This window comes from Akkermansiaceae bacterium, from assembly GCA_019634595.1.
Taxonomy (GTDB): Bacteria; Verrucomicrobiota; Verrucomicrobiia; order Verrucomicrobiales; family Akkermansiaceae; genus Luteolibacter.
Genome location: JAHCBC010000001.1, coordinates 402,587 through 460,257, shown reverse-complemented (window position 1 = coordinate 460,257; position 57,671 = coordinate 402,587). Strand labels below are relative to the sequence as shown.

35 protein-coding genes and 1 tRNA gene (2 of these 36 running past the window's edge) are annotated in these 57,671 nt (G+C 62.9%); 14 read left to right on the top strand and 22 right to left on the bottom strand.

Going from position 1 to position 57,671, the window contains the following annotated elements; translation table 11 throughout:
• From KF712_01885 to KF712_01875, 3 genes are all read left to right on the top strand, one after another.
• Positions 1–262, top strand: the end of a protein-coding gene (locus tag KF712_01885; GenBank protein ID MBX3739714.1) for a carbohydrate binding domain-containing protein. It extends 2,321 nt beyond the left edge of the window; only the last 262 of its 2,583 coding nucleotides appear in the window; its start codon lies off the left edge, out of view; it ends in the stop codon at positions 260–262.
• Positions 263–357: 95 nt separating this feature from the next.
• Positions 358–1,716 (top strand): magnesium transporter, encoded by a 1,359-nt coding sequence (gene mgtE / locus KF712_01880; protein ID MBX3739713.1) that lies wholly within the window; start codon positions 358–360, stop codon positions 1,714–1,716.
• 105 nt (positions 1,717–1,821) lie between these two features.
• Positions 1,822–4,020 (top strand): M60 family metallopeptidase, encoded by a 2,199-nt coding sequence (locus KF712_01875; protein ID MBX3739712.1) that lies wholly within the window; start codon positions 1,822–1,824, stop codon positions 4,018–4,020.
• A 149-nt stretch (positions 4,021–4,169) separates the two neighbouring features.
• Here the strand turns inward: KF712_01875 and KF712_01870 are convergent, their stop codons facing one another.
• The 9 genes from KF712_01870 to KF712_01830 form a co-directional block, all read right to left on the bottom strand.
• A complete protein-coding gene (locus tag KF712_01870; protein ID MBX3739711.1) occupies positions 4,170–6,317 on the bottom strand; it encodes a redoxin domain-containing protein in 2,148 nt (715 codons plus the stop codon).
• A gap of 143 nt (positions 6,318–6,460) precedes the next feature.
• Positions 6,461–8,665: an FAD-dependent oxidoreductase gene (locus tag KF712_01865; protein ID MBX3739710.1), complete on the bottom strand. Its 2,205-nt coding sequence runs from the start codon at positions 8,663–8,665 to the stop codon at positions 6,461–6,463.
• Between the two features lie 14 nt (positions 8,666–8,679).
• Positions 8,680–10,917 (bottom strand): FAD-dependent oxidoreductase, encoded by a 2,238-nt coding sequence (locus KF712_01860; GenBank protein MBX3739709.1) that lies wholly within the window; start codon positions 10,915–10,917, stop codon positions 8,680–8,682.
• Positions 10,918–10,935: 18 nt separating this feature from the next.
• Positions 10,936–13,107, bottom strand: a complete 2,172-nt coding sequence (locus KF712_01855) for an FAD-dependent oxidoreductase (GenBank protein MBX3739708.1) — start codon at positions 13,105–13,107, stop codon at positions 10,936–10,938.
• Positions 13,104–14,999: a hypothetical protein gene (locus KF712_01850; GenBank protein ID MBX3739707.1), complete on the bottom strand. Its 1,896-nt coding sequence runs from the start codon at positions 14,997–14,999 to the stop codon at positions 13,104–13,106. Before KF712_01850 ends, KF712_01855 begins: the two co-directional genes overlap by 4 nt.
• A 5-nt stretch (positions 15,000–15,004) precedes the next feature.
• Positions 15,005–19,411 carry a ThuA domain-containing protein gene (locus tag KF712_01845; protein ID MBX3739706.1) on the bottom strand — a complete coding sequence of 1,469 codons (4,407 nt, stop codon included), beginning with the start codon at positions 19,409–19,411 and terminating at the stop codon, positions 15,005–15,007.
• 23 nt (positions 19,412–19,434) lie between these two features.
• Positions 19,435–20,358, bottom strand: coding sequence for a hypothetical protein (locus tag KF712_01840; protein MBX3739705.1), 924 nt, complete (start codon positions 20,356–20,358; stop codon positions 19,435–19,437).
• Between the two features lie 28 nt (positions 20,359–20,386).
• A complete protein-coding gene (locus tag KF712_01835; protein MBX3739704.1) occupies positions 20,387–21,751 on the bottom strand; it encodes a FecR domain-containing protein in 1,365 nt (454 codons plus the stop codon).
• Positions 21,748–22,287, bottom strand: coding sequence for a sigma-70 family RNA polymerase sigma factor (locus KF712_01830; protein MBX3739703.1), 540 nt, complete (start codon positions 22,285–22,287; stop codon positions 21,748–21,750). Before KF712_01830 ends, KF712_01835 begins: the two co-directional genes overlap by 4 nt.
• Positions 22,288–22,472: 185 nt before the next feature.
• On the opposite strand from KF712_01830, the gene KF712_01825 reads away from it, so the two are divergent.
• Positions 22,473–23,777: a hypothetical protein gene (locus tag KF712_01825; GenBank protein MBX3739702.1), complete on the top strand. Its 1,305-nt coding sequence runs from the start codon at positions 22,473–22,475 to the stop codon at positions 23,775–23,777.
• A 70-nt stretch (positions 23,778–23,847) separates the two neighbouring features.
• Here the strand turns inward: KF712_01825 and KF712_01820 are convergent.
• A tRNA-Val gene (locus tag KF712_01820) sits at positions 23,848–23,922 on the bottom strand.
• A 152-nt stretch (positions 23,923–24,074) separates the two neighbouring features.
• Positions 24,075–24,398, bottom strand: coding sequence for a YegP family protein (locus KF712_01815; protein MBX3739701.1), 324 nt, complete (start codon positions 24,396–24,398; stop codon positions 24,075–24,077).
• A 138-nt stretch (positions 24,399–24,536) separates the two neighbouring features.
• On the opposite strand from KF712_01815, the gene KF712_01810 reads away from it, so the two are divergent.
• Positions 24,537–25,667: a M20 family metallopeptidase gene (locus tag KF712_01810; GenBank protein ID MBX3739700.1), complete on the top strand. Its 1,131-nt coding sequence runs from the start codon at positions 24,537–24,539 to the stop codon at positions 25,665–25,667.
• Between the two features lie 30 nt (positions 25,668–25,697).
• A complete protein-coding gene (locus KF712_01805; protein MBX3739699.1) occupies positions 25,698–26,402 on the top strand; it encodes an SDR family NAD(P)-dependent oxidoreductase in 705 nt (234 codons plus the stop codon).
• Between the two features lie 5 nt (positions 26,403–26,407).
• Here the strand turns inward: KF712_01805 and KF712_01800 are convergent, their stop codons facing one another.
• Positions 26,408–31,543, bottom strand: a complete 5,136-nt coding sequence (locus tag KF712_01800; GenBank protein ID MBX3739698.1) for an SUMF1/EgtB/PvdO family nonheme iron enzyme — start codon at positions 31,541–31,543, stop codon at positions 26,408–26,410.
• Positions 31,544–31,670: 127 nt separating this feature from the next.
• Here KF712_01800 and KF712_01795 point away from each other — a divergent pair, with 127 nt between their 5' ends.
• Together KF712_01795 and KF712_01790 are read left to right on the top strand one after the other, a co-directional pair.
• Positions 31,671–32,378 (top strand): hypothetical protein, encoded by a 708-nt coding sequence (locus KF712_01795; protein MBX3739697.1) that lies wholly within the window; start codon positions 31,671–31,673, stop codon positions 32,376–32,378.
• A 47-nt stretch (positions 32,379–32,425) separates the two neighbouring features.
• Positions 32,426–33,016 (top strand): riboflavin synthase, encoded by a 591-nt coding sequence (locus KF712_01790; protein MBX3739696.1) that lies wholly within the window; start codon positions 32,426–32,428, stop codon positions 33,014–33,016.
• Positions 33,017–33,062: 46 nt separating this feature from the next.
• Here the strand turns inward: KF712_01790 and KF712_01785 are convergent, their stop codons facing one another.
• Positions 33,063–36,050, bottom strand: coding sequence for a c-type cytochrome (locus tag KF712_01785; protein ID MBX3739695.1), 2,988 nt, complete (start codon positions 36,048–36,050; stop codon positions 33,063–33,065).
• Positions 36,051–36,231: 181 nt separating this feature from the next.
• Here KF712_01785 and KF712_01780 point away from each other — a divergent pair, with 181 nt between their 5' ends.
• The gene (locus tag KF712_01780; GenBank protein ID MBX3739694.1) at positions 36,232–38,949 is read left to right on the top strand and encodes a glucosidase; all 2,718 of its coding nucleotides are present in this window, start codon (positions 36,232–36,234) and stop codon (positions 38,947–38,949) included.
• Between the two features lie 33 nt (positions 38,950–38,982).
• On the opposite strand, the gene hisH is transcribed toward KF712_01780, so the two are convergent.
• The 4 genes from hisH to KF712_01760 are packed head-to-tail and all read right to left on the bottom strand — an operon-like array spanning position 38,983 to position 43,414.
• A complete protein-coding gene (hisH, locus tag KF712_01775; protein MBX3739693.1) occupies positions 38,983–39,597 on the bottom strand; it encodes an imidazole glycerol phosphate synthase subunit HisH in 615 nt (204 codons plus the stop codon).
• The gene (gene hisB, locus KF712_01770) at positions 39,594–40,187 is read right to left on the bottom strand and encodes an imidazoleglycerol-phosphate dehydratase HisB (GenBank protein ID MBX3739692.1); all 594 of its coding nucleotides are present in this window, start codon (positions 40,185–40,187) and stop codon (positions 39,594–39,596) included. The genes hisH and hisB overlap by 4 nt, the downstream gene beginning before the upstream one ends.
• Before the next feature lie 8 nt (positions 40,188–40,195).
• Positions 40,196–41,254 (bottom strand): hypothetical protein, encoded by a 1,059-nt coding sequence (locus KF712_01765; GenBank protein MBX3739691.1) that lies wholly within the window; start codon positions 41,252–41,254, stop codon positions 40,196–40,198.
• A gap of 42 nt (positions 41,255–41,296) precedes the next feature.
• The gene (locus KF712_01760) at positions 41,297–43,414 is read right to left on the bottom strand and encodes a DUF255 domain-containing protein (GenBank protein ID MBX3739690.1); all 2,118 of its coding nucleotides are present in this window, start codon (positions 43,412–43,414) and stop codon (positions 41,297–41,299) included.
• Here KF712_01760 and KF712_01755 point away from each other — a divergent pair.
• Both KF712_01755 and KF712_01750 read left to right on the top strand, forming a co-directional pair.
• On the top strand, positions 43,366–44,367 hold the full coding sequence (locus KF712_01755; protein ID MBX3739689.1) for a ParA family protein: 1,002 nt from the start codon (positions 43,366–43,368) through the stop codon (positions 44,365–44,367). The two genes, KF712_01760 and KF712_01755, sit on opposite strands and share 49 nt — an antisense overlap.
• Complete coding sequence (locus KF712_01750) at positions 44,367–45,014, top strand: hypothetical protein (GenBank protein ID MBX3739688.1); 648 nt, start codon at positions 44,367–44,369, stop codon at positions 45,012–45,014. Before KF712_01755 ends, KF712_01750 begins: the two co-directional genes overlap by 1 nt.
• Positions 45,015–45,036: 22 nt before the next feature.
• On the opposite strand, the gene KF712_01745 is transcribed toward KF712_01750, so the two are convergent.
• Positions 45,037–48,600, bottom strand: a complete 3,564-nt coding sequence (locus KF712_01745) for an ATP-binding cassette domain-containing protein (GenBank protein MBX3739687.1) — start codon at positions 48,598–48,600, stop codon at positions 45,037–45,039.
• A gap of 337 nt (positions 48,601–48,937) precedes the next feature.
• Between KF712_01745 and ftsH the strand changes: the two genes are divergently transcribed.
• The 3 genes from ftsH (at position 48,938) to KF712_01730 (ending at position 53,599) form a co-directional block, all read left to right on the top strand.
• Entirely contained in the window at positions 48,938–51,289 is a 2,352-nt protein-coding gene (gene ftsH / locus KF712_01740; GenBank protein ID MBX3739686.1) for an ATP-dependent zinc metalloprotease FtsH, read from the top strand.
• Positions 51,290–51,472: 183 nt separating this feature from the next.
• Positions 51,473–52,447 (top strand): glycoside hydrolase family 43 protein, encoded by a 975-nt coding sequence (locus KF712_01735; protein ID MBX3739685.1) that lies wholly within the window; start codon positions 51,473–51,475, stop codon positions 52,445–52,447.
• A gap of 36 nt (positions 52,448–52,483) precedes the next feature.
• Complete coding sequence (locus KF712_01730) at positions 52,484–53,599, top strand: SGNH/GDSL hydrolase family protein (protein MBX3739684.1); 1,116 nt, start codon at positions 52,484–52,486, stop codon at positions 53,597–53,599.
• A gap of 118 nt (positions 53,600–53,717) precedes the next feature.
• Here the strand turns inward: KF712_01730 and KF712_01725 are convergent, their stop codons facing one another.
• The 4 genes from KF712_01725 to pyrF form a co-directional block, all read right to left on the bottom strand.
• Positions 53,718–54,692: a D-2-hydroxyacid dehydrogenase gene (locus KF712_01725; protein ID MBX3739683.1), complete on the bottom strand. Its 975-nt coding sequence runs from the start codon at positions 54,690–54,692 to the stop codon at positions 53,718–53,720.
• 590 nt (positions 54,693–55,282) lie between these two features.
• Positions 55,283–55,843, bottom strand: a complete 561-nt coding sequence (gene msrA / locus KF712_01720; GenBank protein MBX3739682.1) for a peptide-methionine (S)-S-oxide reductase MsrA — start codon at positions 55,841–55,843, stop codon at positions 55,283–55,285.
• 118 nt (positions 55,844–55,961) lie between these two features.
• Complete coding sequence (locus tag KF712_01715; GenBank protein MBX3739681.1) at positions 55,962–56,888, bottom strand: MBL fold metallo-hydrolase; 927 nt, start codon at positions 56,886–56,888, stop codon at positions 55,962–55,964.
• Between the two features lie 40 nt (positions 56,889–56,928).
• A protein-coding gene (pyrF, locus tag KF712_01710) for an orotidine-5'-phosphate decarboxylase (protein MBX3739680.1) crosses the window boundary here: on the bottom strand, positions 56,929–57,671 show its 3' portion. Its footprint extends 34 nt past the window's final position; only the last 743 of its 777 coding nucleotides appear in the window; its start codon lies beyond the right edge, outside the window; its stop codon occupies positions 56,929–56,931.

The following is a 57,671-nucleotide window of genomic DNA, read 5'->3' as shown; positions in this document are numbered from 1 at the left end:
TGATCCGGCCACCCACGCCAACGGCGGCATCCCGATCCGGGAGGAGGGAAATTTCATCCTCCGCTACCGCCGGGATCTTTCCAGGCCGCGGCTCCAGATGAGTGTGGAAAGATCCGCCAATCTCCGGGACTGGAGCACGGACGGCGTCACCGACCGGGAAACCTCCACCGACGGCAGTTTCCAGCACCGTCAGGCGACCATTCCCATCCTCGGCGATCCGGGTTTCCTGAGGGTCAGAGTTACCGAGGTGAATCCACCGTAAGTTCCACCTGTCACTTCGTTTTCCTTGCCGGGCGGCGGGCATCCCACCACGCTTCGCCCGTGGCCGAGGAGGACGACCAGGATCCCAATGACGAAATCATCCGTGCGATCGAAGCGCGGGATGGTTCCGCCCTTCTCGCCGCCGCCGGAGACGTCCACTACGCCGACCTTGCGCAGATCTACGAGGATCTGGACGACGAGGACCGGGACTTCCTGATGAAGACCATCGGGCCGGAGCTTGCCACCGACCTCGTCGCGGAACTCCCCTACCCCCTCATCGAGGGTGCGCTCAACCATTTCAAACCGGCCCAGCTCCGGGTGCTGCTCGGAAACCTCTCCGACGACGACCGGGTGGACGTTTTCCAGGTGGTCAGCGAGGAGGCGCAGGTTCGCTTTTTCAGCCTTCTCGGCCCCCGGGACAAGGAGCTGACGAAGAACCTCCTCAAGTATGAGGAAGACACGGCGGGCGGACGGATGACCACCCACTGCGGCCGGATCACCGCGGACATGTCGGTCAAGCAGGCCATCACCGTGCTGCGCCGCGACCGTGAGAGCGCGGAGACGCTTTCCCGCATCTTCGTCGTCGATGACCAGGGACGCCTCGTCGGAAAGATCCGCCTCCGCGATCTGGCCTTCAACACGTGGGACACCCCCATCCATGACATCATGCAGGACGCGGACGAGTATATCCTCGCCACCGCGGACCAGGAAGAGGCGGCACGCATGCTTTCCAAATACGACCTCGTGGTGCTGCCGGTGGTCGATGAATTCCATCATCTCCTCGGCGTCATCACCTATGACGACGCGCTCGAGATCGTCCAGGAAGAGTCCACGGAAGACCTTGAGAAGATCGCGGGTATCTCCGGCGAGCAGTCGGAGGTTTCCTACCTCAACACGACGGTCACGACGCAGTATAAACGCCGTGTCGCCTGGCTCGTCGGCCTGGCGTTCGTCTCCATCGCGTCCGGCTACGTGATGTTCCGTTTCAACAATATCCTCGGCCAAGCGAAGCTGCTTTCGCTGTTCCTGCCGATGGTCGTCGCCGCGGGCGGCAACTCCGGCGGGCAGGCGGCCACCATGGTCATCCGGTCGATGGCACTGGGGGAGATCAGCACCGGCAACGCCCTCCGTGTGGCGTGGAAGGAAACCCGCACCGGCTTCTTCCTCGGTCTGTCGCTCGCGGTGGCCATCGCCGCGTTCATCACCTTCATCCTGCCCCATCTCCAGCGCGGAACGGGTGCCGATTTCGACTTTCCGCACCTCGCCGCCGCCGTCTCCGTCGCGCTCACGGTGCAGGTGCTGTCCGCCACGGTGCTGGGTGCGCTGCTGCCCATCTGCGCCCGTGCTATCAAGCTGGACCCCGCGGTGGTTTCAGCACCCTCGCTGGCGTCCACCGTGGACGTCTCCGGGATGCTGATCTACTTCACCGTGGCTGCGGCGATCCTGGGGCTGTGAGCGGTGCTTCCGGGCCGATGCCGGAAATGGTTTGTCAACCTGCGGCGGGCTGATTGAAAGTGAGGGATGATCGGGGAAGTGATGCTCCGGCTTCACTGTATCCCCATGAAATTCCTCCCCGTTTTCCGTGCCTTGTTGATGTCCGTGTTCGCGGTGGCAACCTGTCCCGCCAACGACGCTGACCGTGCGGTCCTGCTGGACAAGGTGAAGGAGATCAACACCGGCGGGGTTCCAGGAGGACTCTGTGTGTATGGTCCGGAGGCCTTCGTGGTGGTGGCCGGGAAGGAAGGAAAGGACGGGATGCTGCCGGTGGTGGCGGCCTCACGGATGGGTAAGGGCCGGGTCGTCGCGTTCGGACATGATGGCTTCCTTTCATCGGTGGATCAGAAGGACACGGGACGGTTGCTGGTCAACTCGATCCGCTGGGCGGCGGGAGCCAAGGAGAAGCCGAGGATCGGGCTGTTCGCGATCCACAACACACCGCGCATGCTGGCGTTTTTCCAAGCGGCGGGAATGGAAGCGGTGAACCTGCCTGCGCAGCCGGGCCCGCTGGATCTCGGCGGGATCGATGTGCTTTGCCTGAACGGCATCGGCCTGGAGGAAGGACAGGTGGATTCCATCGAAACATGGGCGCGTGCGGGAGGCGGGCTGGTCGCGGGTGTGACCGGCTGGGGCTGGGTCCAGATCCGTGGAGGGAACGACCGTGGGAGGCTGGCCACGGACTGCGCCGCGAACCACCTGCGGAAGAAGGCGGGCATCGTCTTCAGTTCATCGACACCGGGCCGGACGGCACCGGAGGGTTATGTTACTGGCGGTGAACTACACGCCATCCACGCAGGAGATGCCCTGGATGCCCTGCTCCACCACACGGGCGGGAGGATACCCATCGCAGCAGGGCATCTCAACCGTTGCGGCGTGACGCTCGGTGATGCGATCCGCTCGCTGCCGCCGGACGATGAAATGTTGCGACCGCAGCTTGATGGTCTGCCCGTCAGGGGCGGTCCCTTCACGCCTCTCCGCCCCGATGATATCCTCCAACGGTTGGTTCTCACACGGGATCTGGAAGCGATGCGACGGGCGAAACCGGAGGAGATCAAGGCGCATGAAGCCTCCCGCATCTTTCCCGGAGTGACGCCAGCGGAAGCCCCACGGCTCGAAAGGCACACCGCTGCCCTCGACCTGTCCGTCCCCCAGTGGCAGGGACTGGGCCTTTACGCACCCGCCGGGGAGGTGGTCCGCATTTCCATCCCGCCCGAGTTCGCCGGCAAGGGTCTCGCCGTCCGCATCGGCTGCCATACGGACACGATCTGGCATCTGGACGTGTGGAAGCGCGCTCCGGAGATCTCAATGCGGAGGATCCTGAAGGAACCGGTGACTGCCGTCGCCAGTCCGTTCGGCGGACTGATCTACATCGAGATCCCGCAGGGAGGACCTGAGATGAAGATGGAGGTCACGGTTTCCGGAGCGGTGGAGTCACCCCGTTTCGTGCTGGGGAAATCCAGCACTACGGATTGGGAGCGGATGAGGAATCTCCAGGCTCCATGGGGTGAACTGGAAACGAAGAAAGTGGTGTTGAGCTTGCCAAAGGCCATTCTGGAGAAAGTGGATGATCCAAAGGCGCTGTTGGAGTTCTGGGATCGCGTGCTGGATGCGCAGGCTGACCTGAGCACCATCCCGCACGAACGCAAGCGGCCGGAACGGATCGTCCCCGACCTTCAAATTTCAGGCGGCTACATGCACAGCGGCTATCCGATCATGACGCATCTCGATGGCAGTGCGGAGACGGCGGCGAACCTGGAGCGACTGTCGGCGGGAAGCTGGGGGCATTTCCATGAACTGGGCCACAACCACCAGCAACCGGACTGGACCTTCGACGGCACGGTGGAAGTCACCTGCAATCTCTATACCCTGTATGTGACGGAGATGCTCTGCGGAAATCCGCCGAACCGCGGTCATGAACAGATGCAACCGCTGGTGGTGGCTGCGAAGTTGCGGCAACATCTCTCCCAGCCGGACAAGTTCGAGCGATGGAAGAAGGATCCGTTTCTCGCACTGATCATGTATGACCAGCTCCGCGCCGCCTTCGGCTGGGATACCTACAAGAAGGTCTTCGCGGAATACCGCACGCTGGCAAAGGACGAACGCCCGAAGAACGACGATGAGAAGCGCGACCAGTGGATGGTGCGCTTTTCCAAGGCGGCGGGGAAAAATCTCGGCCCTTTCTTCGAGGCATGGGGAGTGCCGACCAGTGAAGCGGCCCGCCAATCCATCGCGGACCTGCCGGAGTGGATGCCAGGTGGGTAGTGGACGAGCGGCGATGGAGCGCGGACTTCAGTCCGCCCCGGAGAATCCGTTGCTTGCGAAGCCAAGCGGACTGAAGTCCGCGCTCCGTTCGTCTCCCGGCAGCGGGAAGGCGCATCGACGTGCGCCGCTCCAGTACTTCGCCACCCGCGTCAGAACTGCAATAGTCTGTCCGCTTCTTTCAGGAGGAACGTGGCATCCTGGAAGGGATCATAGCTGACTTCCATCCACCGCATCTGGCCCGATCCGTCGATGAGGAACGTGCCGTGGAGTGGCTTTTCCTCGAAGTCATCATGGCATCCCCAATCCTTGAAGACTTTCAGGTCGGGGTCGGCCAGGAGCAGCATGCCGCCGCTTTTCGATTTGTCCGCGGTCTTCCGCAGGCCCATCGGTTCCTCGCTGCCGATGGCCACCATTTCGATCCCCCGCTTTGCGAACTCTTCCGCGCGCTTCGCGAAGTCCGTCAACTGCTCCATGCAGTGGACGCAGTCACTGCCCAGATAGAAGACCACCACCACCGGCTTTCCGCGCAGCGTGGACAGACCGCGCATCTGGCCCTCCACATCCGCCAGATGGAAGTCCTTGCTCGCTGCAGGCTCCCACAGCAGCGGCCCCATCTTGGCCATCTCCGGCCTCTCCCCCACATCCTTCCTGACCTCAGGGGCAAGCCGCCACTCCTTGGGAAAGCCAAGTTCAACGACCAGTGCATCCATCCTCGCGGAGATCGCCAAATCCCGATCCATCGCCGCGCTCCGCTTCCGCAGCGTCTCGAAATGCTTCTTCGCTCCGTCCGTTTTTCCGGCGGTTGCCAGCACATCCACCCGGACGGCCAGACCCATCGCATCCTGCGGCAGCTTGCCAGCCACCTCCACCGCCTTCTCCTTGTCCCCGCGTTTCAGATGATACCTCACCAACCGCTCGGCGGGCGTATCCTTCGCCTCATCCAGCAGTTTCGCGATCTCCTTGCCCCCGGCGTCCTTGTTCATCGCGACAAGCGCGGCCAGCTCCGCGATCCCCTGCTTCACCCACTGGCGGGCGTCGGGCAACTTCTTACCCTGTTCATCCACTCCCGGCTCCTTGTCACCGATCTTCTTCCGCAGCTTCTCCAGTTCCGCCAGACTGCTTTCCAACCGCGTCCTGTCCTCCAGGAAAAAGGCCGCCACGCCCATGGATCGCACGCGCACGATCTCATGCAGAGCAATGTCCGTCGGGTCCAACCAACGTGAGCCCTCCAGCGCGATCACCTCATCCCATTTCTCGAATTTCAGCAGCGTCTCCAGCAACCGTGTCCTGCCGTGCGATGCCACGTGCTTCGGGTTCTCCAGGCTGTTCGATTTGGGATGGCGCGGCACCTCCACCATGTTCCTGGCGATCGCCAGCGCCTCCCCCGCCCTGCCCTGCTCCCGCAGGGTTCTCACCAGCCATTCCTGGTTGTGGGCGTAGTTGTGGATCTGGTCCGGACGGATCCCTGTCCTGGCGATGTGGCCGTGATCGACCCGTGACGATGCTTCCTGGTGCCACGCCGCATCCTCATGGCGGCCCAGCTTCCCGTAGATATGCCCCGGCATGTGCCACATGTGCGCGATGGTGGGAGCGGATGGCCCGCAAGCGGCCGCAGATTCCAGTCCCCGCGCCGGTTTCCCCTCATCCCACAGATGGATGCGGTAGTGGTGCGCCGGATGCATCGGTTCCTTGGCAAGAACCTCCCGCAGCAACGCGTCCACCGACTCCCGACTCACCATGGCGACACCGCCATCCTTCGACTTCCAGATCGTCCAGGCCAGCAGCGCCTTCGCCTCCACATCCTCCGGATGCTCATGCACGATGCCCTCCAGATCCTTGATGAGGTCCATGTAGCGCTGCTTCTTGTCCTTCTTCAGATCGCCGTAGAATTTCTGCCACGCGGCGATCCAGAGCTTTTCCCTCACGCTGGCCGAATCCCTGCGCTTCACCGCCTCCGCGATGAATTCCGCCGCACGCTTTTCATTGTTCACGTTCGCCAGCGAACATCCCCAGTAGCCCATGGCCATCCCCGGATCCAGCTTCAGCGCCTGCCGGAACGACCGCTCCGCCTCGTAGAACCAGAATCCATGGAACTGGGCGACGCCCTGGTTGAAAAACTTCCGCGCCTCTCCGCTGCCGGTGGTCACGGGAAAGTCCACCTTGCCACATCCCTCCAGCAGCACCGCCGCCTGCCGCGGCCCCTCATTGAACGCCTGACCATGGTCGGAGTGCCCCGGCAGGGGTTCCTCCGCTTGGAGCAGCGGCAGACAACAGAGCAACGGAAGCAATCGGCGCATCGGCATGGGAAAGGAAGATGGGTTCGGTTATCCCCGGCCCCGCATCACGCGGACCCGGGGAAAATTCCAGCCCCATCCCTATCCTCCGGGCGACCCGGCCTACAAGAGGTTTCCCATCACACGAAAGTGCGCGGCGGTGCCTCTCACTGGCCCAGCCAGATCCAACGGACGCCATCGATGGCGATCAATCCGTCCGTGCCGGTGTTCGAGATCCCAAGCTCCGCCGGCTCCCCCGCCTTGAAGGCGAATTCACCGATGCCGACCCACGGGAAAGGCGTCGTTTCCTCGCGCTGGTTCAGGGTGATGTCCGCGGTTCCGCCCGCGTGCTTCACCGTGACCGGCGTGTTGGTGGCTTGCGTCTTCGCAGGGCGGAAGGCGACACTGACGCGGTAGCGGCCGGACTGCGGGAGCGTGGTGGAGAATTTTCCGGAGACCGGGGCCTTCACGCCACGCAACGAGATATCCTGCTGTGATCCGGGACCGTAGAAGACATCCGGAGTGCGTTTCCCACCCGACAGGACGATCTCAGGGTAGGCTCCCTTCCATTTCCCGGTCAGCTCGGCGTCGAACTCATCGACGGTCACATCGGAGTGCTGCGCGGCGCCGACGGGCACCTCCACGGTCACGAGGCGTCTGAGGCCCGCCTTGTCCTCGACCAAGAGGCTGACGAGATGGTTCTTCTCCGACTGGAACGTGTGCTTCGTGCTTTCCGTGGTGGCGTCCACGGTTCCGTCGCCCTCGAAGTCCCACCATACCTTGGTGATCGGTTCCTTCAGGTCACCGGATTTGATCGAAAAAGTGACACTGTCACCCGGGCGGGCTTTGGAAGGTGTCGCCACGATCTCCACCTGCGGCTGGTAACCGGCATCCAGAACCGCGCCCTCCTTCGTGAGGATGGAGCGGAGCTTTTCCACATCCACATCCTGCACGGTCGAGTTCCCGGTGATGGCGAGGTGCGCCGCATTTCCCGCCGCCTGGCCCAGCATCATGTAGACCGGCTCCATCCGCAGGGAGGCATAGGCCACGTGGGTGGCGGAGATGCAGACAGGCACCAGCAGGTTGCCCGGCTCCGGCGGAGTGATGCAGTCGTAGGGGATGTCGTAGTTGTCCACCGACACGTGGCGTGTCCGCTCCACCACCGGCACCCTCCTGTGCGTGATCAACTGCACGATGTGGCAGTCGATGCCGTAGGACCCGGCGCAGATCCCGCGCGGCTTGTAACGCTCCTGCGTCAGGTCACTTTCACGCAGCACGTAGTTCGAGACCATCCGGCGGCCCTCCCGCACATAGAGCTGGAACGGAAAATGCCCGTTGTCCGCGAACTCATCCTTCGGCAGGCCCCACTTCATCGCATCCTCACGGAAGGCGGCGGGAAGCTCCGGATCATTCTGGAGATAGTAGAGCAGGCTCAGGAAATAGTCGCGGTGCTTCGCGGCGATCCTGTCGCGCGTTTCCCAATCGCCCTCCGCATAACCCTCCGCACCACCGCGGAGGTCACACCAGTTGGTGTCGAGTTTCTCGTTCGGCCCCGCCTTCCGCTCGGCGTTCACATACAGACCTGCGAAGGTGGTGATGCCCTGGGAAAGGATACGCTTTCCATAGGTCTCACGCCATGGAGCGGGGTCATAGATCTCCGGCTTCGGGAACAGGACGCGGTTCTCCGTGTTGGAGGTGATGGACACCCGGTAGTTGTAGGCCTGGGTGCGGTGGTCACCCAGGCCGCGGATCTGGTCCGGCCCCATGTTGATCCCGGCCAACGTCTCACCGAACTCCGTCCGGCTTTCCCGTCCAACGCGGTAGGGAACCAGCGCACCGGCCATGAGGTCACCCTCATAGCTGGCGTCGATGAAGACCTTCCCGCTGAATGTCCGTGTCGTCTTTCCCTGAAGGTCATCCACCGTCAGGGAGGTCACCTTTCCGCCGTCCTGCGTGACCGACCGGTAGCGGTGCTGTCTCCAGATGCGGATCTTCGGCTGCTCCTTCAGCATCGCCTCAAAAGTCGCTTGGGCGATCCGAGGTTCATACTTCAGTCCGTTATGGCAGGTGGCGACCTGTTTCGAGTCCGCTCCGTAGGTATCGAGGTAGTGCTTGGCGACCCGTTTCAGGAAATCATCCGCCAGACCGCCAACGGTCGCGCGGTCACCGATGTCCGTGTCCACCAGACCTCCACTGACCATGCCGCCGACGTGGGCGTTGATGTCGATCAAGGCCACATCATGACCCTGCCGGGCGGCGGCGATGGCCGCACTGATGCCCGCCGGGGTGCCTCCATAGACGACCACATCCGCACTCTCCCCCGCGAGGGAGCGCAGCGACATCACCAGTGACAATAGAACAATGCGATTCATGGGACGGATCAGGGTTACTTGAGTTTTCCTCCTATGGCGGCGGCCACACGATCCGCGAGGAAAGCGGATCCTTCCTTGGTGTAGTGGACGTCCTTCGGCTTGAGATACTCCGCGGCATGCGGCTGCATGGCGGTATTCAGGTCGTTGATGGTGACGTTGTTCTCCTTCATCACCCGCAGGGCGGCCTCGTTATAGGCCTTCACCTCCGCGAAGCGGCGGTCCGGCGCGAGATTCCCGCCATCCGGAACCGGCGTGGTGGTGGCGAAGATGAGCTTCGCGCCCGTCGCCTGCAGTTGCTTCACCAGCTCGCGGAGGTTCTTTTCATACTGCTCCGGCTCGGAATGGCGGATGCCCTCCGGCGGCAGCTTCGCGTCATGCAGGCCAAAGTTGAAGTGGATGACATCCCACTTTCCGGTCCCCAACCACTTGGACAGGTTCGCCAGTCCATGGCTGGTGGAGCTGCCGTTGCCGGGGATGCGGAGGATATTCGCCTTTCCCTTCAGCAACTCCCGGACACCGGGGGTGTAGCCGATGGAAATGGAGTCACCTATAATGAGCACACGTGGCAGGGCAGGATCTTCCACCACCGTGTCCGCAGCCGGGGCTTCTTTTTTCGCCTTGGCTTCCTTGGCCGGTGTTTTGGCAGGCGTTTCATCTTCCATCTCCGTCTCCTCCGACTCCTCGTCGTCACCGGGCTTCGCCTTCTTCTTCATCTCTTCGGACTTTCCGGGAGCGGCAGCATCGAGCACGGCGCCTTCCTTGAGAAGCAGCTCACGGAGCTTGGCCACATCCACATCCTGGACGGGTGTCTTACCCGCCAGCGCGAGGTGCGCGGCTTTCCCCGCCGCATGGCCGATCATCATGAACACGGGCTCCATCCGCAGCGAGCAGTAGGCGACGTGGGTCGAGGAAAGGCACACCGGCACGATGAGGTTCCCCGGCTCGATGGGGACGATGCTGGAATACGGGATGTCATACGGCTCCACGGAGCGGTGCCGCGTGCGCTCGATGATGCGCTTTCCATTCACCATGGTGAACTGCACCCCGTGGCAGTCGATGCCATAGTTCCCGGCGCAGATGCCATCCGCCTTCTGGCGGTTCTCCGTGAGGTCCTGCTCGCGCAGGATGTATTTCCCGAGCATGCGGCGTGATTCGCGGATGTAGAGCTGGAACGGGAAATGCCCTGTGTCCTGGAACTCGTCCTTCGGCAGGCCCCAGTTCATCGCGTCCTTCCGGAAGCTCTCCGGCAGAGCGGGATCATTCTGGAGGTAGTAGAGCATGCTCAGGAAGTAGTCCCGGTGCTTCGCCTCGATCTTCGCGCGCGTTTCCCAATCCCCTTCCGCATAGCCTTCATTGCCACCGACGAGGTCGTTCCAGTTCGAGTCACGCTTGTCATTCGCACCGGCCTTGCTGATGTAGAGGTCGAGGAACTTCGTGATCTTTCCACTGAGGATCTTGTCCTGGAACTTCGCCCGCCATGGCTCCGGGTCATAGTTGCCCGGCTTCGGGAACAGGACACGGTTCGCCGTGGTGCCGGTGATGGAGACCCGGTAGTTGTAGGCCTGCGTGCGGTGGTCGCCGGTGCCGATGACGGACTCCGGTCCCTTCGTCACGCCAGCCAGCGGCTCACCGAACTCCGCGCGGCCCTCACGGCCGACGCGGTAGGGCACCAACGCGCCCGCCATCACATCGCCGGTGTAGCTCGCATCGATGAAGACATCCCCCTCGAAAGTGAGCTGCTTCTTCGCCACCGGATCCTCCGCCGTCAGGGAAACGATCCTCGCTCCGTCCAGGGTCACCGAGTGGTATCGGTGACCTTTCCATACCTTGATCTTCGGCTGCTCCGCGAGCATCCGTTCGAAGATCAGCTCCGCGACATGAGGTTCATATTTCCGACCGTTCTTGCAGGCCTTGTATTGTTCGGAATCCGGGCCGTACTTCTCCTTGTAGTAGTCCACCGCCCGGGTGAGGAACTCCTCCGACAAGCCGCCGACGGTCCAGCGCTTGCCGATGTCGGTGTTGGTGAGGCCGCCGCTGACCATGCCGCCCACGCGGTTGTTCAGCTCCACCAGGGAGACCGTCCGCCCTTCACGGGCGGCGGCGATGGCAGCGGTGATGCCCGCCGGGGTTCCGGCATAGACAACGACGTCCGCTTTCACAGTCTCCTGCCCGCGGGCGGTTGCCAGCAGTCCGGCCGCGACACCGGCGAATGCCAGCACGGTCCGTTTCATTCGATCCATGGAATGTTTCATGATGGGTAGTTGATGGGGTTATGGGCCGACGCGGATCCAGCGGACGGCATCCGCGGTGACAAAGCCGGTGGCGCCCTTGTTGCTGATGGTCACGCGGGCGGGCTTGCTTTTCGTGAACCGGAATTCCCCGACAGGCGCGAACGCGAGATCGGATGCCTTCTTTTTCTGGTTGAGGATGATCTCCTTCGTCCCGTCCGCGGAGTCGATGGTGACCGGCACGTTCGGCGACCGGTTCGCGTCATGAGGATAGGCGATGGCAACGCGATACACGCCGTCCTCCGGCAGGGATGTTTCGAAAACCGCCGACTTCTCGCCCTTGCCGGCGTTCATGTCATGGTAGGGTGTGCGGAAACGGTAGCCGACCAGACCCGTCGCGGCGCGATTCCAGCGACCGGTCACCTTTGCCTCGGTGAAATAGACCTCCGGATCCGCCGCCTGATTGTCACCGATCTGGATGACGGCTGTGACAGGCAGGGACTTCAGGCCGTCCGCATCCGTGGCGCTGAGCGTGAGATGATATTTCTTCGACACGGGGAAGGTAAACGTCGCCGTGGCCTCGCGGCCGTGGACCTCACCGCTGCCGTCGAAGTTCCACTGGAACTCCTTCACCGCACCACGGGAGCGGGCGACCTTCGCCTCGAACTCGATGACCTGCCCCGGCTGGTAGGGTGGCTGGGTCTTGATCACCAGCTCCACCTTCGGACGGAAGGGAGCCCTCAGCGCGATGCCCACGTCGGACAGACGCTTCTGCAGTTCCGGCACGGGGATCTGCTGCACAGCCTTTTTGTGTTTCAGGGAAAGGTCCGCGGCTTCACCGGCTGCCTGGCCGATCATCATGAACACCGGCTCCATACGCAGGGTGCCGTAGGCAATGTGGGAGGCGCTGACCGCGCAGGTCACCAGCAGGTTCTTCGGCGCGTGCGGGGTGATGGAACGGTAGGGAATCTCATACGGATCGATCTTCTCAATGATGAAGCCTTCCTTCACCCATCCCTTGTCCGTCAGCATCCGCTGGATCTCATGGGAGTCGATGTTGTAGCTGCCGAGGCAGATGGAGTCCTCCTTGTAGCGGTCATCCATCACGTCGTTCTGGGTGAGGAAATGGCGGCCCATCATCCGTCGGCCGACGCGCACATACGGCTGCGGGCTGACGTGACCGCTCTCCACGAACTCATCCTTCGGCAGGCCCCACTTCTTCGCGCTGGCGCGGAACTCTTCCGGCAAACCAGGATCATTCTGGAGCATGTACCACAGGCTCAGCCAGTAGTCCTGGAGACGCTTCACGATGCGGCGGCGTCCCTCCGGATCCGCCTCGACGTAGCCGAGGTTCATACCGACGGCGTCCGCCTTGTTGGGGTCGAATTTCCCGTTCACCCCACCCCACAGCGGGGCATCATGGAACAGCTCCTCGAAGGTCTTGTAGCCATTGCGGTTCACCGCATCGATGAACCCGCGGTGGGCATCCGGCATGTATTCATCCGGCTTCGGGACGGGCACCAGAATGTCCGTCCGATTGGTCAAAGTGGAGCGCATGTTATAGGACTGGACCCGGTGGTCACCCATCCCGAGATACTCTTCCGGCCCCTCGGTCATGCCCGCGAGGGATTCGCCGAACTCCGCCCTGGCCTCCCGACCGACGCGGTATGGGACACCCGCCGCGGCGAGGAGATCCCCTTCATAGGTGGCGTCGATGAAGACCTTCGCCTCATGGGTGGAGGTGGAGTCTCCGGTTTTCAGAACCACGGAGGAAACGGAGCCGCCGTTGATCGATGCGGACACAAGGTCATGCTTCAGCAGCACCTTGACCCCGGCCTCATCCAGCATGGTGCGGAAAATCTCACCCGCGACCTTTGGTTCAAAGAAAGCGCCTTCCTTGCTGGTTTTCACCTGCTCTGACTCCGGACCGTAGGCTTTCTGGTAGTGCTTCAGCACGCGGTCGAAGAACTCCTTCGACACGCCGCCGATGGTGGCGCGGTCCCCGATGTCCGTCTTGGTGAGGCCGCCGGACATCATGCCGCCGACATAGTAGAGTGGCTCGACAAGCACGACGCTGCGACCCTGACGGGCTGCGGACACCGCGGCGGAAACCCCGGCAGGCGTGCCGCCATAGACGAGGAGGTCCGTCTGCGCCGGGCACATGGTGGCCAGGCCGAGGAATAGTGGTATGCGACGAATGAAGTCAGGTATCATGGTTTTGGATGGATGGCATCGAGCCAGTGAAGGAGTCCGATCTGGACGAAAGCGGTGGACTCCGGGTAGCAGTCCCAGTTCATGCGGCTGTTCCGGTCATCCGTGTCACGGACGATGTTGGGCACGCCGCCCATTTCATTGAGCAGCCGCACGTGGAAGGGATTGTCCCCGCAGAGATAGGAAAGCATGCCCTCCTGCCGGTCGCGGTAGTGCTGACCGCCGGTGAGCTGCCAGGTTTTCGCCAGCGCGTGGATCCAGAGTCCGGTGATGTAGAGGTTGATGTGGACCTCTTCTTTTCCACCGATGTAGTAGGTCATGCGGGACCCCTCACGGCGGCCGAAATGATCGCAGGGTGATTTCCGCTCGGAGGGATCATGCTTCGCGGCGAGCCAGCCGTCCGCGACGCGGATCACTGCACCTTTCCATGCCGCGGCGTGCGGATGATCCGGGAAAGCAAGCGCCCCCTCCGCCAGGGCGGCCAGCCCCATGGCGTCCTGGTCCGGATATTTCGTCCAGTGGCCGTCCTTGTTGAGCGCGGCCACCAATGCGTCCAGCGCACGGGCGGTGACATCCTTCAGCGCAACCGGCGGCGCGCCTTCCTGGAGAACCACCGGCAGATCCGGCTTCACGGATGCCGCGGCGATCATGCCGAGGGTAAGGTATCCATGCTCCCCGGCCTGCCGCCAGAAGGGCAAGCCATCCCCCACCCGCTTCGTGTAGTTCTTCGCAAGGCCGTCGTGCAGGCAGAAGCGCAAGGTCAGCGCGAGGGCCTCCGCCGCGGCGACCGCATCCGGCCCGGAGGGGCCATGCCTCACGGCCTCCCCCAGCGCCCACGCGGAGCGACCGTTGAAAACGCCGCCGTGGCGGTGGTCGGATGACTTCGGATTCACGAACCAACCGGTTCCCTCCTCCAGCCATTCACCGGTCTCGAACATGCCATAGCGGAAGGCACCGGCGGTGTAATGGAGGCCGCTTTCCTTCGCGAAGTTTTCCGTTCCGCGGTGCTGAAGGGCGATGAGGTTAGCCAGAGATTCGGAGGACATCGCCGCCCGATTGTCACCGGACGCACCATGAAGCGACTGCCGCATGCGGTGGAGGATGTAGAGATCCGCGAGGTCGTTCGTGAAGGTGTAGGGGCGGTAATTTTCCGGCTTCCGGTTCGTGGCGTCGCCATCCCACGGATGATCGTTCCCCGGGCCGAACCAACGGTTCCACTCCGCCTGCCAGAAGGCGCGTGCCACGCGGTGGTTCAGCGGCTTGCTCCAGTCCCGGTCGCGGTGGTCGAAGTCATACAGGGTCCCCAGCTCCTTGAAGCGAGCGAAGTCCGCTTCCTTCGCCAGATCGAAATCGGCGCGCCCGATCCCGGACAGCTTTGCCCCGCGGCTGCGCATGAAAAGATTCACCAGTTCCCGGTGACCGGCCCAGGTGGAGGCGGCGGCATCCTTCTTCCCCTTTGAATCGATGAAGTCGTCACTGAACGCGGAAGGCAGATCCGGTGGTCCGTCCGTCCCACGGATGATGAACACGCACTCCGCCCGCTGCGCGGACAGGTCCGGTCCAGTGGAGGCGTCCACATACAGCAGGCTGGCGGCCAGTGGCGGCGCACCGGCGAAGTCGGCGGGATAGTTGCAGGTGAACTTTCCTCCCGCCACCGGCACCACGGCCTCGGCACTGCCACCGGTGCTGAGGGTGACGCGGACATTGACCTTTGCATCCGCCGATGAAACGGAGCCGGAAATTTTCACCGCGCCATCCGCCGCATGCCGGATCGGGGTCGGGCGGATGCTGGCGCGGATGTCCACCACGGGCTGCGGCGCGGCTTCACGCGCGACGCCCATGTGGGAGGCGATGATGAAGACGCCCAGCAGCGCCGATGACCGGATGAATGACATGTTTCTCAATGGGCGGCGAGGGCTTCGAGGTAGGCCAGGAGGGCGGCCAGTTCCTTTTCGGTGAGGCTGTCTACCAGCCCCGGTGGCATCAGCGAGGTTTCCAGCGCGAGGTTCTCCGTGACATCGCCCGCACGGATGTCCTTCCGCTGCATCGCCATGTCGCGGACGACGAGCTTCTCCTTGTCCGCCGTCTCGATGAAGCCGAGATGAACTCCACCATCCTTCGTGGTGATCTGGTGCGGCTCATAGCCCTGGGCGAGTGACTTCGACGGGTTGAGGATCATTTCCGCCAGTTCGTCCTTGCGATAGACCCCGGCAGTGCCTCCGAGGTAAGGTCCGGCACGCAGCGCATCTCCCGCGCTCACCGTATGGCAGGCCATGCAGCCCTGCTGGGTGAAGAGTTGCTCACCCAGCTCCGGGTCGCCCTTCATCTTCGCCATCGTGCGTAGCACGGCCTCCTGCTTGAGCGTGCCGATGAGCGCGGACGGCTTCGCGTTCGGGTCCAGCTTGATGGCCTTGGCGGCGATCCTCGCTGCGGTGGCCACGGTCTTGTCCTGATCAGAAAGTGCGGAGAGCACCCTGTCCTTCGAGCCGCGGTCCATCGAGACGGTGATGGCGGAAAGGATTCGCACACGCCCGGCGGGCGATTTCCATGACTCTTCCACATGGCTACGCGCCTCAGCGGATCCGCCGGATACTTTCAGCAATGCCGCGTCCGCCCACGACGCGGTATCTTCATCCCCCTTCAATGCCTCCGCGATGAGCACCTTGACTTGTGCCGGCAGATCCTTCGAGGTGAAGAAAGCTTCCTTTGCCCGCTTGAAGGGGCGGCTGCGGAGCCGTTCACCGCGCGGCTTTTTCTCGAAGTCGGCGAAGACTTCCAGACTCGCTCGGCAGCCTTCCGTGCTCGTGGTGCGGGAAAGCGCGACGACCGCATCCCCGCGGACATCATCGGATGATTTCCTGTCGAGGGCGGCGCGGACCAAGATAGGAATCCCCTGCTCCGGCACGGTGGTGCCGCGTGCCAGCATGTCCACCGCGGCCGGGATGTGGCGCACGTCCTCCGTCGCCAACTTCAGGATGGAGGCGACGGCCTCGTCCAGGTGGATCTGGTGGCGGTTCAGCTCACCGATGAGGAAGGCGGCTTCGTCGCCCTTCGCAGAGAGGACTTCCTGTTTCAGCACCGCGGTGATGCGTGGTGTTTCCGCCCAGACTTCCGGCAGGAAATACGGTCCCGTGGTATCCGGTGCCAATCCCCAGCCGTTTCCTTTCCACTCCGTTTCACGGGAATGCAGGCGGCAAAGGGCGGAAAGCAGATCCCTGCGCCGGGCTGTATCCTTTTCCTTTTCCAGGAGGCCGATGACATTTCCCACGACCTCCGGCTGATGATGGCCGCGCACGACCCGCAGCGCGGCGGCATGGACGGAGGGCAGGATATCGCGGCGTGACAATGTCGCGAAGCAGGCATCGTCCGCACGCAATTCGTCGAGCACCCGAACGACGGTGTGCAGCACCACCGGATCCTTCTCAGCGAGGCGTGCGGCGATGGCCCCGGCCTGAGAAAGGTCCCCCAGACGGCCCAGGGCGCGGGCCGCTTCCAGACGGGTGCGCGGCAGTTCGTCGTCCAGCGCGGTCACCAGTGTGGACACCGGCACCTGCTTCATTTTGCCAAGATCATCTGTCAGCGCACGGATGACGAAGGGCCGGATCTCCGCATCCGCGGCCAAGGCGGCCAGCGTGGCGTGCGACTCCTCACCGAGCGCCTGCTTCAGCGTGAACACCGCCGCCACGCGCACCGCCAGCGGCTGCTTCTTGTTTCCAGCCAGCGCTGCGAGTGGCGCCGCCAGGCGGACCGCGCCCCCGCCGCGGACGAGCGCACGTTGTGCCTCGATGCGGCGACGATGGCTGTCCGAACCGAGCAGTGCCAGCAGTTCCCGCGGCTCCGCTTTCCCGAAGACCGGCAAAGGTTGCGCCTGATAGCCGCCACGCTTCACCCGGGCGATGTACCCGACGTCTTCACCTGAGTAGTTGAAGATCGCGCCGCGCCAGCTTGCCACGTAGAGGTTGCTGGAAGCATCCGCCTTCATGTCGATGGTCCGCGGCACTCCGATGAACTCCTCCTGTCCCGCCTTGAAGGTGGCACCGGATGGCGTCAGCGGATGGTGATAGACGAAGCTTTTCCCCCAGTCGCAGGTGAACAGACCGCGGTGCTTCTCCGGGATGCCCGGTTCATCGAGATAGAAGGCACCACTGCCGGAGCCGGTGATGTAGTCCGCCATCGGCTGGAGGACATCCTCCGGGAAGTTCAGGAACAGCGATGGATAGCCACGATGGTCCATGCCGGTGAAATGATGGAGAAGGACGCCCCAACTGCCGTCGTTGTTGTTGTCGCGGCCATAGACATTCAGCAGAGGATCAACCGCCACCGCATAGACATTCCGCGTGCCGCGGGAGTGGATCTCCAGACCCGTTCCATCCGGCCGCACCCGGATGACGCCGCCACCGCGCAAGGTGACTTTTTTCCCATCCGTTCCTTCCGCACCGAAGAATCCAAAATCACCGATCGATCCGTAAAGCCAGCCGTCGATGCTCATTTCCAGGCCGTCGGATGCGTGGTCACCAGAGCGGTCCTTGAATCCCCAGCCGATGTTCTTAACCAGAACCTTGTGTTCATCGGAAACACCATCGCCGTCCTTGTCGATGAAGACGCTGAGGTGCGGCGGGTGCATGACGTAGAGCCGGTCATGATCCCAGACCAGCCCCCGTGGGGTGTCGATGTCCGCGACGAAGTCCGTCGCCTCATCCGCCCGACCATCGCCATCCGTGTCCCGCAGCCGGACGATCCGGCCCTGGTGGGGCTTCCTGCCGCCCGCGCCGTTCTTGTCACAGGAAACGAAGACCGTGCCATCCGGTGCCGTCGCGATGAACGTCGGATAGTTGATCATCGGCGGTGCCGCGAAAATGGTCGCCTCATAGCCTTCGGGAACGCGTGTCTCCGCCAGCAGTTCCTTTTCTTTCTCCGGAGAGGTGGACGCCTTGGTGGCGGTGGGTGCGGACTTCACGGCAGCAGCCATCACCATGCCGGGGAATTCCCATTCGGCGACGCCGGGGCGCAGCTTGCCGGGAGTTCCGTCCGCCACACCGGTGAGCGTCACACGGAGGTAACGGGCCGCGCCCTCCAGCTTGTCCTCCACGACCTTGGTGCGGGTGTTCGCGCTGCCGTCGAAGAGTACCTTCCACTGCTTTCCGTCATCCGATCCCTCGATCTGATACTGGAAACGATGCTTTGCCGATGTCCACGTGACACGGCTCTGGGCGAGCTTCACCGGCGTTCCGAAGTCCACCTGGAGCCACTGCGGGAAATCCAGCGTCTTCGCCGCCCAATAGGTGTCCTGCTTTCCGTCGATGACATTCTCCGGTGGATTCGGCCGGGCACCTCCCTGGTGGCCGGATGCGGTGACGACGATGCCGGATTTCCCCGCCGGGGCTTCTTCCTCCGGTGCCTCATCCGCCTCGATCTCCGCCGTGGTCTTGGATGGTGGCGCGTTGGTCGCGAAGCCGGGAGTGACCTTCGTGATGTTGGGCGTGACATCCGCATCCACCCTGCCGGTGGTCCAGTTCAACGCACCCACCAGCATGCCCTGGAAGATCGGGTTGGTCCATGTCCCCGGCTTGTGGCCGAGCGAGGTGTAATAGACACGCCCCTTCCCCTGGGTCCGCGCCCATGCCGCGGGGAACGGCGGCCGGTCATACGGATTGCCCTTCTTGTTGCCGGTCATGTCCGCCGTTTGCTGGACCAGCAGCACATGGAGATCCGGTGCGAAGTTTTTCATCGCATACCATTCCTCCATGATCCTGAAGCTTCCGCCCGCCACGGCCATGCCAGGAAACTCCGGACTCGCCACGGTGAGGGTCGCCTCCTGCTGGGAGCCGTGGGTGATGAACTCCCCGCCGAGCATGCAGATGTAAGGATCACACTCGTGGTTGTTCGCGAAGCGGTCACCCTCGCTGTGGAAGGTATCCGTCGCACTGTGCGTGCCGATGAAGCCTTTCCCGGAATTGATGAAGTCGATCAGCACCCGCCTGCCATCCGCGGGCATCGGAGGCTGGCCATCGTTCCCCGGTTTCGTGAGATCCCCCGTGGTGTAGAAGAACACCGCATCGAAGGGTGCCAGGCCCTCCTTGGTGAACACCCCGCCGTCCTTGGTGCAGGTGAACTCGATGCCATGCGCCTTCCCAATCTCCGCCAGCACGTTCTCCACATGGCTCGGCTTGCCGTCCGTGTGGCGGATGACGGAGTGCTCGAAGCCGGAGGACTTCGAGAAAAACAGCACCTTCTTCACCTCCGCCGCAGTCGAGACGACGGACGGGAGCAAAACGAGGCCAGCCGTGATGGAGATGAGGATTTTCATGAAATCAGGAAATGCCTACGAGATCAGGCAACGGAGCGTGGACGCTTTCGACGCAGTCCGAACACGATCCATCCCGCGCCGAGGGTGATCATCGCCGGCTCCGGGATGGCCGTGAGGCGCAGCACCAGATCACCGCTGCCCCCTTCATTGTAGATCAGCTCCGGGGTGAACCCGCTGAAGCCGCTGAAACTCCGCGCCGCGGTGCCGGTGAGGGTTCCGCCATTGATCAGCACCAGATCCCCTCCAGTGCCCGTGTAAGCGCTGCCATCGATCACGATGGAGGATCCGTTGGCGAAGCTCACGGCGCTCGCCGCATAGTTGAGGGTGGATACCCCCGCCGCTCCCAGGGTGAAACCCAGCGTGCCATAGGGGTTCACGGAGAAAGATCTGGCAACACCCCCGTCTCCGACCACCGCCGAAGTTCCCACCACATTGAAACTTCCCACCGCCGTCGATACAGCAATGGAGCCGATGGAAACCGCACCCGTGTAGGTGCCTCCGGAAATGGTCGCCGTGCCGGAACTTGCGCCCGTGTTCCCTGCGCCGCCCACACCGACATACATGCCTCCTGCGGAGGTCAGCGTGCCACCCGTCATGGTCAGGGTGCCCACCGCATCCGGCATGCTGCCGGTTGCGCGCCGCATCACGTCCATGCTTCCGGTCAGGTTCAGCGAGCCACCCGCGTTGAAAAGCAATGTCCCGAATCCCGTGTTCTCTCCGAGAAAGACGTTGATGACGGTTCCCTGGTCCTGATCCAGCGTCACCGTCCTGCTGCCACGGATGAGCCCCGAATCCGACGTACCGGGGGGAACACCCCCGCCCGTCCAGTTGGTGGAATTCCAGTTGCCCGAAGGCGCGCTGAAAACAAGATTCGCCGCGCGGACACACGGACCGGCCATGAGCGGCAGCAGCAATGCCAGGCAACAATGGATAGGGATGGATTTCATGGGTTTTCGGAATGGGTGGGGGAGACGGTCAGAGCTTGCGGGCGGCGATGCCATACATCCAGTGAGGCCGGTCCTCCGGACCCAGCGGCGGCGCACCCAGGACGTAGTCGCCCGCCTGCGGCAGCACGCGCTTCCAGACCGCGAACGGAGCGAGATTTCCACTCCCCGGTCCTTTCCCCGTATCGATCCCACTGTCCGGCAGCGGCGCGTTCTCCAGCCCGATGCGCGCGCCCGTGTCCTGGAAGCCGTCCGTCAGCCAGGATGGCGCGGGCACCCGGCTGTCCACGATGATGTAGAGTTCCGTAGGCATCGCGGTGGTCACCGTGATCTGCAGCGTGCCGTTGCGGTCGCCCGCGGGGAAGGTCTGCACCAGATCCGCGCCCACCAGCCAGTCAGGCAGGCCCTTTTCGTCCAGGCCATTCCACTCATGGCGCTTCGCGATGAAGGCGCGCGCGTCCTCCCTCATCCCGCCGCGGAGGATGCGGTAGTAGTAGTTCGACTTGGGGTTGTGGAGGTTGTCATGCACCGCGGAAATGGTGGACACACCATCGCTCACGCCACTGGTGGACCACTCGTCATCCCCCTCCGGCCCGGAGGATATGCTGGAGATGCGGCTCACTTCCTTCGCCACGTTCACCCGCACGGCCTCCCCCTCCACCAGCCTGCTCACGGAGGAGTTCCCTTTCGCACCATCTTTGGTGGCCGTGTCGTAAAGCTCCACCTCACCCTGGAAGACCACCACATCGGTATGCCCGGACTCCGCCACATCCACGCCGAAGCGCGTGCCAAGATCCACCACCCGCGTCTGCGCCGTGTCCACGATGAAACCCTTCCCCTCCTCACCGACATCCGCGGTGACTTTCCCACGGATCACCCGCAGGTGCATGGCATTGAAAAACTGCAGCTCGGCCGGCCCCGTGACACCAACCACCACTCCGGATCCGAGACGGAAACGGAAGGATCCCTCCGGCATCTGCAGCTCGCTCACGGAAAGTTCCATCCCGGTGGTGATCCGGATGGGATTTCCATCCGCGCCCTCCCGCTGGGATGCTTCCAGCACCTCCAGTTTCACCATCGCCGGAGACTGCTGCGTTTTCCCGGTGGGCCGGGGGGCAATGAAGAACCCTAGCAGTCCCACCGCCGCGGCAGCGGCCAGCCATCTGCCCAAGCGACGTTTCGGAAATACCACCACGGCCGCCACGGGTTTTTCCTCTGGAACGACTGCCCCCGCGCTCCACTGCAGGAGGGCATGGCCGCGCATCTGCGCGACATACTCGGCACGCAGCGAGGCATCCGCGCGCATCAGCTCGCGCAGCCGGGCCATCTGATCCGGCGAGGCCGTTCCTTGTAGCACCGCCGCCAGCAACATCTCAAATTCACCGGCTGCGTTCATGACCGCACCTCCTGTCCGAGGGTGATTTCCACACACTTCATCAGCGTCCGCCGGATGCGGTAGAGACTGGCCGAAACCACATTCTCGTCCCGGCCCATCCGGGCCGCGATCTCGTTGACCGGCTCCCCTTTCGTGTAGCGGGAGTCCAGCAGTTCCCTCTGCGGGGGCGCCAGTTTTGAAAGACAACCCTCCAGCGCTTCCAGTTGCTTTTCCGCCGTCACATCCAGCGCCATGAAATCATCCGCCACCCTGTCCAGCAGGTCATCATCCAGCACCAGCCGGTCCCGCGACTGCTTCTTCCGCCACGCCATCACCTGGAAGCGCGCGAACGTATAGGCCCATGGCAGGAAAGGGCGGGCCGGATCGTAATCCGCCGCCTTGTTCCACAGGACGATGTTTGTCTCCTGCAGGATGTCCCCCGCCCCCTCCGCACCGCCCAACAGCGCCGAAATGAACGCATACAGCGCGCTCTGGCATCCCGTGAGATGCCCGACAAAGGAAGGGGTATGCCCCCGATTGGAAGAATCGACAGCCATAAGCGTCATGTAGATTTAGCCGATCCCGGAAAAATATGACGCGCAAATCTCCAACTTCTCCCGGATTCCCGGAATTTTTCAGTGGGCGGCGGAAGATGTGAGAACCCTCCCCCCTTTCCGACGTAGGGATGAGTCACCCGAAACGCCTCCTCCGGTAACCGCCCCATTCCGAATCCCCGCCAGAAATGACGAACGAAAACCCCGACGACAAAGGATGCACCACCCGCCGCGGCTTTCTGAAAAGCTCCGCCGGAGTCCTGGGCGGATTCCCTGCATTTCTCGGCGCATCTTCATCTCCACCGTCCGCCAGTGCACAGGTGGCATCCACTGCCGCCGCCCAGTCCACCAAAAGCATCATCGGCAACTACGGCACGTGGGCATCATCCCTGCGCCCCGCTGTCCCCACCCTCTCTTTCCGGCATGAAAAGTGGGACTCCCCCGATTCCTGGCGGAAGACCCCGCAGGAAAAAGCCCGCGAGTTGCTCGCCGCTCCGGAGATGGGGAAACCGGACGCGGTGGTGGAGAAGTCGTATCACTACGACGGTCTGACGGTGGAGGAACTGAGCTGGCAGTTGCCCTACGGCCGACGCACACACGCGATCCTGCTGAAACCCGAGGGTGCCAAGAAGCCACTGCCGGGCATCCTGGCGCTGCACGACCACGGAGGGAACAAATACTTCGGGACGAGGAAGATCACCAGAACATCCGCGGATCCACATCCGCTCCAGACCGAGCACCAGAAGAAATACTACAGCGGAATGGCATGGGCCAACGAGATCGCCAAACGCGGCCATGTCGTGCTGGTCCACGATACCTTCGCCTTCGGCAGCCGCAGGGTCCACTATGGGGATGTGGATGGCATCCCGTGGGGGCCGCTCAATGTGGCGGGAAAATCGGACGAGAATCCGGAGGACAGCGCCAACATTGCGGCCTACAACACCTGGGCGTCGGAGCATGAGCATGTGATGTCGAAGTCGCTTTTCTGCGCGGGCACCACCTGGCCCGGCGTGACCCTCGCGGAGGACCGGGCCGCCCTGGACGTCCTTTCGGCCAGACCGGATGTGAACCCGGACAAGATCGGCTGCGGAGGGCTTTCCGGAGGAGGATTGAGAACGGTCTATCTGACAGGACTGGATGACCGGATCAAATGCGCGGTCTGCATCGGTTTCATGTCCACATGGGATGACTTCCTGCTGCACAAGGCATACACCCATACTTGGATGATCTATGCGCCCCTGTTGCCCAATTTCCTGGAGTTCCCCGAGATCCTCGGCCTCCGGGTGCCCGTTCCCGTCATGGTTCTGAACAACAGCCAGGACCAGCTTTTCACGCCGGAAGAGATGCGGAAGGCTGACACGATCCTCCGTGAGGTCTATGGGAAAGCCGGAGCCCCCGACCGCTACCGGTCCAGCTATCACGACGGACACCACAAGTTCGATCTCCCCATGCAGGAAGAGGCTTTCGGCTGGTTCGCTGAGTGGCTGGGTTGAACATCCCCGCATCCTCTTCCCCAATCTTTGGTATAGACCAAAAAACCCGACTTAGAAGCCGGGTTGGAGATGGTGCGCGCTGCAGGGTTCGAACCTGCGACCCCATCCGTGTGAAGGATGTGCTCTACCACTGAGCTAAGCGCGCCTTGATGTTGCCGCCCGGGAAGGCGGCGGGCCGGAGGATGATGTCCCGGATGATCGCTTGGCAAGCAATTCAGTGAAATCCCCGGAGGTTTTTTTGGGAGGCTCACCGCGCTCATGGCGGAGGCTCCATGCTCCGGAGATCCCACGCCTGGGTCAGACTTCCTTCACGTCGGTGGATGGGCCGTTCTTCTGGACGGAGGCGATGCCGTTGTCGCGGGCGGCGGTGGAGGAATACATCTCGCTCTGGCCGATGACGACGCCGTTCTTGGCCTTGAGGACGAAATAGGGTTCCCCTTTCGAGGAGTCCTTGCGTTCGAAATTCGCGTCATCCGGAGAGTGCTTCTGGACGGAGGCGATGCCGTTGAGGGCGTCCGCTTTCGAGGTGTAGCCCTGGCTGCTGAGGATGATCTGGCCGTTGCCAGCCTTGAGGTTGAAGCGGAATTTTCCGGCGGCGTCGGTCTTGATTTCGTAGCTCATGGATCTTCGGAACTTGGTTCATCCGCCATTTTCCAGAAATCCGGAAAAATGCAAGATCGCATGCATTCCGCGCGGCGCATTTCATCGGATTTCCCCTCCGCTCTTGCCTCATGCCGGATGAGCGCTGAGTCTATCCGCATGCCCGCTGATGTCGTCTCCCTGCTCCAGCACCTGGTCCGCATCCCCTCGGTCAATCCGGAGAACAGCCCAGGCACCGATCTGACCGGCGAGGCGGAGATGGCGAAGTTCCTAACCGGCTGGCTGGAGGCACTGGGCGCGGAGGTCACCTTGGAGGAAATCCGTCCCGGCAGACCGAATCTCATCGCCCGGTTCGCACCGATGGATGGCCGTCCGCGGGTGCTTTTCGGTCCGCATCTGGACACCGTCGGCGTGGGTGGCATGACCATCGATCCCTTCGGCGGGGACATCCGCGATGGCCGGTTGTGGGGACGCGGCGCATCTGATACCAAGGGGCCGATGGCGGCGATGCTGTGGGCGCTGCGCCAGACGCGGGAACTCCAGAAAAGCTCGAGCATCGCGTTCGATTTCGTGGCGTTCATGGGCGAGGAATCGAACCAATGGGGATCGAAGGATTTCGCAAAAAACCACAACCAGGAATACACCTTCGCGCTGGTCGGTGAGCCGACTTCGATGGAGACCGTCCACGTCACAAAAGGCTCCCTCTGGACGACCCTGCGGGCGACGGGAAAGGCGGCGCACAGTTCCCAGCCGCAGAAGGGCGAGAACGCCGTCATGAAACTGGCGCGGGCGCTGGACACGCTGGACCACCATCTGGGTTCGAAGCTGGCCACCTTCACCCATCCTGTGCTGGGGCCGTCCACGATGAATGTGGGTGTCTTCAACGGCGGCTCCCGCCCGAACATCGTGCCGGATCTGGCGAATGCGGTCATCGACATCCGCATCACCCCTTCCCTGGCGGAAAGCGGCGGCGCGCTGAAGCTGCTGGCGGACACCATCGCGGACTTCGACCTGCCGGTGGAGATCGTGAATCCACACGAGAATCCGCCGATGGAGACACCTGCGGATCATCCGGTGATCAAGGCACTGCTCGCCGCCGGATCGAAGCTGGCGGGTGCGCCATGGTTTTCCGATGCGGCGCACCTTTCGCATGGCGGCATTCCCAGCATCTGCATCGGCCCGGGATCGATCGACCAGGCGCATACGGTGGACGAGTTCATTTCCACCGATGATCTCGAAAAGGGAGCGGCTTTCTTTGAAAAATTCATCCGCGATCTCGCAACGAACTGACGTTTCCTAACGTAGTATCGCCTGAATTTCATGTCGTCTCTCCAAGGAAAAACACTACTCGTCACCGGTGCATCCAGCGGCATCGGCCGCGCGCTCTGCGAACTGCTGGTCGCCCGCAACGCGAATGTGCTGGGCGTGACGCGCAATCCCTCCGCCCTGTCCGAAGATGTCTCCCCCATCGTGGCGGACCTGACGAAGCGGGAGGATATCTCGTCCATTTTCCACGGCTTGGGGAAGATCGACGGATTGGTGAACTGCGCGGGGGTGGCCTATCTGTCCCGGATCATCGACGGCAATCCGACGGACTGGGAGGAAATGTGGCGGGTGAACGTGATGGCGCTCTCCCAGTGCTGCCAGCTCTCGCTGAAACATTTCCCCGCCAACGGTGGCCGGATCGTGAACGTCTGTTCCATGAGCGGGCACCGCGTGCCGCCGACGGGTGGCTTCTACGCGCCCACGAAGTTCGCCGTGAAGGCGGTGACGGACGCGCTGCGCAGCGAGCTGAAATCGATCGACTCCCCCATCCAGGTGGGATCGGTTTCCCCGGGGTTCGTGGACACGCCGATGCTGGAGCAGTATTTCCGGGGCCGGGAGGAAACCCTCACCAAGACGAAGGCGGCGATGAAGATGCTCGATCCCTTTGACGTGGCCTGGACGATCCTGTGCATCCTGGAAGCGCCGCCGCACGTGGAGATCGGTGACATTCTCGTGCGTGGCAGCGGCCAGCATATGTGATGCGCTCACTCGATGGCCGATGTCTCCAGAACCGTCAGTCTGTAGAATGCCTTTCCGTCAGGAGGAACATCGCCATCAACCACGGTGTTGAGAGGCGGTGACGCTTCTACATCCTCCACGATCATCGTCCAGTTCCGGAGATCATAGGATCTTTCAAGTTTGTACCTGCGCCCGGGCGTCGGCACCCACGACACGGACACACCACCACCATTCTCAATCGGGCGCTGCGCGATCTCCCCGACACGCAACATCGATGAAGAGTTCCTAGGATCCGTTCCAGCCAGATACTCATGCCGGTTGGAAAATCCATCCCCATCGGAATCGAGGTTGCTGTCCGCCGGATCGCTGTCGCTCAATCCGTTGGCCTCTTCCCACCACCTTGGCAGACCATCCCGGTCATCATCGATCCAGAGCAAAAGACTGAATTGAATCTCATTGTTCCCGGTGTCCACATCGCCCGACAGGCTCTCTCCATCCACCGTGACAACATAAGATTTTGCCCCTTCCGGATGACTGCCGGCAGGGAGATCCAGCGGAAACTCCAACACCTCTCCCGGAGCCACTTGGCTCACCACTTTCTCCACGAGCACCACTCCGCTCTCCCGCTCCTTGAGCTGGAGAGTCGATACCGGAGACTCGGGAGCGGAAAGATTCCTGACTTTCACCAGCACCCGCGCCGAACCATCGCGCAGCACCCTCCCGGACTGATATTCCACCTGGAGATTCACCCCGTTGAGGGGTAGCGAAAGCATGTTGTTTTCTTCATCCGATTCCGCAACCACTCCGTCCGGGTCTACCACCGCGAACACCATCCTCGCCACCGCCGGCTCCGGGATCATCCAGCCCACCGTTACCTCCGCATCATCCGAGGCCTTCAACCAGCCGGGTACGGTCGCGGTTCCGATCAATGTGCCACCTTCCTCCGGATTCCCATCATAAAAGGCCACCACCGCATCCTCCACCGCCACGTTGCCGGTGTTCCTGATCTTGGCCTTGAGCGTGACCGCATCACCCGGCAGGAAATCTCCGCCTTCCGCGGAAAGGCCATCTGGAGCAACGGCCAGATCCTTCACAAGCGCGCGCTTCGCCACCAACAGGTCCACCCTACCCGGCTGCGGCACGCCCTCCACCTCGACGACCTCACCGCCTTCCATTGTTACGGCTTTGGTTTCATCGGTGATGGCCACATTCAGGTAGGCCATCGTCAGATTCCCCGCTGCATCCCATACGGGGGCAAAAGAGGTCTCCAGATCGCGATCATCGGAAAGCCGGGTATCCAGTCCCCATGTGTCCGAGACCGGGTCAAAGACGCGGCAGTGAACATCCGAGCCCGTTTCCGTCATATCCTGCCAGATCACCAGCAGATTCCCACTGGGGCCGATGGCGAGGGAAAAATCCGCCGCACCCATACTGTCAGTCTCTTCACGCACCACCGTAATCGCGCCCTCCAGATTCCGCTGCGCAACCAAATCTCCATTGCGATTCCAGACCATGTGGATCTCTCCCGCCGTGTCCACCGCCACCCGGGCATTCAGATCAGAAAACGCATCATGGGTGAGACGGATGGGCGCGGCCCAATTTCCGTCCGCATCCATCACGCGGGCGAAAAGTTCCGAGTCCGCCGATTCGGCGGTGTCTCCATCCATATCGCGTCCCCATACAAAAACCGCCTTGTCGCCGCCTGCCGCCAGGGAATGGGAAGTGTCTCCCGTCAGATTCGCCGCAAGTGTCTGCGGCGTTTGCCACGTTTTTGTGGCCGCATCCCAACGCGTGACCTGGACTTCGTTGTTGGTCACGGCCCCCTCCGCACCTTCACCTGCCAGCTTGTTGCCCTGATTGCGGATCCAGGTCAAAACAGCACCGCCATCCGCCAGCGGGCCGGAGAGCCGGGGCTGGTGATCGACTACCGCATTGGAGGTCATGGCTACCGGCACGGTCCAGGTTCCGGTGGCGGAGCTCCAGCGCGACCACATGATCTCGATCTGCGAAGCCGTCTCCTCCAGATCCCCTTCGCTGAAAGCGGGATCTTTGAACTGTTCCCAGACCGCAATGGCATCGCCATTGCCATCGAAAACCACCTGCGGAGAAAACTGCCCGTTTGGAGCCGGGGCCACCGCCTCCGGAACGCTCCAGCTTGTACCATCATAACGGGTCCAGGCGATCTCCGTGAACTGCAAGGGATGATCCTCTCCTGTATCGCGGACATAGAGCAGCATTGATGAATGATCCCGCCCTGCCAGCGCAGGCTCCGCTTCGGGAAAGACATTCTCCAACAAGGGCAACTCCGCTCCGACAGGCATATCCGGATCGTTCACGATCATTCTCGGAATCCTGCCTCCGGGGTTTACCCCTGCTCCGGACCTTCCCATCCGGTTGAATGAACCAAGCTCCCCCGCACCTCCTGCCACGAATTTTTCCGCTCCCTTTGCCCTCCACTGACGTTCCATCGGCCGAACATCCCTCATTGCATTCCCCGCCGCTTCCAGAACATTGGCCGGGGATCTTGCATGCCGGACCGAACTCCCTCTTGCTCCGGAGCTGGGATAATCGACAAAAACGTATTGCAGATCGACGACCTGCATCCCCCACTTCGACACGTAAAGTCCTGCATACGCGCGAACCCCCACTTCCTTCAAAAAGTCACCGGGTATTTTAAAGGTGATCCGCGGCTCTCCCCCGACATAGAACCGGGCTTTGACATTGAAAACCTTCGGCTCGTAGAAAGCTTCCAACGGTAATCTGCCGGTCAACTCCCCCGATTTCAATTTGAATTCCGGCCACAAGCCCATGGCAAGCCTCCCTTCGACATTAGGCTTCAGCATCACCACGATCACCACGTTGTCCAAGCTCTCACGGAGCCGCGGAATCCGGCCAAGCACATTCGAGATACCGGGCGCCAACAGATCCAGAGGCCCGAAAGTTCCGAGCCGGAACTGTCCTGAGATGTTGAATCTCGGCTCCATAGTCACCCCATCCAGAGTGAATCCCTTCGTCGGACTGGCGGTGCCCGTGCCACTGAAATGGAATCCCGTACTGGCTGACACCTTGCCTACATTCAAGGTTGCCAGCGGATTTTCAACATCTTTTCCGAAAGACAACACCCATTGTCCACTGGGAATATGATAGCTCAGCTCCCCTTCCGACTGCACTTTGCCTCCGAGAGTGCCGATCACCGGCAAAGTCACCGAATCGCCAATCGCTGGAGCTGGAAACTTCACCTTGATCTTCACGGTGTGCAATTCCGTACTGATGTTTTCCGGTGACAGGAATGATTCCAACGCTTTCGGCGACAAAAACACGTATACGTTCCTCACCTCTTCCTCCGACGCCACCGGTTCCATACCCCCTTCTTCCGGGATTCCCGTCGCCACCACTGAAATCGAATTTGCGTCGAACTGAATACTCGGAGTAAAATGTTCGTCCACGGAAATGGTGGCTTCATATTCCGGGCCGGAACCATCAAGCGTTTCAACCAGAACCCCGTTGGCAAAAAATTGAACCGATTCAGGCCGGTGGCCGTTCCAATTCACCTTGGCTTTCGCGGTGCATCGAAGACCGCATTTCCAGAGAAGAAAACCGTCGGGATCCGGTTGCAGCCACTCCACGTAAGGTGCGTCAGTCTCCGGTTTGAGTTCGATCAGCCCCAGATCCACCTTGGTGTTTTCCCTGACTTCGACATGCAGAGGGTCAAGATAATCCATGAATCCCTCTTTCGCCGCCTTGAAAACTCCTCCCGCAAGGGGATCGACCTTCAACTCGAACATGCCATCCGCACCAGTCACAACACCAACGGATCCGACGCTCACCGTGACTCCTTCCAAAGGAGGAGGGGGATACGGCCAGTTACCATCCAATATTCTTCCCGTGATGGTGAAGCTCCTCCGGGTGTCAACTGTCGTGATGTTACCTAATACACCCGCGCCACGGGCCAACCGGAACCCCAGGCTAGCGTTGAAGCCGTCTGGAGAATCGAAGTAGTTGCGGCTAGAGACTCTGCATAATTCCGAGGACCTGTCCCAGGCACCGCCACGAATCACCCGGAAACCTGTAAAATCACTCAAAGCAGAACTACGCGGATCACTTCGGGGAGACGCCTCATAAGGTTCCCACCAATCCCAGCACCATTCCGCCACATTACCCGCCATGTCATACAAACCATACCCATTGGACGCAAGACTTCCAACAGGCGACGTATAAGGCTCTCCGTTCGTGCTGTATGCAGGATGAGCCCCCCCGTTACTCTGATCGCCCAATTGACCGAAATCAGCCCAGTAGTTGGCAAGAGCATGGCTAATCGTATTCCCCCACGGATAACGAGCTCCATTCAGACCTCCCCGCGCCGACTTCTCCCACTCCGCCTCCGTCGGCAGACGATACCCACTGGCATACCAACTGCAATCGGGGGTATTGTTCCCAGTCCTATACACCTCCCCACCTACCCTGTAACAAGGTGCCAAACCGGCTTTCTCGCTCCGGGCGTTGCACCATTTCACGACATCATACCAAGTGATCACATGCACCGGGTGATGAGACCCTTTGCTGTAATTCGTATCGCCATAGTGAGACCCGATCCCCAGATCCGTGTAGCCGTTATTCAGCCCCCAAGCTCTCACCTCGTCCCACAAGGACTTCGTCACTTCATACCTCCCCATGTAAAACGCACTCACATACACAGTGTGAACGGGAAGCTCCCCGCCTGTTTCTTCGACCGAATCCCCCATCTGGAAGTTCCCCGCTGGTATCAGAGAGAACTCTCCCGTCACCGGGGCATCTTTCGTGGCTCTCACCCGGAACCTCACTGCTTCCGAAACGTTCCCGTTCCAATCCGCCCCCGCATCCCACACCGCTCGGCGGTTCGCTCCCGCCGCCACCTCTGATCCCATCGCACCGATCACGGTCGCCAACGGCAGCGTCCACGTCGCCCCACCGTCTGCCGAGCCTTCAAAAGCCACCCGATACGGGCCGTCGTCACCTCCAAGATCATAATACACGTCCACCAGCTTGGTTCCCGCGCGCTGCGCCGCACGGACATTCCCCACGGTCTGAGCATAGGAACATCCTATCGCCAAAACCATTGCCACACAGACGGAAAGCAGGGGGAATCTCATAAGTCCGCCAAAGATCATGACCCACCATTCCATCTGAAATCAACCGCATTTCAGGTGAATCAGGCAGCCTCCGGTCGGAATCTCCTGCAACGATCCGCCCCGTGACATTCTCGTGCGTGGCAACCACCGGACACTTGTGATTCAATCGCGGCGGAACCCCATGACATTCTCCCGCGTCATCTTTAGCTTTCTCTCCCTTGCCGCATTCCTCCTCACCTCCTGCATCGACGGGCGTGAGGAGGTGTGGCTGGCGGCCGACGGCAGCGGGCGGGCGCATTTCCGCTACGACATCCCGGCAACGGCGGCGAAATTCCAGGGAGGGATGAAAGGCGTGGAGGAGCTGCTGGACTCCCTGCTGGCGGACTTTCCCGGCTCCACGCGGGAGGTGGTGGTAGACGGGGACCGGCTGAAGGTGGAGGTGAAGCTGGCGTTCAAATCGGTGGATGAGATTTCAGAAATGACGTCCTCCCTGGAGGGCCGGCGGGTTCCCGGATCGATGGAACATCTTGCCGGCATCTTCGATGTGAAGCGAGAGGGCCTGGCGGTGGACTTCACCCGGACGGTGTCACCCGGCAAGGCACTCCCCACCGCATTCATCCCGGCATCGGAGTTCCGCGACCGCAGGCTGACCTACATCCTCCATCTGCCGGTGGTGCCGCAGGAATCCACGGCCACCCGCACGGAGAACGGAGGGCTGACCCAGATCTGGGACCAACCGCTGTCCGCAGCGATCCGCAGGCCGGTGGTGATCCACTTCAAGGCGAAGATTCCCGTTCCCGGATGGATCATCGCGGCGGGAGCGGGGTTGGTGTCGGTGATGGCCGGAGGGGTGTTCGTGGTGGTGAGGAAAATGCGGAGGCGGGGGTAAGGAGGGTCCTTACTTGCCATTGGCGGGAGCCGTTGCATCCTCCCGGCATGTTTACTGGACTTGTTGAAGCCACCGGCACCGTTGTTTCGCTGACCTCGCTGGGAGAGCAGGCGAAGCTGCTGCTCGACATCCCCTTTGCCGGGGAGCTTGCCCTTGGTGATTCCGTGGCGGTCAACGGCTGCTGCCTCACCGTGGCTTCCTTCGAGCCGGGCGGCGTGACCTTCGACATCCTCAGCCAGACGCTGAAGGTCACTTCACTGGGCCATCTGGAGGAAGGTTCCACCGTCAATCTGGAACGCGCGCTGCGCGTCGGGGACCGGCTGGGCGGACACTTCGTGCAGGGCCATGTGGACGCCACCGGCGGCATCATCGGGATCAGCCCGCACGGGCAGGACCACATGCTGGAGATCTCCCTGCCACGGGAGATCCACCGCCTCTGCATCGACAAGGGATCGCTGGCCATCGACGGCATCTCCCTGACCATCGCGGAACTGCGGGAAAACAGCGCCGTGTTCTGGATCACCCCGCACACCTGGGAGCACACGCACCTCAGGGCGGCGGCGGAAGGCCAGCCGGTGAACCTGGAGGCCGACCTGCTGGCGAAGCACGTGGACAAGCTGCTGGCGGCACGCGCCTGAGCCGTCCCCTCCGCCACATGCCGGCGGAGGGTTTCCCTGACAGGCCTTACTTGAACAGCGGGTCTTCCTTGTTGCCCTTGCTGAGGAGGTAGGCCAACAGGTCCAGGATGTCCGTGTCCTTGCAGGTGTTGAGCAGCCCCGGAGGCATCATGCTGGTCTTGCTCTGCTCCATGGACTTGATCCGCTTGCGATCCACGGAGGCAATCGCATCCGGGTTCATCATGTCCGTGTTGATCGAAAGCCTGTCGCCGTTCAGGTTCATGATGCGGCCATAGACCTTCGAGTCGTCGTTGAGGATGATCTCGAGCTGGCCGTATTGGTCGCTGATCTCCTTGTTCGGCTCGATGATGTGGACCAGCAGGTCGCGCGGGCTGTATTTCCCCGCCACGCTGGTCAGGTCCGGACCGATTGCGCCGCCCTCACTGCCGAAGCGGTGGCAGACGAAGCAAGCGGTGGCGCCGAAAAGATTACGGCCGTTCTCATAGTTCCGCCCGCCTTCCAGCCCCACCGCCAGCACCGGGTCGATGTCCTTCACGGTCCACTCCTTGACGAAGTTCCTGCCCGCATAGTCGAACTCCGGTCCCTTCACCTCCGGCTTGGCGTCGATGAGCGGCTGGAGCTTCACCTTCTCCTCCTCCGTCAGTCCGGCGATGGCGTCTTTCTTGATGTCCGCCATGAACATCGGGAAGCTGGCACCGCCCTTGAGCAGCGGGGCGCGCAGGCAGACCCACTTGAAGAAGCGCTCGCGCAGTTCCGGCGTCCATCCGGCCTTGGCCAGCCGCAGGTTCTTCGCATGGGAGATCTGTTCCTCCTGCGTGGGAGCGGTTTCGAGGATGGCCACCGCCTTCGGCAGGAAATCCGCGTCCTTCAGATAGACCAGCACTTCCGCCAGATCGACATCCAGCCATGGTTCCTTGGTCGGGAACAGCGAGCTCAGCTTCTTCGCCACCTTCGCGCGCACGGCTTCCTCCGGCTCACCAAAGCGGGCGAACGCGAGCTGGTAGTCACGCACGTAGGTCTCGCGGTCCAGGCCTTTGAGCTTGGTGAAGTCGATGCGGTCCAGGGCGTCCAGCACCGGCCCCAGCAGGGCCTTGTCCCCTTCCCCGGCACGGCACAGCGCCATGAGTGCGGTCAGCGAGGCACGCGGATCTTTCTCCGCCAGCGCCCTGTCCTTCCACTGCGAAACCGGCTGGTGCTCGACGGCGATGCGGGCAGCGAAGCGGATCAGGCGGTCCTCATGGCCGAGATATTTCCATGCGAAGTCCACGGCTTTCGCGTCCTGCTTGCCATGGAAAGCCTCCAACTGGCGGCGGAGACCCAGCAATGGCGGTGCCGCCGGGGTGGGTGCCTCCGCTGCGGGAGAAACCGCCGTCACACGGTAGAGGCCGCTCTGCACGCGGCGTCCGCCGATGAGGAAATACATCGCCCCGTCCTTCGGGTTCACGGACATGTCGGTGAGGGGCAGCGGGTTCGCGGTGATGAACTCCTCGAAGTCCGCCTTGTAGCCCGCTCCGTCCGGCTTCAGGTGCACGGCATAGAGCTTCCCGTAGCTCCAATCCGCGATGTAGAAGGCGTTCTGGTATTTCGCCGGGAACTTCGTGCCGTAGCCGAAGGTGACGCCTGTAGGGGATCCCGGACCGATGTCGGTCACGGGGGGCAGGCCATCCTCCCAGCGCACGGGCCATTTCTTGGAAAGGGAGCGCCAGCCGTATTCGCCACCGCTGATCACCTCGCACACGCGGGTGGGGCGGTACCACGGCACGCTGAAGTCCCACTCCATGTCCGCATCAAAGGTGAAGAGCGAGCCATGTTTGTCGAAGGCGGCGTCATACTGGTTGCGGAAGCCGGTGGTGACCAGTTCCCACTCCTTGCCGTCCTTGTCGGTCTTCGCCACCCAGCCACCGGGGGCCATCACCTCGCGCATGAAACCACGGCCGATGAGCGGCGGGTCCAGCAGGTTGTCCTCCGCCCAGTTCTTCGGCACGCGGCTCTTGTTCATCTCCGTGATGGGGGTCTGGTTGCCGACCACGACGTAGAGTGACTTTCCATCCGGTCCCGGCAGGACGGCATGCGGGCCGTGCTCACCACCGGAGGGGGCGAACTGCCGGAGCTGCTCCACCTTATCAAGGACGTCATCCTTGTTGGTGTCCGTCACGCGGTAGAGTCCGCGCGGGTATTTGCCGGAGTTGGTGACCACATAGAGCGAATCGAACGCCCAGCAGAGGCCCTGCGCCTCGCCGAGCTGGACGGGGATCGGCTCGATCTTGGTGTCCTCCGGCTTGCCGCCAATGGCAGGGACCGTGACGCGGAACAGGCCACCGTATTGATCGGAAACGATCAAGCGTCCCTTGTCATCGAAGCAGGACACCACCCATGAGCCTTCCGTGGCCATCTTGACGGTATGCAGCAGTTCCACCTTGAAACCTTCCTTCACCTTGATGGCGCTCACCGGGGTGGCCTCCGGTTCCTTCACGTCCGCCACGTTGTCGAGGGTCTTCGCCTTGATCTGTCCGGCCCATGGTCCCTCGCCGGCCAGGCCGACGGCCACGGCGGGTGCCCAGCCACTTTCATCCAGGGATGCGGAGGTGTTCCAGTTCTTCACACCCTTCGCGGAAACTTTCCAAGAGGTGTCGGTGACAATCTCCTCTTTCTTCCCGTCCTTTTCGATGAGCAGCTTTGCGATGAATCCCGCGGCTCCATTGCCACGGTTGACCGCCTTCACGGCGATGAGGTTGTCACCCTTCACCAGGGCCGGGGTGATGTCCACGCTGGCGGGGTTTTCCCACTCCTTGCTCCCGGCCATTTTCTTGCCGTTCACGAAGACAGCCATCTCATTGTCACAGGTGGCGGAGAGGCGCACTTTCTCCCCTCCCTGCAAGGAAATCACCTTGCGGATGTGGAGTTCCTGCCCGTCAGAGCCTCCTTTTTTGTCCCAGATCCAGGCAGGAGTCTTCTCCTGGGCGTGGAGCGGGAGGGCGGATAGAAAAACGGCGGCCAAGGCAGGCCGCAGGAACAGGGACGTGGTAGGTCGCATGGGTTAAAGGGAAGGATGGGATCTAACGGTGAAAAGGTTTTCCAAATTTCAACACCCATCCAGAAAAAACCATTTTTCCAAAGAAAAACACAAATAATCCCATACCGCGTCACAGCTTTCACCTCCATGAAACTCACTCTTTCTGGCGGTTGCGCACAAATACTGCTTAGTTACGCGCGACATGACTCGGGAACACGAACGCCTTGCCGAAGACAAGGAGCGCGCGAAGAACTGGAAGCGCTGGGGGCCCTACCTCAGCGAGAGGCAGTGGGGTACCGTCCGTGAGGACTACTCGGAGCATGGGAACAGCTGGGCGAACTTCCCCCATGACCAGGCGAGGCGGCGGGCCTACCGGTGGGGTGAGGACGGCCTGAACGGCTGGAGCGACCGCCAATGCCACCTTTGTTTCGCCCCCGCCCTGTGGAACGGACAGGACACCATCCTGAAAGAGCGGCTTTTCGGGCTGGGCGGAAACGAGGGCAACCACGGGGAGGACGTGAAGGAGTGCTACTACTATCTGGACTCCACCCCCACCCATTCCTACACGAAGGCGCTCTACAAGTACCCGCAGGTCACCTATCCCTACACGGCCATCCGTGTGGAAAATCAGCGGCTGGGCCGCACCGGTCCGGAGCTGGAGATCGCGGACATGGGCGTGTTCGACGGAGGCCGCTACTTTGACGTGATGCAGGAGGTGGCGAAACGCACGCCGGACGACCTGCTGTGGAAGATCACCGTCACCAACAACGGCCCGGAGGCCGCGCCCATCCACGTGCTGCCCAGCCTGTGGTTCCGCAACGACTGGGTCTGGGGGAACGAACGGGACATGCCGCTGCTGAAGCCGGTGATCTCACTGGAAGAAGAAGGCATCACCGCTTTCCACGAAAAGCTGGGCACCTACCGCTTCATCGTCGGTTCACCGGACGCGGAGGATGATTTCCCGTGGCTGTTCACTGAGAACGAGACGAACAACCAGTCGGTCTTCGGCACGGAGAACCTCACGCCCCATGTGAAGGACGCGTTCCACAATTTCATCATCAAGGGCCAGGAGGAATCCGTTTCCCCGAACGCGAAAGGCACGAAGACGGCCGCCCACCTCCAGTTCATGGTCCCGGCGGGTGGCTCCGTGGTGGTCCGCTGCCGGTTGCACTCCATCAAGGAAGACAATGGCATCGCGGGGCTGGACCGGTTCGAGGAAACGCTGGCCGCACGCGCCGGGGAAAGCGATGAGTTCTATGATCAGGTGATCCCCTCCGGCATCTCCGCGGATGAGCGGATGATCTGCCGCCAGGGCTACGCCGGCCTGCTGTGGACGAAGCAGTATTTCCACTACGTGGTGGAGGACTGGCTCAAGGGCGACCCCGCGATGGCGAAGCCGCCGGCCAACCGCTACGAGGGACGTAACAACGACTGGCCGCACTTTTACGCACGCGACATCCTCTCGATGCCGGACAAGTGGGAATACCCATGGTTCGCGGCGTGGGACACCGCCTTCCACATGCTGCCCTTCGCTGCGATCGACCCGGACTTCGCGAAGCACCAGCTCCTGCTGCTGCTGCGGGAGTGGTACATGCACCCGAACGGCCAGCTCCCCGCCTACGAGTGGAACTTTTCCGATGTGAACCCGCCCGTCCATGCGTGGGCGGTCTGGCGGGTGTACAAGATCGCGGACAACAAGGGCGAGCGGGACATCCTCTTCCTGGAGCGGGCATTCCAGAAACTGCTGCTCAACTTCACCTGGTGGGTGAACCGCAAGGACGTGGAGGGTCGCCATGTGTTCGCCGGGGGCTTCCTCGGGCTGGACAACATCGGGGTCTTCGACCGCTCCTCATCCCTGCCCGGCGGTGGCCGCCTGCACCAGGCGGACGGCACCGCGTGGATGGCCTCCTTCTGCCTGACCATGCTGGCCATGGCGCTGGAGCTGGCCCTCCAGAAGCCCGCCTACGAGGACATCGCGTCGAAGTTCTTCGAGCATTTCGTCAGCATCACGGACGCCATGAACTCCCTGGGAGGGACCGGCCTGTGGGACGAGCAGGACAGCTTCTACTACGACCAGCTCATCATCGACCATGAGGACCCCATCCCGCTGCGCATCCGTTCCCTGGTCGGGTTGCTGCCGCTCTGCGCGGTGACCGTGCTCAAGCAGAAGACCATCGATTCCCTGCCGGGTTTCCGCAAACGGATGGACTGGTTCCTGACCAACCGTCCGGAACTCCTCAAATACATCACCGTCCGCAGGGTGCCCGGCAGCAAGAACCCGGGCCGGTGCCTGCTGGCCATCCCTTCGGAGGCACGGCTGCGGAAGTGCCTGGAGCGCATGCTCAGCAAGGAGGACTTCCTTTCGAACTTCGGCATCCGCTCGCTGAGCAAGGCCCACTGGAAAAAGCCGTTCGTCTTCGAGCACGCGGGCCAGCACCACGAGGTGGCCTACACGCCCGGAGAGGCGACCACCGACATGTTCGGCGGAAACTCCAACTGGCGCGGGCCGATCTGGTTCCCCATCAATTTCCTGATCATCGAGGCGCTGGAACGTTACTACTACTTCTATGGGGACACGTTCACCATCGAGCATCCCACCGGCTCAGGAAAGATGAAGACCCTGCTGGAAGTCGCCATCGATCTCTGCGACCGGCTCATCTCCCTGTTCATGCCGGATCACAGGGGCTACCGGCCTTGCTTCGGTGACGCGGAACGCTACACGGACGTGCCACACTGGCAGAATCTCCTGCTGTTCCACGAATACTTCCACGCGGAGACCGGAGAAGGACTGGGAGCATCCCACCAGACCGGCTGGACCGCCTTGGTGGTCCGCCTGGTCCGCGAACGGCGCGAGAAGCTGGTGAACCCGCAGAGCATGTGCGCCATCCAGGGAGGCAAGGAAGTGAATCCGGTGAGGTGAGTGAGGAGGGAGGGACACACCTGTCCTCCCTCCTTACACCCCCAGGAAATTCCGGATGAGGCGGAGGCCGGCTTCCTGGCTTTTCTCAGGGTGATACTGGCAGGCCAGCAGGTTCGGCCTTTCGACCGCCGCCGCGAACTTTTCGCCACCGTACTCGGTCTCCGCCGCGATGATGGAATCATCCGCCGGGACGGGGAAGTAGGAGTGGACGTAGTAGAAATAGGGTTCGAGGCCGAGGCCCTGCCAACTGCCGGATTCCGCCCTGCGGGGAACCACGGAGTTCCAGCCCATGTGGGGCACCTTGACCCCCGGTTGGTCGGTGAAACGCTTCACCTGGCCGGGCAGGACGCCGAGACCGGCCACACCAGGCGTTTCCTCGCTCCATTCGAAAAGGATCTGGTAGCCCAGGCAGATGCCCAGGTAGGGCTTTCCGTCCAGAACCCACTGGCGGATCGGCTCGATGAGGCCGCGCTTCGAAAGCTCGTCCATGCAGTCCCCGAACGAACCGACACCCGGCAGGACCAGGTGGGTGGTTCCTTCCGGAATTCCCGGGCCGGAGGTGATCTCCGGTTCCACTCCGATGGCACGCAGCGCGTTCGCGACGCTGCGGAGATTCCCGGCGCCGTAGTCGATGAGTGAAACCTTCACAACGCCTCCTTGGTGCTCGGGATTCCCTTCACCCGCGGGTCGCGTTCGCACGCATCCCGCAGCGCCCGGGCGAGACCTTTGAAGATCGCCTCGGCGATGTGGTGGCCGTCGCGGCCGTAGAGAAGCTCGACGTGGATGTTCGCGCGCAGATTGGACGCCACGGCGCGGCAGAACTCCTCCACCAGGGTGAAGGGCATGTTCGGAGCGGACGCGGTGTTTGCTGGAGCGCGGAACTCCAGGTGCGGACGGTTGCTCAGGTCCACGACGACACGGGCGAGCGTCTCATCCATGGGCAGATAACAACACCCATAGCGACGGATGCCTTCCTTCGTGCCCAGCGCCTCACGGATGCAGTCACCGATGACGATGCCGGTGTCCTCGATGGTGTGATGCCCGTCCACCTCGATGTCCCCCACGGTTTTCACGTTGAGGTCGAACAACCCGTGCTTGGAAAACAGCGTGAGCATGTGATCAAAGAACGGGATGCCGGTGTCGATCGACGAAACTCCGGATCCGTCCAGGTCAATGGACAGTTCGATGGAGGTTTCAGCGGTCTTCCGGCTGCGGCTGGCGGTACGGGATGCTGGCATGGTGTGAATCAAAACTGGGCGCCCTTGGCCTTGGCGGCTTCCTTGAGCATGTCAATGTATTTGGCGGGGATCTCATACTCCCCCCCCTTTGAAACGGTGTCCTGAAGGATCTGCGGATCACTCTGTTCACCGATGATGCGGACGATGTTGCGATAGACCTTCCCGGCGTCCTTGCCGTTGTCCTCGATGGTGTCGTCCATCTCGTCCTCGATGGTTTCCAGGGCGTCCTCGAGGGAGTCCTTGTCGAACGGATGGGTCGCGCCCCAACGCGGTTTGGAGCTCCTGTCAGCTCCGGCGGATGCTTTCACCGCGGCCAGTTCCTCCTCAAGGGCGCGCTCGGCATTCGCGCGGGCTTCCCCGGCCATCCGCGAGAGGCCGACCCGGCGTTCCTCGGAACGGGCGTCAAAGGTGGCCAGTTGTTCTTCGATCTGGGCCTTGTAAGCGCGGAGGATCTGTCCTTTAAGGGGAAGGAGCGCACGGCGGGAAGCGGTGAGTTTGAAATCCGTCTGCAGGCGGTCGATGCCGCGCATCGCGGAAAGCAGGTCACCGCGGGCGGCGGCTTCCCGCACGCGCTTTTCGATGATGCGGGCGTCAATGTCGTAGGCGTCCGCAGCGTATTCCTCCGCGGGGATGACCTTTCCTTCGAGCTTGATACCTCCGGCGGAGGTCGCCCCGAGCTCGGACTTCAACGTGGCGAGCATGGTTTCCGCCTGTGCGACCAACGGACTCTTCGGGTTTTCCTTGATGAATTTGCCGACCAGGGCGATGCGGCGGGAGTATTCATCCGCCCCCGTCAGATCCGGCACCGGCACCAGTCCCTTGAGGGCTTCGAAAGCGACTTCATCCGTCTTTTCGGGGATGATCTCTGCCACATCCGCCTTTGCGACCGTCTTCTCATCACGGATGCTCTTCGTGACTTTCACGGAGAGGACATAGGAGTCGTCGTTTTCCTTGAGGATCTTCGCGTCCAGGCGCTCGCCATTCTTCAGGACAAAGGTGTCGGCGGAAGAACCGGCGGACATCAGGACGCAGGTCAAGGGGATCAGGGTGGTGAGACGGAGTTTCATGCAGAATCGGGTCTTTTTGGGAATGATGGAGAATCCGGGTTGTTAGTCTGACAAGTACAGTTCCTTCAGCAGATCGGCTGGATTGGCAATCAATTTCCCCGTGCCATCGGGAGATATGACTCTCACCGATCCGGCGGGAATTCCATCCGAATCTTTCGCAATCGCCCGCGGGAACCATTGCAGGGGAAGCCGCGACACGGTGTCCGCCATCTCCGGGGACAGCCCGCCGCCGAGGAGGATGGATCTCGAGTGATGCTCCACCAGCGCGGCGATGATGGAGTCGGTGTAGAGGACCGGGGCGGTGGCGGCCGCGGAGGGCAGGGGTTTGCCCAGCTTGCTGAGGGATTCACGGAATTCCCCCTTGGCCCCGGCCGCGCGCGCCTCCATCAGCGCGAAGAGTCCGCCGGTGCTGTCATCATAGACCCGGTAAGCGTCCACAATGGGCAGGTCCAGCACCGCGGCGGCGGGGGATGTTTCCACCAGGTTGCCGTCATTCATGAAGTTCGCCGCCACGGTCCGGACGATGGTTTCCGCCCACGCCAGGGAAGCGGGGTCGAGGGTGATGTCCGCGACATCCTGTGCGGCCTGTCCGGCGAGGACATGGACGAATGCGCGCGCGTCGGTGACGGAGCCCCCCCCCTTCCCGGCAACCGCCTTCAGGACGCCATCCTTGAAAAAAGCCCGCCATGAGCGCTCCAGCAGCGCCACCGCCTTTTCACGGTAAGTTTCCCCGCCGGTGGCGGTGTAGGCTGCGGCGTAGGCGGAGACCATCCTGAAGCTCGCCGCCGCATTCGGCGTCTGGTCGGCCGGGACTTTCTTCCACCGCGCGGCGCGGATGGCCCGGAGAGTTTCCTGGGATTTACGGAATCCCGCTGAGAACGCGGCGGCATCCACCCCCAGTTCCGTGGCGGTCTTCTCCAGCGGCTGGCGCAGCGAAAGGGTGTTCATCCGGAAATATCTCCGGGCGCTGTCGATCTCCGGCGGCAGGTTGCCGAGCTCCTGCATGCCGGTGGCGGAGATCCACCATCCGGCATCCTGTTCGGGGAGGGCATCACGGATCTCCCTGACGCTCCACATCCAGTCCTTCGGAACGGTGGAATTCACCGTACCGAAGCGGAACAGCCCGTCCTCCCCGGTGAACCGGCGCTCCGCGAACGCAAGCACGCCGAGCGCCCGTTCAAGGGCCAGTCCATCCCCGGTCAGGCGATGGGCGCGGAACAACGAGGCCGCCACCTTCGCCTGGTCCGGGCAATTCCACCCGAACATGGGAAGCGCCCAGGAGCGGTCCACCCTGCCGGAGAAAACCCCTCCTTCCAGCGGGTCGAACATCGCGCTGGCCAGCAAATCCCTGAGCATTTCGACGCTGGTTTCCTTTCCGCGCTCCTTCAGGGATGCGGGCACCCCCGGCAGCATGCCGGAGGCCACCGCCACATCGAGGGGGCCGACGGGGAAAAGCCCTCCCGTTTCATCCATGGTGCGTGAGACGGGATCATAAAGGGACATCAACTGCCGGGCGCCGTTGAGGCTATCCATCGCCGGATCGGAGGAAGGGGTGATGCTTTTCTGTATATCGGCCAGACGTTGGCGACGGTTGGAATTGTCCAGGGCGCTGTTCCGCCGGACGTAGGCGGGGTCGTCCTTCCACATCCGCTCCACCATGCCGTGGGACTGGAGGAACAACTGTTCCGTCTCCTCCTGGCTGGCGCCGGAAATGGGGATCCACGCGACCGGATTCCCCTCCGGTGTCATCCAGATGAAGACGGGCATCTGGAGCTGCCGCTTGATCTCCCGGCAGAGGGGATCCACGAGCAAGCCCATCTCCCTGACCACGTCGCCATCGACGAGGACGGGCACGTAGGTTTCACGGATGGCCCTGGCGATGACGGGTTCTTTCTCCAGACCACGGAGCGTCGCGCTGAAGTCCTGCTGCTGGGGCATCACCACCACCGCCAGCACCAGCCGCTCCGCCTCCCCGGCGGCTTTGAAGACTTCCCTGCCCCACGGCTGCCAAGGGATGGAGGAGGCGGCCTGCGACTGATAGACCGGCCCGTCGATCCCCCCCAGACGATTTTCCCGCAGAGTCTCCGGAACGGCGGCGGGCGGCGCGGAGGATGCCTGTTTCCTGCTCCGGCATGAAACGGTGCAGGCGGCTGACAGCAAGAGAACCAACGCATACCGGCAATAACGTCTTGGAGGGGAGATGGTCATTGGTCGTGCGAGGAAACCAGATTCACCTCCAGCCGCAAGTAACAATCCGTGGGCGAAGAAAAGACTTCCGGTGCGCCCCACGGCGGATAACCTCACCGAAGATTTTTCCACACGTGATCAGTATTGCGATTTCCAGTCAGAAAGGCGGAGTGGGCAAGACCACCGTCTCCATCAACCTCGCGCACGCCTTCGCCCGGGCGGGAGTGAAAACCCTCCTGGTGGATGCGGATCCCCAGGGTTCCGTGGGACTCTCGTTGACCCGCCAGTCACGGTTGCTCACCGGCTTCTATGATTTCCTGGCGGATCCGGCCATCCCGCTGGACCGCGTCATCGTACCGACACGGCTGGAGACCTTTTCCCTGGTCGCCAGCGGCCAGGCGAGCGACTATGAGACGGGCGGAGCCGGCATGGGTTCCCACCTCGCGCGCGTCCGTGCGTTCCTGCGGAATGTCAGCGCGCGCGGCTTCGACCTCTGCCTCATCGACACCGCCGCCGGACTCTTCGGAGTCACGGGCGATGTGATCGCCTCCAGTGACGCGGTGATGATCCCGCAGCAGTCGGAGCCGCTGGGCATCCGCTCCGTGCCGAAGCTGCTGGAGGGCCTGAACCGCCTGCGGGTGATGAATCCGCGCCTGACGGTGCTGGGCGTGGTCCTGACCATGGTCCAGAACGACCTGGCGGAAAGCCGTGAGGCGGCCACCGCCCTGCGCGCCCTGCTGCCACCGGAGATGGTCTTCAACACCCAGGTGCCGCGTGACGGTCTCTTCGTCCGCGCCAGCGCGCGGGGCCTCCCCATCGGCGTGCTGGAGGAAGGCGCCGGCGCGCAGGTGGTGTTCGACTCCATGCGCTCGGAGATCGAAGCGAAACTCGACATCAACGCCGCTGGCGGCGGCTTCCGGAGCTGATGAACCCGATCAATCCATGGGTGGACGCGGATGAGGTGCGCCGCATGGCCGAGCGGTTGCTGGCCCCCGCGCACCAGCCGGATCCGGGTATCCGGGATGCCGGGTTCGACTCCTGTTTCATCGGCTACGCATCCGGCGCGCCGGTGAACACACCGCCACCACAGGCGGCGCCGGCCCCTGCCGCTCCACCACCGCCTCCGGTCACGATCGAGCGCACGGTCACGCCTCCGCCCGCGTCCGCGGATGTCATTTCCTCCCCTTTCCACACGGTGACGGAGTCCCGCACGGTGGCGCGGGGTCCGTTCCTCGACCGCATCACCCGCTTCCGCGACTGGTTCGCCACGGAGTTCTCCGCCACCGGGATCTTCATCCTGGACCGCGAAGGCGCGGTGATCTTCGACGAGAACGGAAATGAGAAGCTCCACTCGCTGGCGCGGAACCTCGCGCTGGCCTCCCGCAAGCCGGGGGCGCCTCCGGCGAACGTCCGGCTGAAGATCGGCACGCGGGCCATCCTCGAGGTCATCCCGGTGGACACCGCCTACGGTTACCTGGTGCTTGCCGCCATCGTCCCGGACATCCTCCTTCCACCAGCAGTCGCCGCGGTGATGGATGGGTTGGCAAGGGCGGCGTCACCACCCGGCGCGTGATGGGCGGCCATGCCCGCAGCATTCAGGTCACCTTCCGGTTCTGGACGTAGAGGATGGCGCTGGAGGCGATGCCGCAGCCGATGACCAGCAGGATGAGGACCGCGCCGGAGTAGCGCTGGGTTTCCACCTGGAAATCCTTGCTCTCCTTTTCCATTTCAGCCTGGGTGGAGATTCCGGAGGCTGTTCCCTCCGGCCCCGCCGCCTGCTTGTGGCTGGTGAAAGGTAGCGGCTTCTTGAGGGCGAGGAAGATGTTCCTCGCTTCCTTGTTCCGGTAGTCGTTCCGGAAGGTCTCCGCCTCACGCACCATCAGGTCGATGCGTTCGTTGACAAAGAACTCCGCCGCGGGCCGGGCTTGATCCTCATCGTCCGGCCAGATTTTCATGGTTTCCACCTCACCCTTCTTCCCTTCACGGGTGGCCTCCATGATGCGGGTGACGAGCGCCCCCGCTTCCTCAGGGGTGGCGGCACCGGCGGCCATGAGACGGCGCAGGCCTTCCTTCAGCAGTTCCAGCCGCTCGACGCCCGGGCCTCCCGCGGCGGCGTTGCCGATGTTGCGGTCGATGCTGCGCTGGAGGCGGACGCGCTCCACCTCAAAGGGATTCCGCGTGGCCTGGGAGACGATCATGGCCTCATAGGCATAGCGCAGCGGCATGATGCGCGCGGGCACCGGGGAGCCTCCCCTCTCGCGGTTCAGCCCGGCGTTTTCAAAAAGGCCGCGGTTCATTTCCCGGTAGGGCACCAGCGCCCCGGCAAGCAGCATCTGCGGGACCAGCAGCAGCGGCACGGCGGTGAGGGCAGCACGCTCCGTCCTCACCAGGGTGGAAACCACCACCGCCATGGCCGTACCGGCCCATGCGGTGAGCGTCATCCACAGCCAGTGATCCATCAGCATGCCGCGGATCTCCAGGAAGTGGTTCCCGACGATGAGGTAGGCGAGGCACTGCATGGATGCGACCAGGCCGAGCGCGACGAACTTGGCGATGATGTAGGAAGTTCCGCCGGGCTGGCAGTTCCGCTCCCGCCGCAGTACGGCGCGGTCCCGCAGCACCTCCGTGGCGGAGTTCGTCAGGCCCAGGAACATGGCCACCGTCACACTGAGGAACAGGTAGGCGGGGATGTGCAGGGCGGTGGAGAAATCATACGGCCCCTTCGGCGACGAGCGCAGCGTGATGGAGATGAGCGCTGCCAGCAGCGGTGCCTCCAGGAAAGTGCTGTAGATGGTCCCCCGGTTCCGCACCTTCGACAGCAGCGAGCGCAGGAAATGGGTGGCGAAGACGGCGATGACCGCGCGCACCAGGCGGTTGGGGCGCGGCGGGACGGGCAGCCTTTCCTTCGATGAACGCTCCCCCAGCCGCGAGGACGGTCCGGTTTCCTGCGGCAGCAGCGACTTCAGCAGCGCCACGCTTTCGAACCTCTCCTGCCAGAAAGAAGACGGGAAACGGCGGGCGGCTCCGGTGTTCGACCCGCCGCCGATGGAACTCAGCGGTGTCTCCAGCACATCGAACACGAAGTCCGCGCCGAGGGGCGACTTCGCATGCACGGAGGGGTGGGAAATGGCCAGCTCCTCGCAGGCGTCCCTGAAATAGCCGACCATGCCGACCGGCGTGCCGAAGTAGGCCAGCCTTCCGCCGCTGTCCAGCAGCAGCACCTTGTCAAACAGGCGCAGCACCGGCGCACCCGGGCGGTGCAGGGAGGCGATGACAATCTTTTCCCGCGCCAGCGAGCGCAGTGTTTCCGCGACGTGCTCGGAGTCCTTCGACGAAAGGCCGGAGATCGGCTCGTCGAACAGGAAAACCTCCGCCCGGCTGCCCAAATCCAGGCCCAGGTTAAGGCGGCTGCGCTCACCGCCGGAGATGGTCTTTTCCCCGGGGGATCCCACCCGGCGGTTGGCGATGGTCTGGAGACCCAGTTCCGCGAGCATGGAGTCCACCCGCCGTTCATGCTCCGCGAGGGCCAGCGTCGGCCGCCGGATGGTCATGGCGTGGCGCAGGTGCTCCCGCACGGTGAGCTGCGGGTTGAGCGCCTCTTCCTGCGGCATGTGGGCGATGAAGGGGACCAGTTGCTCCCGGTGCTCGTAAAGGGGGATGCCGTTCAGCTTCACCTCCCCGCGCGTCGGCCTCCTCTGGCCGGACAGCACGGCCAGCAGCGTGCTCTTGCCACTGCCGCTGGGGCCGATGATGCAGAGCATCTCCCCGCGCTTCACCTCGAAGTTCACGTGGTCCAGCGCCCGGGAGTCAGGGCCGAAGTCATGGATCAGGTTCTCCACCTGGAGCGCCTCGATCTGCGTCCGTTCCTCATCGAGGAAGCCCTCGCTGAACCGGCAGCGCACGGCCTGGCTGCCGGAGAGGCGGATGAGCGAGCCATCCCGCAGCGGCACCTTTCCGCGGGCGGGGAAGCCATCGACCATAACGGGGCCGTCGCTTTCCTTCACCTCCAGCAAACCTTCCCCGAGCTGTTCGTCGAACTTGATGTGCATCACCACCCGCGGGGCGAGCTTCGCGCCGAGCAGCAGGTCCCCGGCGGAGAGCGCGGAGGCGTCGTTCGACACGATGTATTCCTGGCGTTCCGCAGCCAGCCGGAAGCGACGCCCGGACTGGGTGGCCATCCGCCGCAGTTCATTGATGGAAAGACTGAACTCGCCGGAGTCCGCCAGGCGCTCATGGTTCCGGCAGGTGACCACCTCGCCCTTTTTCATGGCACCCTTGCTGCCTGCGTGGATGTCGATGTCCTGGAGCGCCTCCACCTCCGCATCCAGGCCGAAACGCACCCGCATCACGCTCTGCCGGCCACGGGTCCGCTCCGCGGTGATGCCCTCATCCCCCTTCCGGAGGTAGATGGAGGGCGCGTTCCCGGTGCGCTTCACGTTGAGGAAAAAGATCACGTCCTCATAGCTGAGGGTCCACCCGGGCACCACCAGCGGCTGGCGCTCCCGCATGCGGAGGAACGCCCCCGTTTCCAACGACCTCCCGCGGATCCAGAGCGGCGCGACGCCGGTGTTCCTCACCAGGATGAGGTCTCCTGTGCGATAGACGCGGAACTCCTGGTCACGGGCTGCCGGGGGGAGGATGACGTCCGCATTCTCATAGCCGAACACCAGCCGCTCGAACGGCGGTTCCTCCAGCACCCCGTCCCCCCGCATCTCGCGCAGGATGGCCAGCCCGTATTCCGGCCGCCCCAGCCTGCGCATGAAAATTTCGAACGTGGCGCGGCTCCGCTCGGACTTCCCTGCGGCATCCACCAGGGTGAACAACTGGAGGCCCAGCGCCATCTTCCCCTGGTTGTCCAGCGTGTCCTTCAGCGCCATGGCCAGCCCCTGGAGCGGCCGGGGGTGCTTCACCGCACGCTGCAACCGCTTCGCCAGCCAGCCATGGTCCACCTCCGGGAAAGCACTGCGGAGCATGTCCAGGATCAGGTCCGCCTCCATGGGGCTGAGGATGTCATCCAGGGTGGCGAAGGCGGCGAAGGCATCCACCAGCGGCCCCACGTGGGAGTCCGACCCCGGACGCAGCGCCCGCAACCTTCCTATGCCCGGCACGGTCCGCAGCCACCCCAGCCAGCGCCCCCGCCGTGACGGCACGGCTTTCATCTTCCCGGGGGCTGGTTCGGATTCCACGCCCGCTTCATTGCCAGACGATCACGCCGCCCGCAAGAGTGTGAACCTGTGATTTCAAAAGGAAGACCTACCGCAGAGACGCAAAGGCCGCCAAGGGACGCAGAGATCTCCCCTTTATCCCTTCCTTTGCGATCCTTCGCGAACTCCGCGGCTTTGCGGTGGATCTCCCTCACCAGGCAGCTCCGGAAGGACGTAAAAAAGCAGTTTCCTTTTCACCCCTCTCGCTTATTCTCGGTTACTCCGGTTTGACGCTGGCCGGGAAACTGCTTCCCGCCTCTCCGTCTTTCCCTCCGGATTCCGTAAATCCATCATGTCTGATCAACAGAACAATCCCACCCCGCCTCCCGGACAGAACCGAGGCCCCGGCGACAGCCCCGGCTTCAACTGGCGTCTTCTCGGCCTCCTCAGCGTGGCGGTGGTGATCCTCGGCATCGCCTATTTCACCCCGGCCATGTCGGGGAATGCCGAAATTCTCAGCTATTCCCAGTTCCGCAAGGCATGGGACCAAGGCCGCATCGTCACGGATGAAGCTGAAAAACCGCTGCAGATCGTCACCTCGGACTCCTCCAATGATGTGACCATCACCGGCTGGATCTCCCCGGAAATGGTCCCGGCCCCGAACTCCCAGGCGGAGACCAGCACATTCCAGGTCATCCTCGACGCCGGCCTGCAGCAGGAAGTCCGCGAGATCGCCGGCGAGCGCGTCACCAACGTCCAGGAGGCCACTTTCCAGCCCCCTGCGGGCACCCGCACCCTCACCTTTGCGGACTTCCGCAAGGCCCATGCCCTCGGCGAGATCCCGGAGGACAAGGGCGGCGCGAATCCCCTGCGCATCGTCACCACCCCGGAGGCCACCATCCTCACCGGCACGATCAACAGCTACCAATACGTGGCGAAAAAGGACGCGCAGACGAACAAGGAGGAGGCCACCCGCCAGTTCAGCGTTCCGGTTTCCGGCACCATCCTGAAGGACCAGCTCGCCACGCTCCTCAGTTCGAAGGCGAAGTACAAGAAGGATCCCGCCTACCTGCGCAGCGCGATCTCGATGTTCCTGCCGTTCCTGCTGATCATCGCCCTGCTGTTCTTCCTGTTCCGCCAGCAGATGAAGTCCGCCGGACGTGGCGCGATGTCCTTCGGCAAGTCGAAGGCACGCCTGCTCACCATGGACCGCAACAAGGTCACCTTCAAGGACGTGGCCGGCATCCAGGAAGCGAAGGAGGAGCTTTTCGAGATCGTCGATTTCCTCCGCGACCCGCGCAAGTTCCAGAAGCTCGGCGGCTCCATCCCGAAGGGCGTGCTGATGGTCGGCTCCCCCGGCACCGGCAAGACCCTGCTGGCCCGCGCCATCGCCGGTGAGGCGGACGTTCCTTTCTTCTCCATCTCCGGATCGGACTTCGTTGAGATGTTCGTCGGCGTGGGTGCGTCCCGCGTCCGCGACATGTTCGAGCAAGGCAAGAAACACGCGCCTTGCCTCATCTTCATCGATGAGATCGACGCCGTGGGCCGTCACCGCGGCCACGGCATGGGCGGTGGCCATGACGAGCGCGAGCAGACGCTCAACCAGCTCCTCGTGGAAATGGACGGCTTCGACACCCAGGAGGGCGTCATCATCATCGCCGCCACCAACCGCCCGGACGTGCTGGACCCCGCGCTGCTGCGCCCGGGCCGCTTCGACCGCCAGGTGACCGTCTCCCTGCCGGATGTGAACGGCCGGGAGGAGATCCTCCGCGTCCACGTGAAGAAGATCAAGCTGGCCGCCAACACCGACCTCGCCGTCGTTGCCCGTGGCACGCCCGGCTTCTCCGGTGCGGAGCTGGCCAACCTCGTCAACGAAGCCGCCCTCCTCGCCGCCCGCAAGGGCATGACCGCTGTCACCCTGGCGGAGATGGAGGAAGCCCGCGACAAGGTCCGCTGGGGCCGCGAGCGCCGCTCCCTGGCCATGTCCGACAAGGAGCGCGTCGGCACCGCATGGCATGAGGCCGGCCACGCCTACCTCAACATGGTGCTGCCGCACACCCACCCGCTGCACAAGGTCACCATCATCCCGCGCGGCCCTTACCTGGGCGCGACGATGTATCTGCCGGACGGCGACAAGTACTCCACCCAGAAGAAGGAAGCGCTGGCCAACCTCATCGTCACGATGGGCGGACGGATCGCGGAAGCCTTCCACAGCGACGACGTCTCCAACGGTGCGTCCGGCGACATTCGCCAGGCCACCTCCCTCGCCCGCGCCATGGTCTGCGAGTGGGGCATGAGCGACAAGCTGGGCATGGTGGAATACGGCGACGGCGACGGTCCGGTGTTCCTCGGCCGCGGCGACATGGGCGGACGCAAGGTCAACTACTCCGGCCACACCGCCAAGGTCATCGACGAGGAGATCAAGGGTTTCATCGACAACGCCTATGCGGAAGCCGAGCGCGTCCTCACCGAGAACCGCGAGGTGGTCGAGAAGATCGCCATGGCGCTGCTGGAGTATGAGACGCTGGACGCCTCCCACCTCCGCGACATCATCGACTTCGGCGAGATGCGCAACCCGCCTTCCGCCCCCAAGCCACCGCCAGTGCCGGATGAGCTTCGCAAGAAGCCCGCCCCGAAGGCGACCGGCGACGACCGCCCGGACGACGGCACGCCCATCCCCGGTGCCGTAGGTGCCCCGGCCTGAGACCTTGGAACATTTCCCTGAACGCCGGTCGGAAGACCGGCGTTTTCAGTTAAGGAGGGAGGACACTCTTGTCCTCCGGCTGCAACCGGAACCAGTAGCAAAGCATCTCACGATAGATCCACTCATCTTTGGCGACGCCAATGCCGCCGTGCGACAGGAGTGTCGCACCTCCTTACTCCCGTCATGCTGAAACCTGCCTCTCTCGCGCTTCTTTTCACAATGGTGGCTGCGACGGCGGAGCCACCCACTTTCCGCAATCCTATCAATCCGTCCGCGGATCCTTGGCTGGCGCATGCGGAGGGCAGCTACCACCTCACCACCACCTCCGGGAACCGTGTCCAGCTCTGGAGCGCACCAACGCTCGCGGAGCTGAAGACCGCTGAACCCGTCACCCTCTGGGAAAAGGGCAAGGGCGTATGGGCGGCGGAGTTCCACCACCTGCCCGGACCGGATGGCACCCGCCGCTGGTATGGCTACTTCACCAAAACCGATGACCGGGACATCGACCATCGCATGTGGGTCATGGAAAGCACCACCGCCAGCATCCGTGGTCCCTATGCCCCGCCGCGGCAGATCCTGACCGATCCGAAGGGCGAATTCTACGCCATCGATGGCCACGTTTTCGAACACGGCGGGCGGCACTACTTCGTTTGGGCCGGGCATCCCGGGCACCGCCTCTACATCAGCCTGATGAGGGACCCCTTCACGCTGGAAGGGCCGCGTGCCATGATCCCGGCGTCCGGCTTCGGCTGCGAGGAGGTGCGCGAGGGTCCCTTCGTCATCCACCACGGAGGACGCACCTTTCTCACCTACTCCGCCTGCGACACCGGAAAGCCGGACTACCAGGTGGGCTACCTCTGGCTCCCCGCCAATGGCGACCCGATGAACCCCGCCTCATGGTTCCAGCATCCCACTCCCCTGCTCTCCCGCAACGACGCCGCCCGCGCCTACGGCCCCGGCCACCATTCCTTCTTCAAGTCCCCGGACGGCAAGGAGGACTGGATCGCCTACCACGCGAAAACCACCGACATCTTCACCTACAAGGGCCGCACCTCACGGGTGCAGAAGCTCACTTGGGACGCCGATGGATTTCCGGAAAAGGTCGTGCCGGTGCCGTTGGAGGCGGAACTGGCGGTGCCGTCAGGTGAGGCTCCATGAAATTTCCATCGGGCGGTCCCGGTAGAGGATAAATCCATGCAACGACGTCAATTTCTGGCCACCACCATCTCACTGGGGGCCGCTCCATTGCTTGCCCAGACAGAAGCCAACAAGAATCCGGCTACCAAGGAACCCGCCCCCGTTTGGCACGACCCGAAGACTTGGGGCGTGGAAGGACGCATCTGCGGGGACGCGGCCCGGGAGCGTTGGTATGATCGTCTTCCGGCGGACGCCAAGGCCAAAGTGACCGAACCTGTCTGGAGGCTCGGCAGGCACAGTGCCGGCATGGCTGTCCGGTTCCGGACGAACTCCCCCATCATCCATGTCCGCTACAAGCTGCTGCTCGACACGCTGGCCATGCCGCACATGCCGGCCACCGGTGCGAGCGGGGTGGATCTCTACGCGAAGGCTCCTGACGGCAAATGGCGATGGGTGGCTGTCAACAAACCCGCCTCGAAGGACATCTCCACGGTCTTGATCCGTGGCGTCTCCCAGGAGGAGCGGGAGTGGATGATGTACCTGCCGCTTTTCAACTGCGTGGATTCGCTGGAGATCGGCGTCAAGGAAGGCTCCAGCTTCCAGGGACTGGCTCCCCGGACCGAAAAGCAGGCGATCTTCTACGGCACTTCGATCACGCACGGAGCCTGTGCCTCCCGTCCGGGGATGACCCATGTGGCGATCCTGGGGCGGCGGCTGGACATCCCCACCGTGAACCTCGGCTTCTCCGGGAATGGAAAGATGGACGCCGCCGTGGGCGACTTTCTGGTTCAGACGGATCCGGCGGTTTTCGTGATCGACTGCCTGCCCAACATGTCACCCGCGGAGATCACCGGACGCACCATCCCGCTGGTGAAGCAACTGCGCGCGAAACATCCCGACACTCCCATCCTGCTGGTGGAAAACAGGCGCCACACGCAGTCATGGATCGACTCATCCTTGCAGACGCTCAACACCGCGAAGCAATCCGCCATGAAGGCCGAGTTCGACAAGCTGAAGGAACAGGGAATCGGGAACCTCCACTATCTCGAGGGCGACGCCCTGCTGGGGGATGATTCCGATGGTGCGACGGATGGCTCCCATCCCAACGACCTCGGCTTCTATCGACAGGCAAATGCCTTCGAGCCGGTGCTCAGGAATATCCTCAAGCTCTGAGCGAGGCAAAGCTCCGGACTGGGACCGCGGGATTTATCCCGCCTCGGAGAATCCAGCCTCTGCGAAGCCAAGCGGGATGAATCCCGCGGTCCCAGTGGAGCCAGCGATGCTCCCCTTTTCACATGATCCGGTCCACCAGCGGTTCGCCGTTCTGGTATCTGCGGAAGTTCCCCAGGAAGTGGTTCACCAAGGTGAGCGATTCGTTTCCATGGCCACCCGCGGTGTGGGGGGTGATGTGGCAGTTGTCCAGCGTCCACAGCGGATGGTCGTCCGCCAGTGGCTCCGGCACGGTCACGTCCAGCCAGGCCGCACCCAGGTGGCCGGACTTCAGCCTCTCATAGAGCGCGTCCTGATCCACCGTCGTGCCACGGCCGATGTTATAGAAAGCCGAGCCGGGCTTCATGGTGGCGAAGCGAGCCGCATTGAAGTAGCCGACGGACTCCGCGTTGTCCGGCAGGATGTTGATCACATGGTCCGCCGTGGCCAGCACGCCGTCCACCTCCGCCGGGGTCACTACCCGCACGCCCTCGTCACCGCGCGGGGTGCGGCGCATGGCGACCACATCCATATCAAAAGGAGCGAGCATCTTCACCAGCGGCGTGGCGATGCCGCCGAAGCCGAGGATCAGCACCTGCTGGCCGCGCAGCGGGCGGTAGGAATTCCGCAGTGCCGTCCACTCCGGATGCCCGTTCGGAACGCGCAGCGCCAGGGAGGCCGGCAGGTTCCGCGCCTGCGCCAGCATGAAGGAAAACACGTGCTCCGCGCATGCATAGGCATAGACTCCGGAGCTGTTCGTCACCACCAAGCCCTTTTCCTTCGCATACGCGCGGAACTCCGGTGTGTCATAGCGGGTGAAGCCCGCCGTGCTGAGGTGGATCCACTTCAGCTTGGATGATGCCTTGATGCTCTCAATCAGCGGCTGGCCGAAGGCGATGTCCGCCTCCACGAACGCCGGATCCGCCTCCGCCTGCGACAGCACGGACGACGCCACCTTTTCCGGCAGGATCAGCCGATGGTGTGCCACGCCCTGCTTCAGGACTTCCAGAGTGTCGGCGTCCAGTTTCGGGTCGGAGAAAATCGTGTGGTCGGGCATGCCGCCAGCTTGGATGCCGCATCAGCGGAGATCAACCGGATATGCAGGTTCCCACCACCAGGATGGACGAATCCCGGACTGCACAGTGGGGAGTAGCGTCATGGCTGCGCCATGACGGTGGGGAAAACCCGCCTGGATCCGACGGGGCCGCATGGAGAAAATGCCATCCATGGTGAACTGGCATCGTAAGGTTGCATCGCTCCACCCCGCCGTGATGGCACAGCCATCCCGCTACGAAAGATGAGACCTGCGGCGAGACGCCGCAGCCGATCTAGAAATAATCCGAGTAATATGATTCCCTCGTCTCGTTCTGCTTCCGATGCCACAGCCCTCTGTCGATGGCGATGAGAGGCAGGTAAACCATCTCGCGAATCTTAATGGATCGAGCCTCATAAGTTGACCGGGGCAACCCGAAAGGCTCCCAGATTAACCCGATACGCTTTGATCGGAGAACCATCTCACCGTGCGGTCCCTTGCCCGCCCCGAAACCCATCGGCACATAAGCGCCATTTTTTGAACAGAACAGATAGCTGCCGACATAGGCCACCGCCAATCCCACCACCAGAAGAATGGCGGTCCTCCTTCTCATGTCAGTCCTCCAGCTTCAGTTTCTTCAGCTTCGGCTCGATGACGGCCTTGCAGTAGGGGTTCTTCGACTTGTTCTCCGCGTAGTAGTTCTGGTGGTAGTTCTCCGCCGGATAGAACTCGGGAGCCTTGGTGATCTCCGTCACGATGGGCTTGTCGAAGTTCGCCTGCGCCGCAGCCTTGGACGCTTCGGCGATCTTCTTCTGCTCCTCGGAGTGGTAGAAGATGGCGGAGCGGTATTGCGTGCCGACGTCATTCCCCTGACGGTTCAGCGTGGTGGGGTCATGCAGGTCCCAGAACCAGGCGAGCACGCGCTCATAGGTGATCTTCTTCGGGTCGAACACGACGACGACGACCTCCGCGTGGCCGGTGGTGCCGGTGCAGATTTCCTCATAGGTCGGCTTGTCCACCTTTCCTCCGGTGTAACCGGAGGTCACGGAAATGACGCCGTCCAGCCGTTGGTAGACGGCGTCCGTGCACCAGAAGCACCCCGCACCCAGCGTGGCGGCTTCCATTCCTTCGGGGATCTTCGGCATTTCGGCGCGGGCTCTTGCGTGGACTGGCATTTTCTTGGCGGGTTCGCAGTGGGCGAGCGCCGGAAAGAGGCACAGGAAGAGCAGGGCAATTCGACGCGTCATGTTCATACGATACACGGAAACGATAGAAATCCGGGAAAAATATCAACTACCATTCGATTCCCACCCCCGTCTCCGGGATCAGGATCTGTTCGCTGATGCCCAGGCGGTCCGCCTCCATCAGCAATCGTTCCACCGGTTCCTCATGCGGCTCATTCCCCAGGGGGAATGTCCCGTAGTGCATGGGGATCATGACTTTAGCCCCCAGTTCCGCGAAGGCCCGGACGGCCTCTTCCGGGTTCATGTGGACGTTCCGGCCGCTGGGTGATTCATACGCACCGATGGGCATCAGCGCGACGTCGATCTCCTGCCGCCGTCCGATCTCCCCGAATCCGTCGAAATACGCGCTGTCCCCGCAGTGGAAGACGCTCTTTCCACCCGCGCGGATCAGGTAGCCGCCGTAGTCCCGGTGGCGGTCATGGATGTAGCGCGCGCCCCAGTGGAAGCACGGCGTGTGGGTAACGTGCAGCTCATTGAACAACAGCTCATCCCACGCGCGCATTTCATGGACGGAGGAAAAGCCCAGCCGCTTCACCAGCGAGCCGCTGCCCCGTGGCACCACGATGCCTTCTTTCGCCTTCAGCACCTTCAGGCTTGGCTTGTGCAGGTGGTCGAAGTGGGCGTGCGTCACCAGCACCAGGTCCACCTCCGGAACCTCCCGCAGTTTCAGCCCCGGCTGACGCAGGCGTTTCACCGGACCGTGCCAGTTCGCCCAGTTCGGGTCCACGATCACGGAGTGCCCGGCGAACTGCACGAAAAACGACGCGTGGCCGATCCACGTGACCCGCACCTTCCCATCCACAGGGGCATCCAGCACAGGCGGGGAATGGCTGCCCGCCGCACGGCTGAACATGCCCGGGACGATGCGGTGCCGCCAGAACTTCAGGTTCCGGGCCGGCCAGCCTTTCTGTGGCAGGAGGCCTGAGTAGTGGGGGTTGAACCCCGGCGGGGGCTGGCTGTCGTTCGGGTTTCCCATGGTCGATTCCGTGGATTCGTTGTTAGGGAAACGCTAGCACCTATCCAGCGTACGCGCCTGCGATTTTCTCCGCCCAATCCTGAGCCCGGGAGGCGAAGCCCCTGTCATCCGCCGCGTAGAGGATGCCGCGGGATACGTTGATGACGTCCGGAGCGGACCGTCCCGCCGCCGCCAGCGACGCCAGATCCCCGCCCTGCGCGCCCAGCCCAGGCACCAGCAGCGGTGCGTCCGGCATTTTTTCGAGCAGTCCGCCCGCATTCGTCAGGCCGAAAACGTAGCCCACATCCGTCTTCCGGCCCTCTTCCTTCGCCCGCTCGCCCAGTGCGGTCACCAGCTCGAACACGGAGCGTCCGTCCGCCAGCTTCTGTTGCTGGAAATCCGCGGATCCCGCGTTCGACGTCAGCGCCAGCAGATAGACCGCCTTGCCCTCCCAGTCGAGGAAAGGCTCGATGGAGTCATAGCCCAGGAACGGATTGAGCGTCACCGCATCCACGTTCCAGTTGGAAAAGTAGCCCTGCGCATAGTATTTCTGCGTCTCGCCGATGTCGCTGCGCTTCGCGTCAAGGATGACCGGGATTTCGTCCGGGATGATCTTCAGCAGGTCCTCCAGCAACTGGATGCCCTCGATGCCCATGGCCTCGAAGTAGGCCATGTTCGGTTTGAACGCCGCCGCCCACGGTGAGGTTTCCCCGATGACCTGCGTCAGGAAATTCCTCGCGAACGATGCGCCACCATCCCCGGGCCGTGGGTCCAGTCCCACGCAAAGGCGGGAGCATGTGGTGT

Excerpts from the sequence above, each read along its gene's own strand:
- KF712_01755 (MBX3739689.1), top strand. The coding sequence starts at position 43,366 with ATGCCTGTTTCCTGCTCCGGCATGAAACGGTGCAGGCGGCTGACAGCA.
- KF712_01805 (MBX3739699.1), top strand. The coding sequence starts at position 25,698 with ATGTCGTCTCTCCAAGGAAAAACACTACTCGTCACCGGTGCATCCAGC.
- KF712_01725 (MBX3739683.1), bottom strand. The coding sequence starts at position 54,692 with ATGCCCGACCACACGATTTTCTCCGACCCGAAACTGGACGCCGACACT.
- KF712_01795 (MBX3739697.1), top strand. The coding sequence starts at position 31,671 with ATGACATTCTCCCGCGTCATCTTTAGCTTTCTCTCCCTTGCCGCATTC.
- KF712_01810 (MBX3739700.1), top strand. The coding sequence starts at position 24,537 with ATGCCCGCTGATGTCGTCTCCCTGCTCCAGCACCTGGTCCGCATCCCC.
- KF712_01860 (MBX3739709.1), bottom strand. The coding sequence starts at position 10,917 with ATGAAACATTCCATGGATCGAATGAAACGGACCGTGCTGGCATTCGCC.
- KF712_01800 (MBX3739698.1), bottom strand. The coding sequence starts at position 31,543 with ATGGAATGGTGGGTCATGATCTTTGGCGGACTTATGAGATTCCCCCTG.
- KF712_01840 (MBX3739705.1), bottom strand. The coding sequence starts at position 20,358 with ATGAAATCCATCCCTATCCATTGTTGCCTGGCATTGCTGCTGCCGCTC.
- KF712_01835 (MBX3739704.1), bottom strand. The coding sequence starts at position 21,751 with ATGAACGCAGCCGGTGAATTTGAGATGTTGCTGGCGGCGGTGCTACAA.
- KF712_01750 (MBX3739688.1), top strand. The coding sequence starts at position 44,367 with ATGAACCCGATCAATCCATGGGTGGACGCGGATGAGGTGCGCCGCATG.
- KF712_01780 (MBX3739694.1), top strand. The coding sequence starts at position 36,232 with ATGACTCGGGAACACGAACGCCTTGCCGAAGACAAGGAGCGCGCGAAG.
- KF712_01850 (MBX3739707.1), bottom strand. The coding sequence starts at position 14,999 with ATGTCATTCATCCGGTCATCGGCGCTGCTGGGCGTCTTCATCATCGCC.
- KF712_01785 (MBX3739695.1), bottom strand. The coding sequence starts at position 36,050 with ATGCGACCTACCACGTCCCTGTTCCTGCGGCCTGCCTTGGCCGCCGTT.
- KF712_01745 (MBX3739687.1), bottom strand. The coding sequence starts at position 48,600 with ATGAAAGCCGTGCCGTCACGGCGGGGGCGCTGGCTGGGGTGGCTGCGG.
- ftsH (MBX3739686.1), top strand. The coding sequence starts at position 48,938 with ATGTCTGATCAACAGAACAATCCCACCCCGCCTCCCGGACAGAACCGA.
- KF712_01865 (MBX3739710.1), bottom strand. The coding sequence starts at position 8,665 with ATGAATCGCATTGTTCTATTGTCACTGGTGATGTCGCTGCGCTCCCTC.
- KF712_01845 (MBX3739706.1), bottom strand. The coding sequence starts at position 19,411 with ATGAAAATCCTCATCTCCATCACGGCTGGCCTCGTTTTGCTCCCGTCC.
- KF712_01825 (MBX3739702.1), top strand. The coding sequence starts at position 22,473 with ATGACGAACGAAAACCCCGACGACAAAGGATGCACCACCCGCCGCGGC.
- hisB (MBX3739692.1), bottom strand. The coding sequence starts at position 40,187 with ATGCCAGCATCCCGTACCGCCAGCCGCAGCCGGAAGACCGCTGAAACC.
- KF712_01715 (MBX3739681.1), bottom strand. The coding sequence starts at position 56,888 with ATGGGAAACCCGAACGACAGCCAGCCCCCGCCGGGGTTCAACCCCCAC.
- KF712_01870 (MBX3739711.1), bottom strand. The coding sequence starts at position 6,317 with ATGCGCCGATTGCTTCCGTTGCTCTGTTGTCTGCCGCTGCTCCAAGCG.
- KF712_01765 (MBX3739691.1), bottom strand. The coding sequence starts at position 41,254 with ATGAAACTCCGTCTCACCACCCTGATCCCCTTGACCTGCGTCCTGATG.
- KF712_01790 (MBX3739696.1), top strand. The coding sequence starts at position 32,426 with ATGTTTACTGGACTTGTTGAAGCCACCGGCACCGTTGTTTCGCTGACC.
- KF712_01735 (MBX3739685.1), top strand. The coding sequence starts at position 51,473 with ATGCTGAAACCTGCCTCTCTCGCGCTTCTTTTCACAATGGTGGCTGCG.
- KF712_01875 (MBX3739712.1), top strand. The coding sequence starts at position 1,822 with ATGAAATTCCTCCCCGTTTTCCGTGCCTTGTTGATGTCCGTGTTCGCG.
- KF712_01830 (MBX3739703.1), bottom strand. The coding sequence starts at position 22,287 with ATGGCTGTCGATTCTTCCAATCGGGGGCATACCCCTTCCTTTGTCGGG.
- msrA (MBX3739682.1), bottom strand. The coding sequence starts at position 55,843 with ATGCCAGTCCACGCAAGAGCCCGCGCCGAAATGCCGAAGATCCCCGAA.
- KF712_01855 (MBX3739708.1), bottom strand. The coding sequence starts at position 13,107 with ATGATACCTGACTTCATTCGTCGCATACCACTATTCCTCGGCCTGGCC.
- KF712_01815 (MBX3739701.1), bottom strand. The coding sequence starts at position 24,398 with ATGAGCTACGAAATCAAGACCGACGCCGCCGGAAAATTCCGCTTCAAC.
- KF712_01730 (MBX3739684.1), top strand. The coding sequence starts at position 52,484 with ATGCAACGACGTCAATTTCTGGCCACCACCATCTCACTGGGGGCCGCT.